Raw genomic sequence first — 57,671 nt, forward strand, 5'->3', positions numbered from 1 at the left:
GCACGCGATCAGGCGCTGCTCGCGACCGCGCGCCTCGACCTGAAGCGCTACCGCACGCTGCTGTCGCAGGATTCGATCGCATCGCAGACGGTCGACACGCAGGCATCGCTGGTCAAGCAGTACGAAGGCACCGTGAAAACCGATCAGGCCGCGGTCGATTCGGCGAAGCTGAACCTCACGTACGCGCGCATCGTGGCGCCGGTGTCGGGCCGCGTCGGCCTGCGCCAGGTCGATCCGGGCAACTACGTGACGCCCGGCGACACGAACGGAATCGTCGTGATCACGCAGCTGCAGCCGATGAGCGTGATCTTCACGACCTCGGAAGACAACCTGCCGCAGATCCTGAAGCAGGTCAACGCGGGCCAGAAGCTGTCGGTCACCGCGTACAACCGCAACAACACGATTCCGCTCGAGACCGGCTCGCTGGAAACGCTCGACAACCAGATCGACACGAGCACCGGCACCGTGAAGCTGCGCGCGACGTTCGATAACAAGGAAGGCCTGCTGTTTCCGAATCAGTTCGTCAACACGCGGCTGCTCGTCGACGTGATCCGCGACGCGACGATCGTGCCGACCTCGGCCGTGCTGACGGGCTCGATCGGCCAGTTCGTCTACATCGTGAAACCGGACAACACGGTCACGGTGCGCAAGGTCAAGGTCGGTCCGGTCGACGGCGAGCGCACGAGCATCGTCGATGGCGTCGCGGTCGGCGAGCGCGTGGTCACCGACGGCTCCGACCGTCTGCGCGAAGGCGCGAAGATCTCGATTCCGGCCGACCAGCCGAAAGGCGCGTCGGGCGCGCACGGCGCCAGCGCGGCTTCGGCTGCGTCGGCGGCATCGGGCGCGGCCGGCCGTCACGGCGGGCGCCGGCACGGTGCGTCGCAGGCAGCGGCCCAATAACGCACGGGCCGCTCGATGAATCCGTCCCGCATCTTCATTCTCCGGCCGGTCGGCACCGCCCTTCTGATGGCGGCGATCATGCTGGCCGGCCTCGTCGCGCTGCGCTTCCTGCCGCTCGCCGCGCTGCCGGAAGTCGACTATCCGACGATCCAGGTCCAGACCTTCTATCCGGGCGCGAGCCCGGAAGTGATGACGTCGTCGGTCACCGCGCCGCTCGAGCGCCAGTTCGGGCAGATGCCGTCGCTGAACCAGATGTCGTCGCAAAGCTCGGCCGGCGCGTCGGTCATCACGCTGCAGTTCTCGCTCGACCTGCCGCTCGACATCGCCGAGCAGGAAGTGCAGGCCGCGATCAACGCGGCCGGCAACCTGCTGCCGTCCGACCTCCCTGCCCCGCCGATCTACGCGAAGGTCAACCCGGCCGATGCGCCGGTGCTGACGCTCGCGGTCACGTCGAAGACGCTGCCGCTCACGCAGGTGCAGGACCTGACCGACACGCGCCTCGCGATGAAGATCTCGCAGATCGCGGGCGTCGGCCTCGTGAGCCTGTCGGGCGGCAACCGCCCCGCCGTGCGGATCCAGGCGAACCCGACCGCGCTCGCGCAATACGGGATGAACCTCGACGATCTACGCACGACGATCTCGAACCTGAACGTGAACACGCCGAAGGGCAACTTCGACGGCCCGACGCGCGCCTACACGATCAACGCCAACGACCAGCTGACGAGCGCCGATCAGTACAACAGCGCGGTCGTCGCATACAAGAACGGCCGCCCGGTGATGCTGACCGACGTCGCGAAGGTCGTGGCCGGCTCGGAGAACACGAAGCTCGGCGCGTGGGTCAATTCGGAGCCCGCGATCATCCTGAACGTGCAGCGCCAGCCGGGCGCGAACGTGATCGCGACCGTCGACGCGATCAAGGCGCAGTTGCCGAAGCTGCAGGAAACGCTGCCGGCCGCGCTCGACGTGCAGATCGTCACCGACCGCACGACGATGATCCGCGCGGCCGTGCGCGACGTGCAGTTCGAACTGATGCTGTCGGTCGTGCTCGTCGTGCTGGTGATGTACCTGTTCCTCGCGAACATCTACGCGACGATCATCCCGAGCCTGTCGGTGCCGCTGTCGCTGATCGGCACGCTCGCGGTGATGTATCTCGCGGGCTTCTCGCTGAACAACCTGTCGCTGATGGCGCTGACGATCGCGACCGGCTTCGTCGTCGACGACGCGATCGTGATGATCGAGAACATCGCACGCTACGTGGAGGAAGGCGATTCGGGCCTCGAGGCCGCGCTGAAGGGTTCGAAGCAGATCGGCTTCACGATCATCTCGCTGACGGTGTCGCTGATCGCCGTGCTGATCCCGCTGCTGTTCATGGGCGACGTGGTCGGGCGCCTGTTCCATGAATTCGCGATCACGCTCGCGGTGACGATCGTGATCTCGGCGATCGTGTCGCTGACGCTCGTGCCGATGATGTGCGCGAAGCTGCTGCGTCACTCGCCGCCGCCCGAAAGCCATCGTTTCGAGGCGCGCGTGCACCGCACGATCGACTGGGTGATCGCACGCTATGCGGTCGCCCTCGAATGGGTGCTGAACCGGCAGCGCGCGACGCTCGTCGTCGCGCTGCTCACGCTCGCGCTGACCGCGCTGCTGTACGTGTTCGTGCCGAAGGGCTTCTTCCCCGCGCAGGACACGGGCGTGATCCAGGCGATCACGCAGGCGCCGCAGTCGGTATCGTACGGCGCGATGGCCGAGCGGCAGCAGACGCTCGCGACCGAGATCCTGAAGGACCCGAACGTCGACAGCCTCACGTCGTTCATCGGCGTCGACGGCTCGAACATCACGCTGAACAGCGGCCGGATGCTGATCAACCTGAAGCCGCGCGACGAACGTTCGGAGACGGCCGCGCAGATCATCCGCGACCTGCAGCAGCGCGTCGCGAACGTGACGGGCATTTCGCTGTTCATGCAGTCCGTGCAGGACTTGACGATCGATTCGACGGTGAGCCCGACGCAGTATCAGTTCATGCTGACGAGCCCGAACGCGGACGAGTTCGCGACCTGGGTGCCGAAGCTCGTCACGCGGCTGCAGCAGGAGCCGTCGCTCGCGGACGTCGCGACCGACCTGCAGAGCAACGGCCAGTCGGTCTATATCGAGATCGACCGCGCGAGCGCCGCGCGCTTCGGCGTCACGCCCGCGACGGTCGACAACGCGCTGTACGACGCGTTCGGCCAGCGCATCGTCTCGACGATCTTCACGCAGTCGAACCAGTACCGCGTGATTCTCGAGTCGGAGCCGAAGGACCAGCACTACGTGCAATCGCTGAACGACATCTATCTGCCGTCGGCAGGCGGCGGCCAGGTGCCGCTGTCGTCGATCGCGACCTTCCACGAGCGGCCGTCGCCGCTGCTCGTGTCGCATCTGTCGCAGTTCCCGTCGACGACGATCTCGTTCAACCTCGCGCCGGGCGCGTCGCTCGGCGAAGCCGTCAAGGCGATCCAGGCCGCCGAAAAGGAGATCGGCCTGCCCGGCTCGTTCCAGACGCGCTTCCAGGGCGCGGCGCTCGCGTTCCAGGCGTCGCTGTCGAACCAGCTGTTCCTGATCCTCGCGGCCGTGGTCACGATGTACATCGTGCTCGGCGTGCTGTACGAGAGCTACATCCACCCGATCACGATCCTGTCGACGCTGCCGTCGGCCGGCGTCGGCGCGCTGCTCGCGCTGATGATCACGGGCCACGATCTCGACATCATCGGCATCATCGGCATCGTGCTGCTGATCGGCATCGTGAAGAAGAACGCGATCATGATGATCGACTTCGCGCTCGAGGCCGAACGCGTCGAAGGCAAGCCGCCGCGCGAAGCGATCTATCAGGCGTGCCTGCTGCGTTTCCGGCCGATCCTGATGACGACGCTCGCCGCGCTGCTCGGCGCGGTGCCGCTGATCGTCGGCTCCGGTGCCGGCTCCGAGCTGCGTCAGCCGCTCGGGATCGCGATCGCGGGCGGCCTGATCGTGTCGCAGGTGCTCACGCTGTTCACGACGCCGGTCATCTATCTCGGCTTCGACGCGCTCGCGCGCCGCACGCGCGGCTGGTTCGAACGCCACGGCCCGGCGGCCGGCACGCGCACGGATGCGTAAGCCATGAACCTGTCGCGCCCTTTCATCACGCGTCCCGTCGCGACCACGCTGCTCGCGCTCGGCGTCGCGCTCGCGGGGCTGTTCGCGTTCGTCAAGCTGCCGGTGTCGCCGCTGCCGCAGGTCGACTTCCCGACGATCTCCGTGCAGGCGTCGCTGCCGGGCGCGAGCCCCGAGACCGTCGCGACCAGCGTGACGAGCCCGCTCGAGCGGCATCTCGGATCGATCGCCGACGTCACCGAAATGACGTCGACCAGCACCGTCGGCAACGCGCGGATCATCCTGCAGTTCGGGCTGAACCGCGACATCGACGGCGCCGCGCGCGACGTGCAGGCCGCGATCAACGCGGCACGCGCCGACCTGCCCGCCGCGCTGAAAAGCAACCCGACCTACCGGAAGGTGAACCCGGCCGACTCGCCGATCATGATCGTGTCGCTGACGTCGGACACCGCGTCGCCGGCGCGCTTGTACGACGCGGCGTCGACGGTGCTGCAGCAGTCGCTGTCGCAGATCGACGGGATCGGCCAGGTCACCGTCAGCGGCTCCGCGAATCCGGCCGTGCGCGTCGAGCTCGAGCCGCAGGCGCTGTTCCACTACGGCATCGGGCTCGAAGACGTGCGCGCGGCGCTCGCGTCCGCGAACGCGAACAGCCCGAAAGGCGCGATCGAGTTCGGGCCGCAGCACTACCAGCTCTACACGAACGATCAGGCATCGCAGGCGTCGCAGTATCGCGATCTCGTCGTCGCGTACCGCAACGGCGCGGGCGTGCGGCTGTCCGATCTGTCGGAGGTCGTCGACTCGGTCGAGGATCTGCGCAACCTCGGGCTGTCGAACGGCAAGCGCGCGGTGCTCGTGATCCTGTACCGGTCGCCGGGCGCGAACATCATCGACACGATCGATCGCGTGCGCGCCGCGCTGCCGCAGCTGACCGCGTCGCTGCCGGCCGACATCACGGTGACGCCCGTGCTCGACCGCTCGACGACCATCCGCGCCTCGCTGAAGGACACCGAGCACACGCTGCTGATCGCGGTGAGCCTCGTCGTGATGGTCGTGTTCCTGTTCCTGCGCAACTGGCGCGCGACGCTGATTCCCAGCGTCGCGGTGCCGATCTCGATCGTCGGCACGTTCGGTGCGATGTACCTGCTCGGCTTCTCGATCGACAACCTGTCGCTGATGGCGCTGATCGTCGCGACCGGCTTCGTCGTCGACGACGCGATCGTCGTGCTCGAGAACATCGCGCGCCACATCGAGAACGGCAAGCCGCGGCTGCAGGCTGCGTTCGACGGCGCGCGCGAGGTCGGCTTCACGGTGCTGTCGATGAGCATCTCGCTCGTCGCCGTGTTCCTGCCGATCCTGCTGATGGGCGGCATCGTCGGGCGCCTGTTCCGCGAATTCGCGCTGACGCTGTCGCTCGCGATCGCGGTGTCGCTCGCGGTCTCGCTGACCGTCACGCCGATGATGTGCGCGCGCCTGCTGCCGGAGCGGCACGACGCGCGCGAAGAAGGCCGCTTCGCGCGCTTTCTCGAACGCTGCTTCGCGCGGATGCAGCGCGGCTACGAGCGCTCGCTGTCGTGGGCGCTGAGCCGGCCGCTGCTGATCCTGCTGATCCTGTTCGCGACGATCGGGCTGAACGTCTATCTATACGTGATCGTGCCGAAAGGCTTCTTCCCGCAGCAGGACACGGGCCTGATGATCGGCGGAATCCGCGCGGACCAGGCGACCTCGTTCCAGGCGATGAAGCAGAAGTTCACCGAGATGATGCGCATCGTGCAGAGCAACCCGAACGTGAAGAGCGCGGCAGGCTTCACGGGCGGCACGCAGACCAACTCGGGCTTCATGTTCGTCACGCTGAAGGACCGCAGCGAGCGCAAGGTATCGGCCGATCAGGTGATCCAGCAGCTGCGCGGACCGCTGTCGCGCGTCGCGGGTGCGAGCACGTTCCTGCAGGCCGCGCAGGACATCCGCGTCGGCGGCCGGCAGAGCAATGCGCAATACCAGTTCACGCTGCTCGGCGATTCGAGCGCGGAGCTGTACAAGTGGGGGCCGATTTTGACCGAGGCGCTGCAGAAGCGTCCCGAGCTGACCGACGTGAATTCGGACCAGCAGCAAGGCGGCCTCGAGGCGATGGTGACGATCGACCGCGCCACCGCCGCGCGCCTGGGCATCAAGCCCGCGCAGATCGACAACACGCTGTACGACGCGTTCGGCCAGCGGCAGGTCTCGACGATCTACAACCCGCTGAACCAGTACCACGTCGTGATGGAAGTCGCGCCGAAATACTGGCAGAGCCCCGAGATGCTGAAGCAGGTGTGGATCAGCACGTCGGGCGGCAGCGCGAGCGGCTCGCAGACGACCAACGCGGCAGCCGGCACGTTCGTCGCGACGGCGGCCGGCACGTCGAGCGCCGGCACGGCCGCCACGAGCGCCGCCGCGATCGCGTCCGATTCCGCGCGCAACCAGGCGCTGAACTCGATCGCGTCGAGCGGCAAGTCGAGCGCGTCGGCAGGCGCCGCGGTGTCGACGTCGAAGTCGACGATGATTCCGCTGTCGGCGATCGCGACCTTCGGGCCAAGCACGACGCCGCTGTCGGTCAACCATCAGGGGCTGTTCGTCGCGACGACGATCTCGTTCAACCTGCCGCCCGGCGTGTCGCTGTCGCAGGCCACGCAGGTCATCTACCAGACGATGGCGCAGATCGGCGTGCCGCCGACGATCGTCGGCAGCTTCCAGGGCACCGCGCAGGCGTTCCAGCAGTCGATGAACGATCAGCCGATCCTGATCCTCGCCGCGCTGCTCGCCGTCTACATCGTGCTCGGGATCCTGTACGAGAGCTACATCCATCCGATCACGATCCTGTCGACGCTGCCGTCGGCCGGCGTCGGCGCCCTGCTCGCGCTGCTGCTGTTCAAGACCGAGTTCAGCATCATCGCGCTGATCGGCGTGATCCTGCTGATCGGCATCGTGAAGAAGAACGCGATCATGATGGTCGACTTCGCAATCGATCAGACGCGCAACCACGGCAAGTCGTCGTTCGACGCGATCCGCGAGGCGTGCCTGCTGCGTTTCCGGCCGATCATGATGACGACGATGGCCGCGCTGCTCGGCGCGCTGCCGCTCGCGTTCGGCAGCGCGGACGGCGCGGAGCTGCGCGCGCCGCTCGGGATCGCGATCGCCGGCGGCCTGATCATGTCGCAGGTGCTGACGCTCTATACGACGCCGGTCGTCTATCTGTACATGGATCGCCTGCGCGTATGGGGCGAGAAGCGGCGCAACCGCCGCGGGAATTCGGGCGGGCCGGCGGTAGCGGGCGAATAAGCCTGCACGGCGCATCGGCGGGTAGCGCCTGCGCGAGCACGACGGCTTCCGCGACGACGTCGCGGCCGAGCAGCTGCGCGGCCAGCCCGCTGCGCGCACATGGCCCGTCGAGCACCGGCTGCGCCGGCGCGACCGGCGGTTGCGCGCCGAGATACGCGGCCGCGATCCGCGCGCTCGCCGGCCCCGGACGATAGCGGCCATACGCGTCGACGACGAGAAAGCCCTGACGAACCAGCGTTTTCAGCAGTCGCGCGACCGAGTTGCGCGGCGTGCCGCTCGCGCCGCCGTGCGCGCCCGCTTCGACCATCGCGCGCGTGCCGCTTGCACCGCGGCCGCGATCGGCTATCGTCTGTGCATGGCCCTCGCCGGGAATCCGTCATGAACGTCCAGTTGAATCACACCATCGTCTGGTGCCGCGACGCGCACGCGTCGAGCCGCTTTCTTACCGAACTGCTGGACCTGCCGCCGCCGACGCCGTTCGGCCCGATGCTCGTCGTCGCGCTCGACAACGGCGTGTCGCTCGATTTCTATCAGCAGCCGGGCGAGATCGCGTCGCAGCACTACGCGTTTCTCGTCGACGAAGCGGACTTCGATCGCGTCTACGCCCGCATCCGCGAGCGCGCGCTGCCGCACTGGGCCGATCCTGCGAAGCGGCAGCCGGGCGAGATCTACCGCCACAACGGCGGGCGCGGCGTGTATTTCGACGATCCGGACGGTCACTTTCTCGAAGTGATGACGCAGCCCTATGCGCTGAACGGCTGACGAAACGAATCGGCCGGCATGGCGCCGGCCGAGATGACTGCGGACGCGCGGCCGCCCGGTATCGGACCGGGCCGCCTGCGCACGGCCGCCGTTACTCGGCGGCGGGCGTCGTCTTGCGCGGACGGCGCGCACGCGTGGCCGTCTTGCGGGCCGCCTTCTTCGGCTTCGCTTCGGCGGCGGCCGTTTCGCCGGCCGGTTCGCCCGCCGGCATCGCGTCGGGCGACGGCTGCGCGGCCGCATCCGAAGCCGCAAATGCGTCGGCCGCCGGCGCCGCGTGCTGCGGCGCGGCGTGCCGTGCGTCGCCCTGCTCCGGCTCGCGAGGCGCGGCTTCGGCATGGCGCTCGTCCGCGGGCTCGTCGCCGCGCTGCGCTGCAGCGTCCCGCTTCGCCGCGGACCGGCCGGCGCTCGCCGCATCGGCGCTCTTCTTTGCGCCGGCCTTCTTCGCCGCGCTCTTGCGTGCGCGCTTGCGGCCGTCCTTCGCGTCGCCGTGCGTCGCGCCCGCGTGCGCCGTTTCGTTCGATTCCACCGCGTCCGCCGGTGCGAGCGCCGCTTCGCTCGCGACGACGTCGACCGCGCCGGCTCCGTCCGTGTCGACGGCCATGCCGTCCGCCGCCGGCTCACCGTGCGCGCCGCGACGGCGCGACGCGTGTTCGAGCGGCGCGGCTTCCGCGTGACGCGCGCCATGCCCCGCGTGCGCGCTGCCCGTATCGCGCGCGGCGGCCGGCTCGGCCGCAGCCGACTGACGCGGCCGCGACACGAACGCGCCCGACTTGTCGTCGCGGCCAACCTCGAGCAGCCCGCGCGCCTGCGCTTCGTCGAGCAGGTTGCCGAACGCGCGGAAGCCGTAGTACGACTCGTTGAAATCGGGCTTGCGGCGCTTGATCGCGCTCTTGAGCACGGACGCCCAGATCTTGCCGACGTCGTCGCGCTCGGACGCAAGCGCCTCGAACGTCTCGACCGCGAGCGCGATCGCCTCGGCCTTGCGCGCCTCCATCTCCGGCTTGCGCGACGGCTCGTCCGCACGCTTCGCGCCGCCGTTGCCCGCACGCTGCTGTTCGCGCTTGGCGAGCGCGCGCTGCTGTTCGCGCACGAGATCGTCGTAGAAGATGAACTCATCGCAGTTCGCGACCAGCAGGTCGGACGTCGACTTCTTCACGCCGACGCCGATCACCTTCTTCGCGTTCTCGCGCAGTTTCGACACGAGCGGCGAAAAATCCGAGTCGCCGCTGACGATCACGAACGTATCGACATGCGATTTCGTGTAGCAGAGGTCGAGCGCGTCGACGACGAGCCGGATGTCGGCCGAATTCTTGCCCGACTGGCGCACGTGCGGAATCTCGATCAGCTCGAAGCTCGCCTCGTGCATCGCCGCCTTGAAGCCCTTGTAGCGATCCCAGTCGCAATAGGCCTTCTTCACGACGATGCTGCCCTTCAGCAGCAGCTTTTCGAGCACGGGCTTGATGTCGAATTTCTCGTACTTCGCGTCGCGTACGCCGAGCGCGACGTTCTCGAAGTCGCAGAACACGGCCATGCTGACGTTGTCCAGGGGTAATGCCATGTGTACTCCAACCGGTTGGCCGACGCGTTGATTTGCGTAGCGGCAGGAAATGCGTGGCGCACATGATAGCCGGTCGGCGGCGCGCCGCCCGCATTCCGCGCGGCAGCCGCACTATGTGCGGCGACACACCGTCGTCGCGCCGCGTCGCCCGGTATGCTCCCGATAGGTGCAACCGCCGGGCCGCCGTGGATGCGCCCCTTTTTGACGCGCCGCCGCCCGGCCAATTCGACATACACTTGAGTATCGGTCGTCCGTCCCTAACTGGAAGGATGACGCATCGAGCAAGGAGCCGTTTCATGACGACGAAGGTACTGCTGATCGGCGCGACCGGCCGCACGGGCCGCGCCTGCGCGGATCTGCTGCTCAAGCAGCCGGAATTCGAGCTCACCGCGCTCGTGCGCCGGCCGGGTTATACGCTGCCGGGCGCGAGGGTCGTCGAGGCCGATCTCACGACCGATTTCTCGTCGGCGTTCCAGGGCATCGCGCACGCGATCTATGCGGCCGGCTCGGCCGAATCCGAAGGCGCCACCGAAGAGCAGCAGATCGATCGCGACGCCGTTGCGCGCGCGGCCGAGTATGCGCTCGCATACAACGTCCAGAAGCTCGTCGTGATCAGCTCGCTGACCGCGTACTGGCCCGAGCGCAGCCCCGACGCGCTGCGCCACTACTCGCAGATGAAGCGCGAAGGCGACGAGCGCGTGATCGCGTCCGGCGTCGACTACGTGATCCTGCGTCCGGGCCCGCTGTCGGACGGCCCGGGCGTCGGCAAGATCGCGCTGACCGAGGAGCGCGTCGAGCCCGCGCCGCCCGTGTCGCGGCAGGACGTTGCATGGGCCGCGATCGAGGCGATCAAGCTTGGCATTTCGCGAAAGGTTATCGGCTTCGTCGGCGGCAGCGTGCCGATCGAACAGGCGCTGCGCGCGTAACCGCTGGAGCGCCGGCGGCGCAGTACCCGCGCCGCCGGCACCGCAGCACGATGCGGCCCGCTCGCGCGGGCCGTTCTCTTTGGCCGGCCCGTCAGCGTTTCGGATGCGCGTCGGCCCACGCCTTCACGGCGGCGAGCGTGTTCTCGACGTGCTTGTCGGGCGACAGGCTCGTGTATTCGTACAGGACCTTCCCTTCCGGCGAAATCACGTACGACACGCGGTTCGCGCGATCGAGCGCGGGCAGCTTCGCGTCGTATTCGCGGATGATCTTCGCGTCCGGATCGGCCGCGACCGGGAACTTGCTGCGGCACTCGCTGACCGAAAACTTCGTCAGCGTATCGATGTTGTCGGCCGACACGCCGATCACCGTCGCGCCATACGCCTTGTAGCGGTCGACCGCCTCCGCGAACGCATGCGCCTCGATCGTGCAGCCCTTCGTAAACGCGGCCGGGTAGAAATACAGCACGACCGGCCCCTGCTTCAGCGCATCGGCGAGCGAGTACGTGTAAGTCTTGCCGCCCAGCGATGCGGGCGCCGTAAAATCGGGCGCCGCGTCGCCCGGCTTCAGCTGCGCCTGCGCGATCGGCGCAAGACCGGCCACCAGCGCCGCCGCAACGGCGCCCAGCAATAGTTTTCGCTTCATCTGCGTCCTCATTTCTTATAAAGTCAGCCTCGTTGCAGCATGCGCCCGCGTTCGCTTGCCGAACCCGGCGCCCGCCCGGCCCGCGCAGCGCGCCGGCCGGTCCGTTAAAGATTCCTCGCAGTCTGCCGTTATTCCTCCCGGACAACCGGTTCCAGCCCTTCACGTCAGCGAGAAACATGGAAGCCAACAGGAAACAGACGCCGCGCAAGGGCCCCTGGCGCAGCGCATTGCATACGCTGCGCCGCTTCGCCTGGTCGGGCGGCGCGCTGATGCCTGCGCGCGCCGGCGCACCGCGTCGCGACGATACCGTGCGCAACTGGCTGGAACAGACGGTCGGCACGGTCGATTTCCTCGCCCACGTCGATCGCGAGCTGCGCTTCCTCTACGTGTCGGAAGCGAGCCTGCGCTTCATCGGCTATCACCGCGACTATCTGCACACGCTGACGCTGCGCGACCTGATCGCCGAACAGGATACCGCGGCGCTTGAAGACCTGCTTGCACGCGCCGCGCGCTCGGGGCAGGTCGAGAAGGCGACGATGAGCATCGTGAAGTCGCTGACCTACCCGCTCGACGTCGAGCTGCGCGCCGTGAAGAGCCGCCACCACGGCGTCGAAGGCTTCGCGATCGCCGCGTTCGACATCTCGTCGTGGCGCGCGCTCGAGGCGCGGCTCACGTACGAAATGCATCACGATCCGATGACGGGGCTCGACAACCTGTCGGCGCTCGTCCCCGCGCTGATCCGCGCGCAGCAGACGGCCGACGACGAAGGCACGTGCGCGGCGCTGCTGCTGCTCGATCTCGACGATTATCAGCGGATCAACCGCGCGCTCGGCTACGACGCGGGCGACGCGCTGCTGCGCGAGACCGCCCGGCGGCTGCGTACGCTCGTCGCGCCCGACGAATTGCTCGCGCGCGTCGCGAGCGACAAGTTCGCGGTCGTGCTCGCCGCGCCGGACCGCACGCGCGCGTGCGACGCGGCGGACGCGCTCGCGCGGCGGCTGCAGGCCGCGGTGCGCGAGCCGTACACGTACCACGGGCAACCGGTGCATCTTTCAGCAAGCATCGGCATCGCGCTGTATCCGGACGAGCGCGCGGCGCCGCATCGCGCGCAGCACCACAGTCCGCTGCTGCGCCGCGCCGATCACGCGCTCGCGCAGGCGAAGGCGTCGGGCGGCAATGCGCTCGCGTTCCATGCGCCGGTCGACGATCCGGCCGACGCCGAACGGCTGAAGCTCGAAGCCGATCTCTACGACGGCGTGCGCAACGGCGAATTCTCGCTGCATTTCCAGCCGATCACGCGCAGCCAGTCCGGTGCGGTGGTCGGCGTCGAGGCGCTGATCCGCTGGCGCCACCCCGTTCACGGGCTCGTGCCGCCGGCGACGTTCATTCCGCTCGCCGAATCGATCGGGCTCATCAACTATCTCGGCAACTGGGTGCTGAAGGCCGCCTGCATGCAGCTCGTCGCGTGGGATCGGCAGGGGCTCGCGCTGCAGTACGTCGCGGTCAACGTGTCGCCGCAGCAGTTTCGCGATCCGCGCTTCACGCAAAGCGTGCGCGATGCGATCGCGCTGACCGGCATCGATCCGCGGCGCATCGTGCTCGAGATCACCGAAAGCCTGCTGATGCACGATCCCGCGCATGCCAAGGGGCTGCTCGAGGAGCTGACCGAGCTCGGCATCCGCTTCGCGATCGACGATTTCGGCACCGGCTATTCGAGTCTCGCGTATCTGCAGCGCTTCCCGCTCGCGAAGCTGAAGATCGACCGCAGCTTCGTCGAGAACCTGCTGACCTCGCGCAACGATCGCGCGATCGTGTCGGCCGTCGTCGGGCTCGCGCAGACGCTCGAGCTCGAACTCGTCGCCGAAGGCGTCGAGACCGAAGCGCAGCGCGCCCTGCTGACCGAAATGGGCTGCAACCACATCCAGGGCTGGCTCGTCTGTCAGGCGCTGCCGTCCGAGGAGCTCGCGCGCCGCTTCGCGGCGCAGCAGCTGCACCTGCACGCGGCGGCCTGACGGGCCGGACGGATGCGTATGTCAATTACCGAACGCCTGGCCCCGACCGCGCTGCTCGACAAGCTGTGGGCGCGGATGAACGAACGCGGCGACTTCCCGCTGCTGTCGGAGTCGCTGCGCACGACGATGGCCGCGATGAAGAACGACGATCTCGACTTCACGGCGCTCGTGCGCGTCGTGCTGTCGGATTTCGCACTGACGCAGAAGGTGCTGCGGCTCGCGAACTCCGCGATGTACATGGCGTTCGGCGGCAACATCACGACCGTCACGCGCGCGCTGATGGTGCTCGGGATGGACGCGGTCGGCCATCTCGTCGTCGGGCTGAAGCTCGTCGATCACTTCCATCAGAGCACGCCGCGCCGCATCGACGCGAAGCTCGAACTGAACCGCGCGCTGCTGTCCGGCTGCGTCGCGCGCAAGCTGACCGAACACGTCGAGCTGCGCGCGGGCGAGGAAGCGGTCGTCTGCACGCTGATGCGCCAGGTCGGCAAGCTGCTCGTGGTCTGCTATCTCGATCAGGAATGGGACCGCATTCGTCGGCGGGCGGCCGAGCTGCACGGCGACGAAACGGCCGCGTGCATCGACGTGCTCGGTGTCGGCTTCGACGAGATCGGACTCGAGGCCGCCGCCCGCTGGCGCCTGCCCGACATGATCTGCGCGGGCATGGCGAACGACGATTGCGCGGGCGACGACGAATCGCGCGACGACGATCGCGACGCCGACGACACGGCCCTCGCCGGCAGCGACGCGGACGACGGGCATGCGCAATGGCTGCGCGCGGTGAGCCGCTGCTCGACCGACGTCGCGAGCGCGCTCGCGATGCCGGAAGGCCCGCAGCGCGACGCGCGCATCGGCACGCTCGCGCAGCACTATGCGCCGATCCTCGACATGCCGTCCGGCGCGCTCGTCGAGATCGCCGAGCAGCTCGCGCACGAGGAAGCGAGCGACACCGTGATGCGCGAGATCGTCGAGCTGCGCGCGAATGCGGATGCGATCGCGCGCGCGCAGGCAGAGCCCGAGGCGTGTCTCGAAGCGGGCCTCGCCGATCTGCGCGCGCTGCCGTCCGAGCACGTGCTGACGCCGGTGCTCGCGCTCGCGTCCGAAAGCCTGCTCGCGGGCCTCGCGTTCACGCGCACCGTCATGTTCGTGCGGCACGACGACGGCACGTTTGCCGCGCGTCTCGGCTTCGGTCCGGACGTCGATGCGGTGCTCGACCGGCTGCGCTTCGACGAACGCTTCGAGCCCGACGTGTTCCATCTCGCGATCACGAATTCGGTCGGCATCTTCATCGAGCACGCGCAGGAGCCGAAGATGCTGCGCCGGCTGCCCGCGTGGTATCTCGACGCATTCGACGACACGCACTCGTTCGTGCTGCTGCCGGTGCGCGCCGGCGGCTCGACGGTCGCGCTGCTGTACGGCGACTGGGCCGGCGCGCAGCCCGCGCGCAAGATCACGCAGCAGGAGATGAGCGTGCTCAACGAGCTTGCGCGCGAACTGAGCCGGTTCTTCCCCGCGTAGCGGCCGCCCAAAAGCAAACCGGCCGCATCGTGCGGCCGGCTGGCGAAAAGCGACGGAATCGAAACGCGCTTACTTGAGCGTGACGGGCACGCTGAAGTACTTCTTCGCGAGCGAGTCGATCGTGCCGTCGGCCTTCAGTTCCTTCAGCGCCTGATCGAGCGCGGTCTTCAGCGCCGCGTCGTTCTTGCGCAGGCCGAAGCCGACGCCCGAGCCGAGAATCTCGGCATCGCTGACGGTGCCGCCCGCGAACGCGAAGCCCTGGCCTTGCGGCTTCGACAGGAAGCCCTTCGCGCCCGCTTCCGAATCCTGGAACGTCGCGTCGAGACGGCCCGACTTCAGGTCGGCGTAGGCGAGATCCTGCGTCTGGTACGGCACGACTTCGACACCGGCCGGCGCCCACTTCTTCTTCGCGTACGCTTCCTGGATCGTGCCCTGCAGCACGCCGACGCGCTTGCCCTTCAGCGATTGCGGCGTCGGCTGCAGGCCGCTGCCCTGCTTCGCGATCAGCTGGTTCGGGATCGTGTAGATCGGATCGGTGAAGGCGATCGCGTGCTTGCGCTGATCGGTGATCGTCATGTCCGAGTTGATCGCGTCGAACTTGCGCGCCTGCAGCGCGGGGATCAGGCCGTCGAAGTCGTTCTCGACCCACACGCACTTCGCCTTCAGCTTCGCGCACACCGCGTTGCCGATGTCGATGTCGAAGCCGGTCAGCTTGCCGTCGGGCGTCTTGTATTCGAACGGCGCATACGAGGCTTCGACGCCGAACCGGATCTCCTTCAGATCCGCCGCAACCGCGCTGCCTGCCGCTACCGCCGATGCCGCCACTACCGCCTGCGCGGCCACTTTACGCCAATCCAACTTCATCAGGTGTTCTCCTCGATACTCGAATGTTCCGGAACTACGGGCGCATGCATCATTGCAGGGCCGGATGACGACGGCAACCGCGACGACGCGCCGTGATGCGGCGCAACAGCCGCAAGGCCGCGATTGTACCAATCCGCGCGGCCCGCACCGCAAAGCGGCCGTGCTGCATCGCGCGCGCGGCGCCCCCATGCACGCGCACGAAAGCCGCAAGACGATGTCGCAAACAGGCAAGCTCGCGGTGCCGGCGCGGCGCCGGCCGGCCCGTCAGACGAGCGCGGCCAGCGTGTCGCGCGTCGTATCGACGACGAGCAGCCCCGCGCGCAGGCCGGGCTTCACCGACGGATTCGGAAACACGATGCGCTCCTCGTCGTGCCGCACCGTGTAGCGGTAATCGCCGTCCTGCGCGAGCACCGTGCCGCGCGCGAACGCGGTGAAGTTCGCGACGTCGGGTGCGACGAACAGCTCGAGCGCGTCGCTCTGTTTCGTGATCTGGTCGATCACTGTGAACACGCGCGGCAGCGGCGCGTCGGCGTCGCGCGGCGCGCCCGACACGAGCCGGCGCACCGCGCGGTCGGCCGGCGCGAAGCGCGCGAGATCGTTCTGCCCGAACGGGCGCACCTTGCCGAGTTCGAGCGTGCACGCCAGTGCGCCGCAGTGTTCGGCCGTGAAGTGCGAATACGTATTGCCCTTCGCGGTATGCAGCAGCACGGCCGCGATGCGCGCGTCGCCGAGCCATTCGACCATCGCGCGCGACGGCGGCGTGCCCGTATGCGGCAGCAGTGCGAACTGCTCGAAGACCGAGGCGCGGATCGCCGTATGCATGTCGATGTGCCAGCGTGCGCCATGCGGGGACGAGCCGGCGAAGAACGTGCGCGCGGCCGCCTCGAGCTGCGCGGCGCGCGGCGCCTCCCGGCTCGCCGGCAACTGTGCATGCCGGCCGCTGAACAGCCGGTTCAGGTCGTCGTCGAGATAGCGCTCGCCCGCGCGCATCGCCGGTACGTTGCCGAGCACGACGAGCAGCCGGCACGCGAGCGGCAGCGCGCCCGTGCCGACGTCGCGCACGAGCATCGACAACAGCTCGATCGGCGCGGTCTCGTCGCCATGCACGCCGGCCGACACGAGCACGCTCGCGCGCGCCGCGTCGCTCGCCGCCGGTTCGAACGCGAGCAGCCCGTCGCCGGGCCAGTGCCAGCGCACCGCGCCTCCCGCGCACGTGCCGTCGTGCGCGGCCGGCACGCGGCCGGCGAGCGTTGCCGCGAGGAAGTCGCCGAGCAGCGTGTCGGCGGCGATGCGGGCCTCAGCGCTGGAAGTCATACAGCGACCCGACGCGCAGGATCTGCGTGAGCTCGTCGAGCGCCGTGCGCGACTCGACGAGCAGCGCCGGATCGGCGAGATCGTCCGGCGCGAGGCGATCGCGGTAGTGCTTCTCGATCCACGCGTCGAGCGCCGTGAACAGCGTGTCGTCGATCCATACGTTCGACGTGACGGCCGCACGTTCCGCGTCGGTCAGCACGACGCGCAGACGCAGGCACGCGGGACCGCCGCCGTTCTTCATGCTTTCGCGCAGGTCGAACACCAGGACGTCGCGGATCGGGCCGTTGCCGGCCGCCAGCTGGTCGAGATAGGCGGCGACGTTCGCGTTCTCGCGGCATTCCTGCGGCACGACGAGCACCTGCGAGCCGTCCGCGCGCGACAGCAGCTGGCTGTTGAACAGATACGACGTGACCGCGTCGTTGACGCTCACGGCCGCATCGGGCACCTCGATCACGTTCAGGCGTGCGCCGCGCGCGTCGAGCGCGGCCGTCAGCGTGTCGTAGATCGCCTGCTTGTTGACGAACGCGCGCTCGTGCGTGAACAGCGTGTCGCGGTTGCCGACCGAGATCACGTCGTTGTGGAACACGCCCGCATCGATCACGTCCGGATCCTGCTGCGCATAGACGGTCGCCTCTTCGGCAAGCCCGTGACGCTGCGCGACCGCGCGGCTCGCCTCGAACGTCTGGCGCGCCGGGTAGCGCTTCGGCTCCGGCCCGCGGCGGTATTCGGAGCGGCCGTACACGAAGAACTCGACGCCCGGCTTGCCGTATTCCGCGCAAAAGCGCGTGTGGTTCGCCGCGCCTTCGTCGCCGAGCGCGGGTGTGCCGGTCAGCGCATCGTGCACGGCGAAGTGCGCGCGATCGGCGAACAGCGTCGACAGCGTACGGCGCGTCGCTTCGTGCTCGATCGCGCGATGCAGCTTGCTGCACAGGTTCGCCGGCGTGAAGTGCACGCGGCCGTCTGCGGTGTCGGCCGACGGGCTGACGGTGGCCGCGTTCGCGGTCCACATCGCCGAGGCCGAGCTCGCGGCGGCGAGCAGCTCCGGCGCCTGCTTCGCGGCTTTCGCGATCACGTCGGCGTCCTTGCCGGAGAAACCGAGCTCGCGCAGCAGGCGCAGCGACGGCCGCTCCTGCGGCGGCAGCACGCCCTGTGCAAAGCCGAGATCGGCGAGCTGCTTCATCTTGCGCAGCCCCTGCTTCGCGGCCGCCTTCGGATTCGCGACGGACTTCTCGTTGTTCAGCGACGCCACGTTGCCGAACGACAGCCCGGCGTAGTTGTGGGTCGGGCCGACGAGTCCGTCGAAATTGGCTTCTTGTGCGTTCATCGTCGTTCCCTCGATCAGAAGTGCAGGCCCGGCGACAGGCTCGCGGGCAGAGTCAGTTGCGCGCTTTCCACCGACGCCATCGGATACGCGCAGTAGTCGGCCGCGTAGTACGCGCTCGGACGGTGGTTGCCGGAGCGCCCCGTGCCGCCGAACGGCGCGGCCGACGATGCGCCGTTGGTCGGCCGGTTCCAGTTGACGATCCCCGCACGAATCGTGCGGCGGAAGTGCTCCCAGGCGCGCGCGTCGTCGGCGAGCAGGCCGGCCGACAGCCCGAACGCGGTGTCGTTCGCGCGTGCGATCGCTTCGTCGAAATCCGCATAGCGGACGATCTGCGCGAGCGGGCCGAAGTGCTCTTCGTCGGGCAGGTTCGCGACGTTCGTCACGTCGAGGATCGCCGCGTTGACGAAGCCGAGCCGCGGATCGCGCTGCTTCATCGCGATGATCGGCTGCGCGCCCTGCTCGATCAGCCGCGACTGTGCGTCGACGAGCTTCGCGGCCGCGCGTGCCGAGATCACCGCGCCCATGAACGGCTGCGGATCGGCGTCGAACACGTCGGCCGTGATCTTCGACGTGACGTCGACGAAGCGCGCGAGGAAGCGGTCGCCGAACGCGCCCCGCGGCACGAAGATGCGGCGCGCGCACGTGCAGCGCTGGCCCGCCGACAGGAACGCCGACTGGATCGTATGATGCACGGCCGCGTCGATGTCCTCGACTTCGCCGATCACGAGCGGGTTGTTGCCGCCCATCTCGAGCGCGAGCACGATCTCCGGACGGCCGCCGAACTGCTTGTGCAGCAGCGTGCCGGTGTCCGAGCTGCCGGTGAAGAACAGCCCGTCGATCTGCCGGTGATTCGCGAGCGCGATGCCCGTGTCCTTCTCGCCCTGCACGAGATTCAGCACGCCGGCCGGCAGGCCCGCGTCCTTCCAGACCTCGACGGTTGCCTGCGCGACGCCCGGCGCGAGCTCGGACGGCTTGAACACGACCGTGTTGCCCGCGATCAGCGCGGGCACGATATGGCCGTTCGGCAAGTGGCCGGGGAAGTTGTACGGGCCGAACACCGCAACGACGCCGTGCGGACGATGACGCAGCACGGCAACGCCGTCGGCCATGTCCTGGCGCTTCTCGCCCGTGCGTTCCTGATAGGCCTGGATCGAGATACCGACCTTCGCGGCCATCGCCGCGACTTCGGTGCGCGCTTCCCAGAGCGGCTTGCCGGTCTCGCGGCCGATCGCGGCGGCGAGCGCTTCCTTGCGCTCGTTGAGCAGCGCCGCGAAGCGTTTCGCGATCGCGCAGCGCGATTCGAAATCGAGCGCCGACCACTCGGCGAACGCGCGGCGCGCGCTCATGACCGCGCGATCGACGTCCGCGGCGGACGCGCTCGCGCCCTGCCACGCGATCTCGTCGGTGCCCGGATTGCGCGAAGCGAACGCGGGGCCCGAGCCGGCGACCCAGGCGCCGTCGATGAAGAGTTCCGTCATGATTCGTTTATCCCTGTTTGGCTTTGAGCGGCAGCACGCGCACCGGATCGCCGGCCTTCACGCGCAGCGCGGCGGCATCGTCGGCGGACAGCACGAACGCGCCGTTCGCGGCGACGCCCGGCGCGACGCCGACGCGGAAGTCGGCGAGCGACGTATTCGACACGAGCGATTTCGGCGCGTGGCCGTCCTGCGTATCGTCGCCCGCGTTCGGCACGCCGATCGCGACCGGCACGACGACGCTCTCGCGCACCGTGCGCAGGTCGTTGATGTGGCATTCGAGCACGGGGCCTGCGTCGAAGATGTCGACGTGGTTCTGATAGCGCAGCCCTTCCGCCTCGAGCATCTTGCGGGCGGGCAGCGTGTCGCGATGCGTGAGGCCGACCGCGTCCTGCGCGTCCTGCGGCAGCAGGTCGACGTACACCGGATAGCGCGGCATCAGTTCCGCGAGGAACGACTTGCGGCCGTGCGAGCTCAGGTAGTCGGCCGCATTGAAATCGATCTGATAGAAATGCGAACCGACCGCGCGCCAGAACGGCGACGTGCCGTCCTCGTCGAAGTGGCCGCGCAGTTCCGCGCAGATGCGCTCCGGAAAGCGGTCGCGGAACTGCGCGATGAACATGAAGCGCGAGCGCGACAGCAGGCCGCCGACGCCGCCCGTCCGATAGCGCGGGCTCAGGAACAGCGAGCACACTTCCGCGTAGCCCGTGAGGTCGTGCGAGATGTTCAGCGCCGACATGCGCGTCCACACGCCGAGCTCCTGGCTCGCGTGCACGACGGTGCTCACGCGGTAGTTGTAGAACGGCTGCTCGAGCCCGACCTGCGATTCGATCCCGCACACGCCCGCGATGTCGCCCGTCTGCGAGTCTTCCATCACGAAGAAGTAGCCGGCTTCGGCCGGTGCGGCCTGGCCGGCCAGCGTGCGGCGCGAGCGCTCGATGCGCGCGGCCAGCGCGTCGCGGTCGGGCTTGAACGTGGTCAGGCCCGGCCCGGTTTCCTGCGCGAGCGACACGAGCGCGTCGACGTCGCCCGTTTGTACGACCCGAACGACGATCATGCTGCGTCCCCCTTCATCTCTTCATCGTCGCGGCGATGCAGCGGCACGCAGCGCACGACATCGCCATCCTTCACATCGAGCGCCGCGCGGACGTCGCCCGACAGCGGCGCATGTGCGGCGTCGGCCGGCAGGTCCGCGAGCACGCAGCGGAACGACTCGCCGCTGCCCGACGACACCATGTACGCGACGTCGCCCTGCTCGCGCGCCGCTTCGCGCACGACGCGCTCGCTGCCGTGCCGCACGCACGCGGTGCGGTCGACCTGCGCGGTGAGCACCGGGCCCGCGTCGAAGATGTCGACGAAGCGGTCGGGCTCGAAGCCTTCCTCGAGATGGATGTCGTACGCGAGCAGTGCGCTTTCGTTCGGCTCGCCGAGCACGCGCTGCGCGGCTTCCGGCAGCAGCGGCACGTAGAGCGGATACGCGGGCATCACTTCCGCGATGAACGTACGGCTGCGGCCGCCCGACGCGATGTCGACGTCGGTGAAATCGCGGCCGAAGAACTTGCGGCCCACCGCTTCCCAGAACGGCGACGCGCCGTTCTCGTCGCTGACGCCGAGCAGCAGCGTGAACACTTCCGGCGTGAAGCGCCGGCGATTCGCGGCGATGTACATCATGCGCGCACGCGAGATCAGGTGCGCGGCCGCGTCGCCGCGCAGCGACGGATCGACGTAGAAGCCGGCCAGGCGGCTCTTGCCGGTGAGTTCGTGCGACATCGTCAGCGCGTGGATCTTGCGGTTCACGTGCAGCTCGCGCGACGCGTGGATCAGTGCGTCGTTGCGAAACGCGTAGAACGGCTCCGAGTAGCCGGCGGCCGCCACGATGCTCGCCGTGCCGAGCAGCTTGCCGGTTGCCGAATCCTCGAGCACGAACAGATAGAACTCTTCGCCGGCGAAATCGACGTCCGCGCGAAACGAGTCCTCGGAGAGCGCGACGCGCGCTTCGAGCGCCGCGCGATCGTGCGGCAGCGAGTGCAGGACCGGCTGCGCGGTGCGCGCCATGTGCGCGAGCGCATCGAGATCCGTGAGTTTGCCGGGGCGAACAAATAGCATCGTCGTTCCTGTTCTGCGGTGGGCGCGCGGTATCAGCGCGCGGTGGCTTCCTGCGTCGCGAGCACTTGCTCGACGGCCTTCTCGAAGCGCTTCACGCCTTCGTCGAGCAGATCGAACGGAATCACGAGCGACGGCAAGAAGCGCAGCACGTTCGGGCCCGCGATCAGCATGATGAGACCTTGTTCGGCGGCGGCGTTCACGAAGTCCTTGGCGCGGCCTTCGAAGGCGGCCGTGAGTTCGGCGCCGACGAGCAGGCCTTTGCCGCGCACGTCCTTGAAGATGCCGAAGCGTGCGTTGATGCGTTCGAGCGCGCCTTTCAGGCGCACGCTGCGTTCGCGCACGCCTTCGAGCAGGGCCGGCTCGCCGATCAGTTCGACGACCTTGTCGGCGATGGCCGAGGCGAGCGGGTTGCCGCCGTAGGTCGTGCCGTGCACGCCGACCTTGAAGTGCGCGGCGAGCGCGTTCGTCGTCAGCATCGCGCCGATCGGAAAACCGTTGCCGAGCGCTTTCGCGGTCGTCAGGATGTCGGGCGTGACGCCCGTGTCCATGTACGCGTAGAACTGGCCCGTGCGGCCGACGCCCGTTTGCACTTCGTCGAAGATCAGCAGTGCGTCGTTGGCGTCGCAGGCTTCGCGCAGGGCCTTGAGGAAGGCCGGATCGGCCGGGATCACGCCGCCTTCGCCCTGCACGGGCTCGACGATCACGGCGCAGGTTTGCGGGCCGATCGCGGCTTTGGCGGCTTCGATGTCGTTGTACGGCAGATGCTTGATGCCGGCCGGCACGGGGCCGAAGCCTTCCGAGTATTTCGGCTGGCCGCCGACGCTGACCGTGAAGAACGTGCGGCCGTGGAACGACTGCACGAACGAGACGATTTCGAATTTGTCGGCGCCGTGGCGATCGAACGCGACGCGGCGCGCGAGCTTCAGTGCGGCTTCGTTCGCTTCGGCGCCCGAGTTGGCGAAGAACGCGCGATCGGCGAACGTCAGCGATTCGAGGCGCTTGGCGAGGCGCAGGACCGGCTCGTTCGTGTAGCCGTTGCCGATGTGCCAGAGCTTGCGGCCTTGCTCGTCGAGCACCTTCAGCAGTTCAGGATGGCCGTGGCCGAGCGACGTGACCGCGATCCCGCAGGCGAAGTCGATGTATTCGCGGCCGTCGGTGTCCCACACGCGCGAGCCCTCCGCGCGATCCGGCACGAACGGGGCGGGGGAAAACACCGGCACCATCACTTCGTCGAAAGTCTGGCGGGTCACGGTCGGGGTCGTCATGGTCGTTCCTTTCGGTTTCGTAAGAGGGTTCAACAGGATCAAGTTTAGGTAAGGGTGACGCAAGCGTCTTGCGGAATTGCGACGGGTTCTATCGGAAGCGGATAGTGCGGGGTATTTTGCCCTCTCGGGCTGGGGGGGTGCGGGTTTGTTCGTATTTTTGGGGCGGTTTTTTGTGGGGTTTGGGTGGTGCGCCTGCGTTGGGCGTGAAGCACCTGTCATCGTGTCGGTCTATTAGCGTCGCCCCTGCGCGGGGCGGCGGTTACTTTTCTTTGTCTTGCCAAAGAAAAGTAACCAAAAGAAAGGCGCTGTGAAAACGCAAGACTTCCCGGTGCCATGGTCGCCGGAGTGGTTCCGCAATGGGGAAGAATCGCGAAGTCCGTGTTTGACCTGGGGCGAGATTCGAACTCCGATGGCAATCGCTCCGCGCAAAGCAGCGCGAACTGTGGCATGGCGCGCCAATGTGGCTCCCCTCGTCTGCTCAATTCAAAGGCCGAGCACATCGCGCGTGCCGTGGCGGCGCACACAACCGACTACATCGGCTCGGGCGGGTGCCTATGCCATTCGCGCACTTCGTCGATCACCGCGGCCCAACCTTCTCGTAGTCCAGATGATCGGCCGGCTCGCCAACCGGTGCGCAGTCGAAGATCGCCCGTCCGGGTGGCGCGATCCCGGACGATATCGAGATGGGCCCTGCCGCCACGCGACTACGATTGAAACTTTTCGAGCGGGACCAAACATGAATAGACGAATTGCAATCGTCGGCGACCGTCTTTCAGACGGCGGAACAGTCAACGCAAATGTGGGACCCCCGCTTTCGGTCGTATCGATCTCTGGAACAAAGGCACGCTCGCGCCTTCGCTCCTGGCCTCCCGGCAGCGACGAAGACTGGTTTCCCGATCTATCGAATTCGAAAGAGATTCTCTTTCGGGACATGAAATGAAGCGTATGTTGCTGGCGGTTCTAGGTATTGCGTGGGGCTTGTTCGTCACATGGGCGTCCCTCTATGTGGCGAATCATATTCACTGGCCCGAGGTGAAATCGCGCGCGACCGGATGCAACGATTTGGAGCACTGCGCACCGCATGCGAGATTCGTCGTCGAATTGCTTGCGTCGCTCCTGTGGCCGGCCATCGCGTTCGGTGTGCTGAACGTCCTGGCTTATCGACGATGGTCGGGTCGTAGGTGGTCTCTCGCTTTCGGCGCTGCGACGCTGCTGGCGATTCTGTTCTATGTCGCCCCCTACGCCGTGCCTGCATGGGGGCTTGTGCGCGAGTAAGACCGCGCCAAGGCAAAGCCAGTGAGTCCGCTACCGCGCGGTCCGGCGAGCCTATCCGAACTTTTGTGTGTGAGGCATAAACTGATGGCCAAGGAGCCACTTTATGCCACGCAAACGCAAGGAAGAAGTGCCGGTAGAACCGGGCAAGGGCTTGAACCTGGACCCGGAACTCATCAAGCAACTGGTGCCCGGAACGCTGGATCGGGCTTCGATCAACGAGCAATTCGCGGCCCTGAAGAAGGCGATATTCGAGCGCGCGCTGGGCGGCGAACTGACCCACCACCTGGGCTACGAGAAGGGCGATGCCAAGCCGGCGGGCCGCACGAACCATCGCAACGGCACCAGCCGCAAGCGCATCGCGACCGACGATGATCTGCTCGACGTCGAGATTCCGCGCGACCGCGAAGGCACCTTTGATCCGGTACTGATCGCCAAGGGCGAGCGACGCTTCACAGGCTTCGACGACAAGATCATCGCGATGTATGCACGCGGCATGAGCGTGCGGGAGATTCAGGGCTTCCTGCTGGACATGTATGGCATCGAGGTGTCGCCGGACTTCATCAGCACGGTGACTGATGCCGTGATCGACGAAGTGCGCGAATGGCAGCAGCGACCGCTCGAGCCGATGTACCCGGTCGTGTTCTTCGATGCCTTGCGAGTCAAGATCCGCGACGAAGGCGTGGTGCGCAACAAGGCGATCTACCTGGCGCTGGGCGTGCGCCGCGACGGCACACGCGACGTGCTCGGCCTTTGGATCGAGCAGACCGAGGGCGCCAAGTTCTGGCTGCGGGTGGTCAACGACCTGAAGCTGCGCGGCGTGCAGGACATTCTGATCGCCGTGGTCGACGGCCTGAAGGGCTTCCCGGAAGCGATCAACACGGTGTTCCCGGAAACGACGGTCCAGACCTGCATCGTGCATCTGATCCGGAACTCGCTGGACTTTGCCAGCTGGAAAGACAGGAAATCGGTCGCAGCGGCGCTCAAGGAGGTCTATCGGGCACCGTCGGCCGAAGCGGCCGCCGTGGCGCTGGACGCGTTCGATACGAGCCCGTGGGGTACGAAATACCCTCCGATTGCCGCGCTCTGGCGCCGGGCCTGGGATCAGGTGATTCCGTTCTACGCCTTCGCGCCCGACATCCGGAAAATTGTATATACGACCAACGCGATCGAGTCGCTGCACATGCAGCTTCGAAAGATCATCAAGGCGCGCGGCCACTTCCCGTCGGACGAGGCCGCGCTCAAACTGATCTGGCTGGCGCTGCGCAACGTCGTGGCCAAGTGGACCGGCTCTCGGCACGATTGGAAGAGCGCGATGACCCAGTTCGCGCTGCTTTACCCGGAACGATTCAACATTGGAATCTGAATCTCAACCCGCCTCACACACGGAATTCCGGATACCTCCGGTCCGGCCGTTAGTACTCACAGCGCCTTTCTTTTGGTTACTTTTCTTTGGCAAGACAAAGAAAAGTAACCGCCCCCCGCGCAGGGGCGACGCTAATAGACCGACACGACGACAGGTGCTTCACGCCCAACGCAGGCGCACCACCCGCAAGCCAACGCGCACGCCCCCGAAGCCCTCAATCCTTCCCGCGCTCGACGAGCGCCCCCGCCCGTGGTTCACTGCCGCCGCCCGTCTGCTTCTCGAGCCAGGCCCGCCGATCCTCCCGCGGCGTCACCCCGAACCGCTCCCGATACGCATTGGAAAAGTGCGCGGCCGAAGAAAACCCGCATGCGAGGCTGACTTGAACGACGGACTTGCTGGTCCGCTGCAATTGAGTCCGCGCCTTGAGCAACCGTAGATTGAGGTAGTACTTCGAAGGCATCGCGCCGAGATACTGCCGAAAGAGCCGCTCGAGCTGCCGCCGCGACACACCGACCAATCCCGCGATTTCATCGGTCGTCAGCGGATCCTCGATATTCGCTTCCATCAGCAGCAACGCATCGTTGAGCCGAGGATGCCGCTCGCCCGGCGCAGTCACGAACGGAATCCGCTGTCGCTCCTCGCCGCTGCGCAGCGTACCGGCCCCGAGCGCATCGGCAATCCGCTCCGACAGCTCCGGCCCATGCTCGCGGCCGATCATCGCCAGCATGAAATCGACAGTCGCCTGCCCGCCGGCACACGTCGCCCGATCGCGATCGATCTCGAAGATCTGCTGCGTGACGATCGATCGCTCGAACTGCTCGGCAAACTGCTGATACGTCTCCCAGTTCACGCTCACGCGATAGCCGGACAACTGCCCCGCCATCGCGAGCCACCACACGCCATGGTGAATCCCGCTCACGAGCGGCGTGCGCTGCCCAACCCGCGCCAGACTCGCGAGAAACAGCCGGTAATCGGCAAACTGCTGAAAGCGCTCCGAAATCACGATCAGCCAGTCGCACGCAATCGCATCGTTGAACGCCGCATCGGCATGCCATTGCGCACCGCCGGCAAGCGGCACCGGCCGCCCGTCCCACGAACACACCTGCCACCGGTACAGCAGCCGCCCGTCGATCTCGTTCGCCAGATGCAGCGCATCGACGATCGGACCCACGCCCGACATCGACACGGGCGGCAATGCAACGATCGCCACCTGCGTCGTGCGGGTGGCGCCTGCGGGACGAGACACCGGTACCACGAAGCGAACCTGCGCGCGCGTTACTTCAGACTGCCCGACAGGAATTGCTTCAGGCGCTCGCTCTGCGGCCGCACCAGCACCTCCTTCGGATCGCCCTCTTCCTCCGTACGCCCCTGATGCAGGAACATCACGTGGTTCGAGACGTTGCGCGCGAAGCCCATCTCATGCGTGACGACGATCATCGTGCGACCTTCCTCGGCGAGCTTCTGCATCACCTTCAGCACTTCGCCGACGAGCTCCGGATCGAGCGCGGAAGTCGGCTCGTCGAACAGCATCACGTCAGGATGCATCGCGAGCGAGCGCGCAATCGCGACACGCTGCTGCTGGCCGCCCGACAGGTGCGACGGATACTGCTTCTCGACGCGCGGCGCGAGCCCGACCTTCTCGAGATAGGTGCGCGCACGCTCCTCGGCTTCCTTCTTCGAAATGCCGAGCACGTGCACGGGCGCTTCCATCACGTTCTCGAGCACCGTCATGTGCGCCCAAAGATTGAAGTGCTGGAACACCATCGCAAGCTTCGTGCGGATGCGCTGCAACTGCTTGTGGTCGGCCACTTCCAGCGCGCCGGCACGGTCGGTCTTCGTGCGCACGGCCTCGCCGTCGACGACGATCTGCCCCGCATTCGGCCGCTCGAGAAAATTGATGCAGCGCAGGAACGTACTCTTGCCCGAGCCGCTCGCGCCGATGATGCTGATGACGTCGCCCGCTTTCGCGTTCAGCGACACGCCCTTGAGCACCTCGTTGTCGCCGTAGCGCTTGTGAATGTCGACCGCGGCAAGCTTCACGGAAGCGGACGCGTTCGTTTGAGTGATCTCGGCCAACTGGCTCTCCTCGAAGTGAAATCAATGACGGCCGGCCGCGAGATACGCGAGCCAGTGGCGCTCCGCACGGCGAAACGCCGCGACGAGTGCGAACGATACCGCAAGATAGATCAGCGCGGCGATCCCGAACGACTGGAACGCCATGTACGTCGCCGAATTCGCGTCGCGCGCGACCTTCAGGATGTCGGGCACGGTGGCCGTAAACGCGACGGTCGTCGCATGCAGCATCAGGATCACCTCGTTGCTGTACAGCGGCAGCGCACGGCGCAGCGCCGACGGCAGGATCACGCGGCGGTACATCGTGAACGGCGTCATCCCGTACGCCCGCGCGGCTTCGACCTCGCCGTGCGGAATCGCGCGGATCGCACCGGCGAAGATCTCGGTCGTGTACGCGCAGGTGTTCAGCGCGAACGCGAGAATCGCGCAGTTGAAGCCGCTCCTGAAAAACGCATCGAGCAGCGAGTGCGAACGCACGAACTCGAGGCTGTACATGCCCGTGTACATCAGCAGCAGCTGCACGTAGAGCGGCGTGCCGCGAAACACGTAGGTGTAGAACCGCACCGGCATCGACACCCACTTCTTCTTCGACACGCGCGCGACCGCGAGCGGTACCGCACACACGAAGCCGAGCGAAATCGACGCAACGAGCAGCCACAGCGTCACCGCAAGGCCGGAGAGGCGCTGGCCGTCCCAGTAAAGGAACGCCTTGCCGAATTCCTGAAGGATCTCGATCATAGTTCTGCGTGCCGCACGCCCATGGAATAACGCTTCTCGAGCTGGATCAGCACGAGGTTGGAAACGGTCGTGATCGCCAGATAGATCAGCGCCGCGACGAGGATGAAGAAGAACATGTTGAACGTGCTCTTGCCGGCGTCCTGCGCGGCCTTCACGACGTCCGCGAGGCCGATGATCGACACCAGCGCGGTCGCCTTCACGAGCACCTGCCAGTTGTTGCCGATCCCCGGCAGCGCGAAGCGCATCATCTGCGGAAACAGGATGCGCACGAACACGCGCGCACCGCTCATCCCGTACGCGGCGCCCGCCTCGAGCTGGCCGCGCGGCACCGCAAGGAACGCACCGCGGAACGTTTCGGTGAAGTACGCGCCGTAGATGAAGCCGAGCGTCAGGACGCCCGCGACGAACGGATCAATGTCGATCTGGGTCCAGCCGACCAGGTCGGTGAACTGGTTCAGCCAGATCTGGATGCTGTAGAACAGCAGCAGCATCAGAACGAGATCGGGCACCGAGCGAATCAGCGTCGTATAACCGGTCGCGATCGCTCGCAGCACCCGATTGTGCGACAGCTTCGCCACCGCGCCGATCAACCCCAGCGCCACCGCAGTGGCGAGCGACAGCACCGACAGCTCGATGGTCTGCACGGTGCCGGCCCACAGGACGGGACCAAAGCCGTAAAGGAACACGCGCGTCTCCTGGATCTTGGAATCAATGCCGGCGCGAATCCCTTCCCGCACCGTGCTGACGCGGATAGTCGCAAGCGAAATTGATTGCCTCAAACCACCCTGCGCACGCCTGCTGCATCGCAGCAATTCGGCAGCCGGTTTGGGCGCGCCGCCTATCTCACTGTTTCAAAAGGAAAAAAGCCGCTTCCTGACAGCGACATAACGGGCCGCGAAGCGGACTTTTTGCAATTTTTCGGTCGCTTTTTCGATATAGCGGACGGCAGCGCAAAACCCGTCGACGCGGCCGGCCGAGCGGCGCCCGTGCGCGGACGCCGGGCGTGCGCTCAGCGGCCTTTCAGAATGTCGGAGCGCGACGTCGTATAGACGAGCCCGTCCGGACCGAAATGGACGTTGAAGAATGCGTCGGTGTTCACGCCGTCCTCGAGCCAGCGCCAGCTCCAGACCGTCTCGGGCTTCAGCGGATACTGCGCGATCTCGCCCGGCTTGCCGAGCAGCCGCCGCACTTCGTCCTCGGTCATCCCGGGGCGCACCTTCGCGAAGTTCTCGGCGGTCAGCACCTGCGTCGCGCCCGTGTAGCGGCCGTTCGGATCGAGATCGACGAACCAGGTCTGATTGCCCATCGGGCCGCGCGGATATTCGAGCCGCTTCGAGCCGTCGGTGAACGTCCGCTCGATGTCGGGCTTGCCCATCGTCGCGCGCACGTCGGCCTCGGTCGACTCGCCGACCTTCAGCCCTTTGAGCAGCAAGGGCGCCGGTTTGATCGCGTTGAAGAAGTCCCTGATACGTTGCACGTCGAGATTGCCTTGCTTGTCGTCGCAGCCCGCGAGCGCGAGCGCAGCGGCCAGCACGGTCACGGGAAGCAGCCGGAAACGAAAAATCATCGGAAGAAACGCCGGTCGAGAAAACACGCGGCAAGCATACCCGTGCCGGCCCGAAAGCGCGAGACGGGCGCGCGGCCCGCCTCGGTCAGTGCATCGTTTCGGTTTCCGCCTTGCGCGGCGATGGCGCATGCGGCGCCGCGTTCGCCGCACGCAGCCGGCGGCGCGTGCGCACGAGTTCGGCGAGCTGCCACGAGGCGAGCGACAGGCAGCTGAACAGCACTTCGCGGCCGCGCTTCACGAGCGCGAGCGACAGCGCCGTTTCGCGGTCGACGCCGAACATCTGCGCGAGCAGCACGACGGTCGCCTCCTGCACGCCCAGACCGCCCGGCACCATGAACGCGGCATGGCGCACGGCCTGTGTCATCGCTTCGATCGCGATCGCGCCGCCGATCGATACCGGATGGCCGAGCAGCGCGAGCGCCCAGTAGATCTCGAGCGCACCGAGCACATAGCCGCCGAGCTGCCAGAAGAACGCGGAGAAGAGCAGCCGCGTGCGCGACATCAGCGCGTCGATGTCGGCGTCGAGCCGCCGGCCGTCGACGCCTTGCAGCAGCCGGTGCGAATCGCCGAGCAGCCGCCCGGCGAAGCGCTCGATCGCATGGAAGATCCCGCCGCGCCGCATCAGCACGACGCCGAGCACGGGCAACGGCAGCGTCAGCAGCAGCGCGACGCCGATCGTGCCGCCGCCCATCGCGTTCGTCATCGCGAGCAGCAGCACGAGGCCGAGCGCGGCAAATGCGTACTGGACGACGATCGTCACCAGCACCTCGACGATCACCGAAGCCGTCACGCGACTCGCGTCGGCCACCAGCCAGCGCGCGAGCCGGATCCCGACGAGCTCGCCGCCGATCCCGACGACCGGCAGCAGCCGGTTCACGGCCTCGCGCACGGTCGCGATCCACCACAGAAACGGCAGCGACCCGCGCCGGTCGAGCAGCACGTGCCAAGCGTACGCATCGAGCAGCAGCGGCAGCGCGTGGAACGGCACGAGCCACAGCAGCGCGTAGCCGGCACGCGCGAGCATCTGCGACACGTCGCCGATCCCCTCGTGCAGCCCCAGCGCGAGCAGGATGCCGATGCCGATCGGCCAGCCGAGCCATTTGAACCATTTGCTCATGACGGCTGGGCTCCCGGTCTGCGCGCCGCGGGTGCGCCCCGCTGCGCGTCGCGCGTGCCGAACACGGCCGCGAAGCCGCCGGTCGCGACGCCCGCGCGCCTCAGCGCCGCGGCAACGCGCGGCGACAGCAGCGCGTCGAGTTCGTCGACGGGACGGTAGTCGGCCATCGTCGGCGTGATCGGCCCGTCGCCCGCTTCGGCCGGATGACAGTAGATCTCGCCGACACCGGGCGGCAGCGCCGCGAGCGCATCGAGCAGCACGGCCTCGTCCATCCGGCCCGTCTGCGCGATGCCGACCACGTAGTCGTTATGCGCGAGCCCCGCGCGGTCGAGCCGCGCGCGCACGAGCGCGATCCACGGCCGCAGCCATACGGGCGCGGTCGTCTCGTACGGCAGCCGCACGGCGCGCAGACCGTAGTCGCGGCCGATCTCGACGATCATCGACAGCACGGTCGGATGCAGATGGAAGTGCTTGTGCGCGTTTACGTGATCAAGCGGCAGGCCGGTCGCCGCGAACGCATCGAACTGCGCGCGGATCTCGCGGCGCAGTTGCGCGCGCACGTGCGGTAGAAAGAAGAACCGGCAGCCGTCCTTCGCCATCGCGTCGCCGAAGCGGCCGTCGGCGCCGACCAGCGCCGGAATCTCGCGCGCGGGCAGCGTCGCGGGGCCGTCCGCGAGCACCAGATGCAGGCCGACCGCGAGCGACGGCAGCCGCCGTGCGCGCGCGATCGCATCCTGCGCGGCCGGCGCGCCGACCATCAGGCTCGCGGCGTTCAGCACGCCGTCGCGATGCGCGCGCTCGACTGCCGCGTTCACGCGCTCATGCAGCCCGAAGTCGTCCGCGGTGAAGATGAGCGCCCGCGCCGCCCGCTGCGTCGTCACGAATCAGGCCTCGTGCGCACGCAGGAAACGGAAGAATTCGACGCCCTCGCGCAGACGGCGCTTCATCATGTCCCAGCTCGTCAGCATCTCGCGCACGATCTCCCAGATCTTCGACGGACGGAAGTAGAACTCGCGATAGAACTGCTCGAGATGGTGATAGATCTCGTCGCGCGACAGGTGCGGATAGCCGATCGCGGCGAGCTGCACGCCTTCCTTGCTGACGAGGTTGATCGTCTTGTTCTCTTCCATCCAGCCGTTTTCGATGGCCTGCTTGTAGAGCGTCGTGCCCGGATACGGCGCGGCGAGCGACACCTGGATCGTGTGCGGATTGATTTCCTTCGCGTACTCGATCGTCTTCTTGATCGTCTCTTTCGTCTCGCCCGGCAGGCCGAGAATGAAGGTGCCGTGGATCTTGATGCCGAGCTTCTTGCAGTCCGCGCTGAAGCGGCGCGCGAAATCGGTGCGCACGCCCTTCTTGATGTTCACGAGGATCTGGTCGTCGCCGGATTCGAAGCCGACGAGCAGCAGGCGCAGCCCGTTTTCCTTCATCACCTTCAGCGTCTTGTACGGCACGTTCGCCTTCGCGTTGCACGACCACGTGATGCCGAGCTTGCCGAGGCCGATGGCGATCGCTTCCGCGCGCGGCAGATCGTCGGTGAAGGTGTCGTCGTCGAACATCAGTTCCTTCACTTCGGGCATGTTGTCGCGAATCCACTTCGCTTCCGCGAGCACGTTCTCGACGGAACGCGTGCGATAGCGATGGCCGCTGACCGTCTGCGGCCACAGGCAGAACGTGCAGCGCGACTTGCAGCCGCGGCCCGTGTAGATCGACACGTACGGATAGTTCAGATAGCCGATGAAGTAATTCTCGATCTTCAGGTCGCGCTTGTAGACGGGCGCGACGAACGGCAGTTCGTCCATGTTCTCGAGGATCGGACGCGCTTCGTTGTGCTCGATCGAGCCGTCCTTCGCGCGCCAGCTCAAGCCCTTGATCTCGGCGAACGGCTTGCCTTCGGCGAGCTCCTTGCAGGTGTAGTCGAATTCCTCGCGGCAGACGAAGTCGATCGCGTCGCTCGCCGTCAGCGAGTTGTGCGGATCGACCATCACCTTCGCACCCACCATGCCGACCAGCATCGACGGCTTCATCTTCTTCAGGTCCTGCGCGAACATCGCGTCGGTCGGGAACGACGGCGTGCTCGTATGGATGATCACGAGGTCGTAGTCGTTCGCGATCTTCAGCGTTTCCTCGACCGACAGGCCGTCGGCGGGCGCATCGACGACGCGGCTGCCCGGCACCAGCGCGGCCGGCTGCGCGAGCCAGGTCGGATACCAGAAGGAACGGATTTCACGCTTGGCCTGATAGCGCGAGCCGGCTCCGCCGTCGAAGCCGTCGTAGGACGGGGCCTGCAAGAACAGCGTTTTCATGAATGCTCCGGTAGCCTGCATAGTTCGATTCGTCTCAACGATTCAGTCAAAAAAACCGCGGGCCGCCGTACCGGCCGCCCGCTACTCCGTGATGTCGCGCGGCGGCAGCGTCGCTCGCCACGCATGGCGGCCCGCTGCCGGGCCGTATTCCGTCGGCAGGCGGGCCGCGCCCGCCTGCCTGTATCCGATGCGGCGCTAGCGACCGTCGCCGCCTTCCACGGCGGCCGCCGCGCGTTCGCCGCCGACCACCGTCATGCGCGCGCCGCGCCACACGACCTGCGTACCGAACGCGGCGACGAGCCATTCGAGCGCGAGCAGCGTGTCGCGCACGGCGACGAGCGGCAGGTCGCGCCAGTACGCGCGCCAGCCGTCTTCGCCGCGCGCGTGCAACACGAGCCGGCCGAACGTGCCCGCAACCGCCGCCACGCCGGCCGCCGTGCCGGCGACCGTGCCGTCGAGCTTCAGCGCGAGCGCCGCGGCGATCGCGAGCCACGGCGCGGTGAACGTGATGAACAGGAACGCGAAGCCGGCCGGATTCAGCGACCGGATCGTGCGCAGCCAGCGCGTCTCGCGATGCCAGAGCGGGCCGAACGACGCCTCGATCACGTCGGTCGCGACTTCGACCTCGGAGAGCACGGTGCGCCGCCCGAGGCGACGCGGCAGCTCGGCGAGCCAGAAGTCGTCGGCGAGCTCGTCCTTCAGCACGCGCAGGCCGCCGATCCGCTCGAGCGTGTCGCGCGTGAGCGCGAGCGTCGCGCCGAAGCCGAAACGGCTCGAGCCGCCGAGATGCGTGATCCGCACCGACGGCGCGAACCATGCGTCGACGAATTGCGCCCCGATGCGCGTCCAGAACCCGCCGACGCTGCGCGCATGATACAGACACGTGACGACGCCGACCGACGCGTCGGCCAGCGGCGCCGTCACGCGCTCGAGATAGTCGGGCGCGACTGCGATGTCGCTGTCTGCGATCACGATCCGATCGTATTTCGCGCGGTCGGCGAGATTGATCAGATTGCTGACCTTCAGATTCGTGCCGTGCACGCGCGCGTCGACGACGAGCGCGATGTCGCGATCCGGATACGCGGTGCGCAGCCGCTCGACGACCGCGATCGCCGGATCGCCCGCCGACGCGACGCCGAACAGCACCTCGTAACGCGGATGATGCTGCTCGCAGAAGGTCGCGAGGTTCTCGTACAGATGCGGCTCGGCGCCGCACAGCGGCTTGAGCACGCTGACCGGTTCGGCGCCGTCGCGCGCGGCCGTGCGCGGGACGCGCGGACGCGGCGCGAATGCCGCGAGCAGCGCGTAAGCGGCCGCCGCCGCCGCGAACGCGATCAGCAGCCAGTCGAGCAGCGACACGGCGGGTGGTGTCGTCATGGGCGGCGCCCTCCGACGAAGCCGGCCGCGTGGCGGCCGATCCGGCCGCACGGCACATGATGGATTATTCCGACAGCGACAAACGCGGGCACGACCCGACTCCTTGTTCCAGCGACCTCAGTGTTTGGGGCGGCACGGCCCGGTCCGCGCAAGGCGGCCGTGCCCCGTTCAGCGTGGCGTTTCCGCATGCCGTCCGGCGCGGAAAAATCGGATGGATGGCCTTCGGCACGAGATGGACAGGCGCCGGATTTTAACAGTCTGCACGCGTCCGCGCGTGGCACCGCGCGAAACGGACTGGTGCGATTCCAGCAAAGCTGTACGGTCGACGAAGGGCTCCGATATGGCCACGTTCACGTTAGCGTAAGCGCTTTGCAGGCGTATTGCAGTCTTGAAAATCAAACCTTTCGTGCAGATTTGTATGCCGATGCAGATTCGCCGCCAATCGCGGTAAAGATTCGTAACAAAGCGACGATTGGATTGATTTTTGCAACGATCGCCGGCGCTTCGCGCGCGGCCCTGCTGCAGGCATGGGTATCGCGGCGGCGCCAGCGCGTTCCGGAACCCTTTGGCAAAATCGACGGATCTGTTGCGTGCGGACATCACCGCGCCCCTCCCCTTCGAAGGCACCCGATGACACCGTTTTCCGTTCTTGACCTCGCCCCCATTCCCGCCGGCGCCGACGCCGCACAGGCCTTCCGCAATACGCTCGATCTCGCGCAACATGCGGAGCGCTGGGGCTATCGACGCTACTGGCTCGCCGAACACCACAACATGCCGGGCATCGCGAGCGCGGCCACCGCGGTCGTGATCGGCCACGTCGCGGGCGGCACGAAGACGATCCGCGTCGGCTCCGGCGGCATCATGCTGCCGAATCACGCACCGCTCGTGATCGCCGAGCAGTTCGGCACGCTGGCGTCGCTGTATCCGGGGCGCATCGATCTTGGCCTCGGCCGCGCGCCGGGCACCGATCAGACGACGTCGCGCGCGCTGCGCCGCGACCTGATCGGCAGCGCCGATTCGTTCCCCGACGACGTCGCCGAACTGCTGCGCTACTTCGCCGAGCCGGCACCCGGCCAGCGCGTGCGTGCGGTGCCCGGCGCGGGGCTCGACGTGCCCGTATGGCTGCTCGGCTCGAGCCTGTTCAGCGCGCAGCTCGCCGCGATGCTCGGCCTGCCGTTCGCGTTCGCGTCGCACTTCGCGCCCGACTATCTGATGCGCGCGCTCGAGGTGTACCGCGCGCAGTACCGGCCGTCGGCCGCGTGGCCGAAGCCGTATGCGATGGTAGGTGTCAACGTGTTCGCGGCCGATACCGACGACGAGGCGCGGCGCCTCTTCACGTCGCTGCAGCAGCAGTTCATCAACCTGCGGCGCGGAACGCCCGGCAAGCTGCCGCCGCCGGTCGACGTGCTCGAGGCGAACGAACTCGAACTCGCGAACGTCGCGCATTCGCTGTCGTTCGCGGCCGTCGGCTCGCGCGACACGGTGCGCGACAAGCTGCGCGACCGGATCGCGCAAACGGGCGCGGACGAGCTGATCATCACCGCGCAGATCTACGATCACGCGGCGCGGCTGCGCTCGTTCGAACTGGCCGCGCAGATTCGCGACGAGCTCGCGAGCGAGCGGCGATAGCAACGGCGCCGGGCGCCGCTGCCGAGATGCGCGCGGCCGCATGCCGCACGCCGCGGCTGCGCGTTACGGCGTGCGCACCGCGTCGAGCCCGTCGAGCAGCGCCTTGTGGAAGGCGTCCGGATCCTGGATCTGCGGCGCGTGTCCGAGCGTCGGAAATTCGACGAGCTGCGCGCCGGGAATCGCGGCCTGCGTGCGCTTCGCGAGCTCCGGATAACGGCCGAGCTTCGCATGCACGTCGGGCGGTGCGACGTCCTTGCCGATCGCCGTCGTGTCCTTGTCGCCGATCAGCAGCAGCGTCGGCACGCGGATCGCGCCGAGCTCGTAGACCACCGGCTGCGTGAGGATCATGTCGTAGATCAGCGCGGAATTCCACGCGACGATGTCGCGGCCCGGCCCGCGGTACATGCCCGCCAGCATCTGCACCCAGCGCTCGTACGACGGCGCCCACTTGCCCGCGTAGTAGGTCGCCTGCTCGTAGCGGCGTATGCCGTCCGCCGACGTCTTCAGTTCGCGCGCGTACCAATAGTCGACCGACAGCGGCGGCACGCCGAGCGCCTTCCAGTCCTCCAGACCGATCGGGTTCACGAGCACGAGCTGCTCGGTCGCCTTCGGATACATCAGCGCATAGCGCATCGCGAGCATGCCGCCGGTCGAATGGCCGACGAGCGTGGCCGACTTCACGCCGATCGACTCGAGCAGCGCATGCGTGTTGCGCGCGAGCTGCTGGAAGCTGTACTGGTAGCGCTCGGGCTTCGACGACTTGCAGAAGCCGATCTGGTCCGGCGCGATCACGCGGTAGCCGGCGCGGCTCAGCACGCCGATCGTGTCTTCCCACGTCGCGGCGCAGAAATTCTTCCCGTGCAGCAGCACGACCGTGCGGCCGTTCGGATGCGCAGGCGGCACGTCGAGGTACACCATTTCGAGCGTTTCGCGCTGCGACACGAATGCGTAGCGGTGCAGCGGCGCCGGATAGTCGAAGCCTTCCAGCCGCGGACCGTAGGCGGGCCCGTCGTTGCCGGCCGCGGCCGGCACGGTGGCCGCGACGGCCGTCGCGCACGCGGCGGCGGCGCCCGCGCCGACGAGCGCGGTTCGCACGGCGGACAACATCTTGCGAGTCGAAAACATGGCGTTCACGGTAATTGGACACGCACGGGCAGCGCCGTGCCCCGCGATTCTACGCGGGTCGCGCTGACGACGGCGCGCAACACCGTGCGCCGCGCGACTTCCGCGCGCGCGGCGAACTCGGGTATCGTGTGACGTGACCCTGAAACGCGAGCCGGCGAATTCCCATGAAAAACGTCCTCAGCATTCAGTCGCACGTCATCTACGGCCACGCCGGCAATAGCGCGGCCGTGTTTCCGATGCAGCGCCTGGGCGTCAACGTCTGGCCGCTCAACACCGTCCAGCTGTCGAATCACATGCAGTACGGCCACTGGGCCGGCAGCGCGATCGACGCCGCGAAGATGGAGCAGCTCGTCGACGGGATCGCCGCGATCGGCGCGCTCAAGCGCTGCGACGCCGTGCTGTCGGGCTTCGCCGGCTCGCCCGCGCAGGCGCGCGCGACCGTCGAGATCGTGCGCGCCGTGAAGGCGATGAATCCGAACGCGTGGTACTTCTGCGATCCCGCGATGGGCCAGACGGGCGGCATCCGGCCCGAGCCCGGCGTCGAGGAATTCATCGTCAACGAAATGCCGGCGCTCGCGGACGGCATGTCGCCCAACCACACCGAGCTGCAGAAACTCGCGGGCCGACGCATCGAGACCGTCGCCGAAGCGGTCGACGCATGCCGCACGCTGATCGCGCGCGGCCCGAAGATCATCCTCGTCAAGCATCTGCACGACCGCAACAGCCCCGCCGACCGCTTCAACATGCTGGCCGTCACCGAGACCGAAGCGTGGATCGGCCAGCGTCCGCTGTATGCGTTTCCGCGTCATCCGGTCGGCGTCGGCGACCTCACCAGCGCGATCTTCGTCGCGCGCCGGCTGCGCGGCGACTCGGTGCGCGCCGCGTTCGAGCACACGCTCGCGGCCGTGCACGCGGTCGTCAAGGCGACCTACGACGCGCGCCGCTACGAACTCGAACTGATCGCCGCGCAGGACGAAATCGCGCGCCCGAGCGAATGGTTCGGCGCGTGGGTGACCGACGCCTGACGCGTCGCACCTCCTCGCCGCGCGCTGCGCACCGTGCGGCTCGTCCTGCTCTCCCGCGCGATCGCTTCACGTCGCATACACCGCCATTTCCGCCGATCGGCCGTGCGTTCGCCGCGACGCGGAGCCCGCATGCAAACGTTTCCGGGCTTCACATGAATGACACCGAAACCCCGCTATGCTCGCGGCGGCACGACCCGGGCGGCAGGCTATCGCGGCGCGGGCGCGCCGCCGCCCGTCCCGCCAACCGGCGCCCTCCCTTTACCGCACGATAACGACCATGACCCGATCGAACCGTCGTGATTTCCTGCGCCTCGCCGCCGGCACCGCCGGCGCCGCCGCGCTGAACCTGTTTCCGCCCGTGATCCGCGACGCGCTCGCGATTCCCGCGAACCGCCGCACCGGCACGATCCGCGACATCGAACACATCGTGATCCTGATGCAGGAGAACCGCTCGTTCGACCATTACTTCGGCACGCTGCGCGGCGTGCGCGGCTTCGGCGATCCGCGGCCGCTGCGCCTCGCGAACGGCAAGTCGGTGTTCCATCAGCCGGTCGGCGCGGCCGAACTGCTGCCGTTCCATCCGGGCGCGGACAAGCTCGGGATGCAGTTCCTGCAGGATCTGCCGCACGGCTGGCAAGACATGCACGCGGCGTGGAACAAGGGTCGCTACGATCAGTGGGTGCCGAACAAGGGCACGACGACGATGGCGTACCTGCAGCGCGACGACATTCCGTTCCACTATCAGCTCGCGGACGCGTTCACGATCTGCGACGCCTATCACTGCGCGATCCCGAGCTCGACCGATCCGAACCGCTACTACATGTGGACTGGCTACGTCGGCAACGACGGCATCGGCGGCGGCCCCGTGCTCGGCAACGAGGAAAAGGGCTACGGCTGGACGACCTATCCGGAAGTGCTGCAGCAGGCCGGCGTGTCGTGGAAGATCTATCAGGACGTCGGCACCGGCCTCGACGCGAACGGCTCGTGGGGCTGGACGCAGAACCCGTACATCGGCAACTACGGCGACAACTCGCTGCTCTACTTCAACCAGTACCGCACCGCGCTGCCGGGCACGCCGCTGTACGACAACGCGCGCACCGGCACGAACGTCAGCGCCGGCGGCACGCTGTTCGACGTGCTGCAGCAGGACGTGAAGAACGGCACGCTGCCGCAGGTCTCGTGGATCTGCGCACCGGAAGCGTATTCCGAGCATCCGAACTGGCCGGCGAACTACGGTGCGTGGTACATCGAGCAGGTGCTGAAGACGCTCGTGTCGAACCCGGACGTCTGGAGCAAGACTGCGCTCTTCATCACGTACGACGAGAACGACGGCTTCTTCGACCACGTGCCGCCGCCGTTCGCGCCGCAGTCGCGCGACAACGGGCTGTCGACCGTCGCGACGACCAACGAGGTGTTCGCCGGCGACGGGTCGCACATGGCCGGCCCGTACGGGCTCGGGCCGCGCGTGCCGATGCTCGTCGTGTCGCCGTGGACCAAGGGCGGCTGGGTCTGCTCGCAGACCTTCGATCACACCTCGCTGCTGCAATTCATCGAGGCGCGTTTCGGCGCGCAGTACGCGGTCAAGGCGGCCAACATTTCGCCGTGGCGCCGTGCGGTGTGCGGCGATCTCACGTCCGCGTTCGACTTCTCGACGCCCGACGCAAGCTGGCCGACGCTGCCCGACACGAGCGCATACGCGCCGGCCGACCGCAATCGTCATCCCGACTACATCCCGGTGCCGCCGGTGCTGCAGACGCTGCCGACGCAGGAGCCCGGGCTGCGCCCGGCGCGCGCGCTGCCGTACGAGCTGTTCGTGCACGGCCGCGTCGAGCCGGCCGCCGGCCGGTTCCGGCTGAACTTCGCGAATACGGGCCGCGCGGGCGCCGCGTTCCAGGTGCAGTCGCGCAACCGCGTCGACGGCCCGTGGACGTACACCGTCGAAGCCGGCAAGCGCATCGCCGATACGTGGAGCGCCGCGCCGTCGCTCGGCCGGTACGACCTCGACGTGTACGGCCCGAACGGCTTCTACTGCCATTTCCGCGGCCCGTTCGCGACCGGCGTGGGCCACGCGGACGCGAACCCGGAAGCGATCTACGGCTACGACGTCGCGAACGGCAACATCACGCTGCGCCTCATGAACCGCGGACACCGCACGGTGCGCCTCACGGTGACGAACGCGTACGGCAGCGGCGCCGCGCGCACGTTCGAGCTCGCGCCGGGCGCCCACGTCGACGACTACTGGGATCTGCGCGGCAGCCACGGCTGGTACGACCTGACCGTCAGTGACGGGCAGCCGCTCGGCTTCCTGCGCCGCTTCGCGGGCCACGTCGAAACGGGCCGCGCGAGCACCAGCGATCCGCTGATCCGCACGAGCGCGTCCGGCACGGGCGCCGGCGCGGCGTCGGACGCGCTGTCCGACGCATCGGCCGGCTAAGCGCGGTGTCGCACCGCGGCCCGGACGGGCTGCGGTGCGCCCGCGCATCCGTTGCATTCGCACCCTCCCCGCCCGTTCGCGGCGGGAATATCCCGATACCGGCCGCACGCGCCGGCGCGGAAGCTATGCGCAAATCCGCACGGAATGCGTGTCGAACTGCCAAGACCCACGCAATTCGGCGACCTATATATCGAGGCGATCGGGGCTCCTCCGGAGCCTCGCGGGGTCATTCCGAGCGCCGTCCCGCCGCCCTGCGCCCGATTCCGAGAAGCGGTCGAACCGCCCGTCCGCCGCACGCGCCCGGCCGCGTGCGGTGCCCACCCGCCGGTGTCGAACAAGAGGATCGAACATGAAACTTCGCCATTCATTGTTGTCCGTGTCGATTGCATCCGCGCTTGCCCTCTTCTCGCAACAGGCCGCGCAGGCGGCCGACGAACTCGACGTGAAGGTCGGCTTCGCCGCCCCGCTGACCGGCGTGAACGCCGGCTACGGCAAGGACCTGCAGAACGGCGTGCAGCTCGCGCTCGACGATGCGGTCGCGCAGAAGGTGCAGATCGCCGGCAAGCCCGCGCACTTCAGCCTGATCGTGCAGGACGATCAGGCCGACCCGCGCGTCGGCGTGCAAGCCGCGCAGGCGCTCGTCGACAAGAACGTGTCGGTCGTGGTCGGCCACTTCAATTCCGGCACGACGATTCCGGCGTCGGTCGTCTACGACAAGGCCGGCATCCCCGTCATCGATCCGGCCGCGACGAACCCGACGCTCACGTCGCGCGGGCTCGCCAACATGTTCATGGTGATCGCGACCGACGGCCAGAACGCGGGCAACGCGGGCAAATACGCGGTCGAGGTGACGAAGGCGAAGCGCATCGCGATCGTCGACGACCGCACCGCATTCGGTCAGGGCGAGGCCGACGAGTTCGAGAAGGCCGTGAAGGCGGCCGGCGGCACGATCATCGCGCGCGAGTTCACGAACAACCAGGCCGTCGATTTCCGCGCGCAGATCACGAGCCTGAAGGGCAAGAACCCGGACCTGATCTTCTTCGGCGGCCTCGACGCGCTCGCGGCGAACTTCATCAAGCAGATGCGCCAGCTCGGGCTCAATGCGCAATTCGTCGGTGGCGGCGGCGTGAAGGACAACGAGTTCATCAAGATCGCCGGCCCGGCGGCCGAAGGCGCGATGGCATGGGAGTACGGGCGCCCGCTCGACGAGCTGCCGCAGGGCAAGGATTTCGAGCAGCGGTTCAAGAAGCGTTTCGGCGTCGACGTGCTGTCGTACGCGCAGTTCGGCTACGACGCGACGTGGGCCGCGATCAAGGCGATGCAGGCGGCCGGCTCGACCGATCCGAACGTCTATCGGCCGGCGCTGAAGAAGATCGACTTCGAGGGCATCACCGGGCGCATCTCGTTCGCGAAGGACGGCTCGCTGAAGAGCGGGATGTCGACGCTGTATCAGGTGAAGAACGGCGCGTGGAAGACGATCGTCACGAAGGGAGGCTGATCGGGATGGCGGTCCGGGGAACGGGCGGCGCGGGCCGCCCTGACGCGGGCCGCCCCGTCTCCACGATGCGGTCAAGTGGTCGGTCTTGTACGACGACTGATGTTGCGGCGTGACGCAGCGGCGGCGCGGCCCGGCACGACGCGCGATTGCGCCGCGCCGTTGCGCGCGCCTCAGTTCGCCTGCGTGTCGCGCTCGGCCTCGGCGGCCTCGTGCGCGCGGCGCAGCCGCTCGCGGCTGTTGGTCAGATGCGTGCGCATCGCCGCACGCGCGGCCTCCGGATCGTGGCGCGCGATCGCTTCGTAGATGTCCTCGTGCTCGTGGTTCAGGCGGCCGACGTAGCGCTCGAGGTCGTCGCCGGCGAAGCGCGCGGAATTCACGCGCGTGCGCGGAATGATCGACGCGCCGAGCTGCGTCATGATGTCGACGAAATAGCGGTTGCCGGTGGACTGCGCGATCTGCAGATGGAATTGATAGTCGAGCTGCGCGGTGTCGCGCCCGCCGCCGGAGCCCGTCGCGATCGCGTCGAGCGCGCGGCGCAGCGCGGCGAGATCGGCATCCGTCGCGCGCTGCGCGGCGAGGCTCGCGCACTCGCTCTCGAGGCTGATGCGCAGCTCGAGCACCGCGAGCACGTCGCGCAGCGTCGTGATCGTCGCGGGGTCGATGCCGAGCGCCTGGCGGCGCGACGGTTCGAGCACGAAGCTGCCGATTCCGTGGCGCGTCTCGATCAGGCCGCTCGCCTGCATCCGCGAGATTGCCTCGCGCACGACCGTGCGGCTCACCCCCTGCGCCGCCATCACTTCGGTTTCGGTCGGCAGCTTGTCGCCAGGGCGCAGCGTGCCGTTTTCGATCTGCGCGGTCAGCGCGTCGACGACATCTTGTGCAAGGCTGCGCGCGCGACGGCGCGGCGCTGCGGGAAGCGTAGGCACGGACATGAGGCCGGTTCCTTTCTGAATGATCGTAGTGTGAGCCGAGGGTTTACGCGGGGTTTGAGCGAAAGCCGTGGTTTCATTATACTGCGTCACAAGTCATCCGATGACTGATGATCGCGACGCGTGGCCTCGGCTGCATTGACATTGGCGCCCCGTCACGCTTGGCGATGCGCCGCTTCGCGACCGCTACGGCGCCCGCGCACATCGGTTGTCGAATGATCGCACCTCCCGCCACGCGCGGCAAAGCTTTTGCCGTGCGGCACCGCCTACCTTATCGCCATCGCCGCCATGAAAGCCGTCACTGCCTCGCCCTCCTCCGATACGCCGCGCATCGTCGACCTGCAAGCGATCCCGGTCGCCGGTCACGACAGTATGCTGCTCAACCTGAGCGGCGCGCACGGCCCGTTCTTCACCCGCAACCTCGTAATCCTCAAGGACAGCGCCGGCCGCACCGGCGTCGGCGAGGTGCCGGGCGGCGAAAGCATCCGCCGCACGCTCGACGATGCGCGCGCGCTCGTCGTCGGTCAGCCGGTCGGCAACTACCAGGCCGTGCTCAATGCGGTGCGCCGCACGTTCGCGGACCGCGACGCCGGCGGCCGCGGCCTGCAGACCTTCGATCTGCGCACGACGATCCACGCGGTCACCGCGCTCGAAGCCGCGCTGCTCGACCTGCTCGGCCAGCATCTCGGCGTGCCGGTCGCGGCGTTGCTCGGCGAAGGCCAGCAACGCGAAAGCGTCGAGATGCTGGGCTATCTGTTCTATGTCGGCGATCGCACGAAAACCGCGCTGCCGTATCGCGACGGCCGCGACGCGAGCGACGACTGGACGCGCGTGCGCAACGAGCCCGCGCTGACGCCGGAAGCGGTCGTGCGGCTCGCGGAAGCCGCGCACGCGCGCTACGGCTTCAACGACTTCAAGCTGAAAGGCGGCGTGTTCGAAGGCGCGCGCGAAGTGGAGGCCGTCACCGCGCTCGCCGAGCGCTTCCCGAGCGCGCGCGTGACGCTCGACCCGAACGGCGCATGGTCGCTCGACGAGGCCGTGCGCCTCTGTCGCGACCTGCATCACGTGCTCGCGTACGCGGAAGACCCGTGCGGCGCCGAGAACGGCTATTCGGGCCGCGAGGTGATGGCCGAATTCCGCCGCGCGACGGGCCTGCCGACCGCGACCAACATGATCGCGACCGACTGGCGGCAGATGGGCCACGCGGTGCAGTTGAACGCGGTCGACATCCCGCTCGCCGATCCGCACTTCTGGACGATGCAGGGCTCGGTGCGCGTCGCGCAGATGTGCCGCGACTGGGGGCTGACGTGGGGCTCGCATTCGAACAACCACTTCGACGTGTCGCTGGCGATGTTCACGCATGTCGCGGCGGCGGCGCCGGGCCGCGTGACGGCGATCGACACGCACTGGATCTGGCAGGACGGCGAGCGGCTGACGCACGAGCCGCTGAAGATCGAGAACGGGCTTGTCGAAGTGCCGAAGCGGCCGGGGCTCGGCGTCGACATCGACATGGACGCCGTCGCGCGTGCGCATCAGCTGTACAAGCAGCACGGCCTCGGCGCGCGCGACGACGCGGCGGCGATGCAGTACCTGATTCCGGGCTGGACCTTCGACAACAAGCGCCCGTGCCTCGTGCGCTGAGCGCCGCGGGCCGGGACGGACCGGCGTGAGCGCGTCGTGCGAGCGACACGCGCGTCACGCTGCTGCGCGCGGCGCGCGAGCCGCGCCGCGCATGCGCCGGATGCCGGCGGGCCACAGGCCGTCGCGCATACTGCCGCCACACTGCCGGGCCGCGAGCGCCCGGCCTGACGATCAGCCCGCGGCCCAGACGCCGCGCGCCATCCCCGCTGCCGCAAACACGATGACGATCACGAGCACGGCCTGCCAGTGGCCGATCTGCACGTAGGTGCGTGCGCGGCCGATATCGGGCATGCGCTGCTGCCGCGCGGCGATGCGCCAGCGGATCAGGCCGAGCATCGGCACGATCTCGAGCACCAGGATCAGCACGAGCGCGGTCATCTTCAGGTGAAAGAACGGCGCGTGCAGGTAATACGCGCTGCCCTTCTCGTAGCCGCCGAACGCGCGCATCAGGCCGGTGACGATCAGGACGAGCGCGGACAGGCCCCACACCGTATCGGCCTTGAACACGCCGGGCAGATCGACCGCCTGCGCCGATGCGATGAGTCGCCGCAACGCGCGGTTGCGCGCCGCGATCGCCGCGAACGCGACGCCGAATGCACTCAGATGAACAGCAGCCAGCAACCAACGAACGATCATCGTGCCCCCCTCGAGAGCCCGCGCCGGTGCGCAGGCGTGTCAGACGATCTGCTTGAGCGCGGCGTCGAGCGCGAGCGCGGCGACACGGTCGCCTTCGGTCGCGAGCGGGACGCGCATCACGATCTGCCGGTTATGGCCGACGGCGGCCGGCGAATCCCACAGCAATTCGACCTTCGGCCGCCGGAACAGACCGCCGCGCACGCGCGCCGGCGGTTCCTGCGACCGCACGCCGCCCGACGGAGCGCCGCCCGACGGCACGCCGCCCGACCCATTACCAGCCGCCGAAGTGCTGCGCCCCGGCCAGCGCACTGACAGCTCGCGCGCGTCGTACTGGCCGACCTTGCGGCTTTCCATCCAGACGATCGCGGTGCGCGTCAGCGTATCGAGCGAAATCGCATAGCGGCCGATCGCAAAGCGGCGCGCGGCCACGTTGGTCCGCCACAGCGGACGCGGCCGGCAGATCCAGACGACCGCGGCATACAGCACCGGCGCGGCAACCAGCCAGCCGTTGGTCGCGGTGACCGCATGCAGCGCACGCCGCCAGCCGGCCACCCAGACGAACGCGCCGATCGACCAGATCGCGAACAGAAAGCCGATCAGCGCAAAAAACCGCAGCGCCTGACGCAGCCATTGCGGCAGCGGATGAAACGGCCGCTCGGCGCGCGCGGCGGCGCCGGGCTGCACGAGCAGCAGGAAGATCAGCAGCAGATAGACGAACGCCCAGGGCGACGACATCATCGCCGACAGCGACGCGCGATAGCCCATCTGCGACATCGAGAACAGCCAGCGCGCGAACAGCACGACACCGATCGCGCGCAACGCGAAGATCACTCCGGCGCCGGGGGCCGGCGCTGCGCGCGTGGGTTTCGTTCTCGCCAAGACTGCTCTCCTCTCGATGATCGTGCGGGGCCGGATTTCGCGGCTCGGCCATTATAGGGACATTACCGTCTGGACAGACGGCCGGAACGCATGCCGGGCCGCATCCGTCGCCCTTCGCACGCTCGGGCGCGGCGAGAATACAACAGATCCGCGCCGCGGATATAACAACGCCCCGCCGGCAAACCCGGACGGGGCGTCGAGGACGGCCGGACACCGCAGCGGGCCGGCAGCCGGAATCAGCTTGCGTTGACTTCGCGCAGCACGGTGCGGCGCTTCTGACGCAGCAGTTCCTCGTAGCTCTTCACGTAGTTCTGCGCCATCACCTTCGAGGTAAAGCGCGCTTCGAACGCGGCACGAACCTGCTCGCGCGGCAGCGTATCGAGACGCTTGAGCGCGGCGACGGCCGACAGTTCGTCTTCGACGACGAAGCCCGACACGCCGTTGTCGATCACTTCCGGCACCGAACCGCGCTTGAACGCGATCACCGGCGTGCCGCACGCCATCGCCTCGATCATCACGAGACCGAACGGCTCCGGCCAGTCGATCGGGAACAGCAGCGCGTGCGCGTTGCCGAGGAATTCGGTCTTCTCGGCTTCGCTGATTTCACCGATGTACTCGACGTGCGGCAGCGAGAACAGCGGCTTGATCTTCTCTTCGTAATACGCGCGGTCGGCCTTGTCGAGCTTCGCCGCGATCTTGATCGGCAGACCGGCCTGCTCGGCGATGCGGATGGCCGTGTCGACGCGCTTTTCCGGCGAGATGCGGCCGAGGAACGCGAGGTAGCTCGGCTTCACGTTCGGGATCGGCGTCAGCAGGTTTTCCGGCAGGCCGTGGTAGACGGTCGACAGCCAGTTCGCCTGCGGCAGCGGGATGCGCTGGTTGTCGGAGATCGACACGACCGGCACGTCGCTGAATGCGTTGAAGATCGGCTGCAGTTCCGGCAGGTCGAGACGGCCGTGCATCGTCGTCAGATGCGGGACCGGCTGGCGCGAGAACAGCGAGAACGGGTAGTAGTCGATGTGACAATGCAGCACGTCGAACTCTTCCGCGCGGCGGCGCACCTGCTCGAGCAGCAGCATGTGCGGGGCCATCACGTCGCGGATCGTCGGATCGAGGCGCAGCGCCTGCGGCCACACCGCTTCGAGCTTCGCGGAAGTCTGCGAATCGCCGCTCGCGAAGAGCGTGACGTCATGACCCATCTCGACGAGCGCTTCGGTCAGATAGGACACCACCCGTTCGGTACCACCGTACAGCTTCGGGGGAACCGCTTCATGCAACGGAGCGATTTGGGCGATTCGCATGCGTAACTCCTAAAAATTCGGCAAAAAACCAGGTTTGGGCGGCGACCTATCGGCGATCCGGGCTGGATGCATTTCGTCCGACCATCGGACGAACCGGCCTGCCGCGAGCGTCGAAACCGCGCGGCTCGATGAGCGCCGGTGACGCGACAGGCTTAGAACGTTTGAAACGAAGTCCCGTTGACAGGGGTTCGTAAATAAACCTGGAATCCAACCCGAGGCCGATTATCTAGGGTTTATCCCAATACGGCGTAAGACATTTCAAACACTTTACTTTGTTACAAAGGCGCAACACTTTGCAACGCGCGGACGTCGGTGTCCGTTCTAGAGTGGAAGGCCCTTCGGCACTCCCGCGGTCCTGTTCGGGCAGGCGGCACCGTCTGTGCGACACAGGACGAGATGCCGAATTTTATCTCAAAACTGATCGCGGGCCGCACGCGGTCGCAAGATTCGCGCAGCGTCGCACGTGGCCGTTGTTTACAATGCCGGATTAACGTCCGGGTGGGACGGCCGGCCTGCGATCCGGCCGCAACGCTCAATCACCGAATCACCGCACGCATATTTTGGAATCTCTCACCCCCGCCCAGCGCAACGCCCATAACGCGAAGCTGTCGAGCTACGCGCATCGGCCGCTCGCGTTCCTGTTCCGCTATATCCGCCTGCACCCGCTCGCGCACCTCGTCGTGCTCGGCAGCGTGCTGGCCGCCGTCGGCTGTGCGCTCGGTTCGCAATATGCGATCAAGCACCTGATCGACGTGCTGGCGACCGGGCGTCATCATCCGGGCCCGTTGTGGAGCGCGTTCGCGCTGCTCGTCGGGCTGATCGCGGCCGACAACCTGCTGTGGCGCGTCGGCGGCTGGGTCGCCGCGCATACGTTCGTCGCGGTCACCGGCGATCTGCGGCGCGACCTGTTCCAGTATCTGATCGGCCATTCGCCGACCTACTACTCGGAGAAGCAGCCCGGCACGCTCGCCAGCCGCATCACCGCGACGTCGAACGCGGTGTATACGTCCGAGAACACGATGGCGTGGAACGTGCTGCCGCCGTGCATCGCGGTGATGGGCGCGATCCTGATGATCGTCGTCGTCAATCCGCTGATGGCCGCCGGCCTGCTCGGCTGCTCGGCGGTGCTCGCGGTCGTGCTGTTCAAGCTCGCCGGGCGCGGCTCCGCGCGCCACCACGCGTTCGCGGCCAAGGCCGCAGCCGTCGACGGCGAACTCGTCGACGTGATCGGCAACATGGGCCTCGTACGCGCGTTCGGCATGACGCTGCGCGAGCAGAAGCGCTTCAGCGAGACGGTCAAGGCCGAAATGGAAGCGCGCCAGCAAAGCCTGCTGTATCTCGAAAAGTTGCGGCTGCTGCATGCGGTGATCACCGCGATGCTGTCGGCCGGCCTGCTCGGCTGGGCGCTGTGGCTCTGGGATCGCGGCCAGGCGACCTCCGGCGACATCGTGCTCGTCAGCTCGCTCGGCTTCACGATCCTGCACGGCACGCGCGATCTCGCGGTCGCGCTCGTCGACGTCACGCAGCACATCGCGCGGCTGTCCGAAGCGGTGAAGACGCTGCTCGAGCCGCACGGGATGCCCGACCGCTCTGACGCAGTGCCGCTGACGGCCCAGGGCGGACGCGTCGACTTCGAGCGCGTGACGTTCGCGTATCCGCACCGCCGCGCGATCCTCGACCACTTCGACCTGCATATCGAGCCCGGACAGCGCGTCGGCCTGATCGGCAAGTCGGGCGCCGGCAAGTCGACCGTGCTCGCGCTGCTGCAGCGCTTCTACGACACGCAGGGTGGCGTCGTGAAGGTCGACGGCCAGGACGTGAAGACGATCACGCAGGACAGCCTGCGCCAGGCGATCGCGCTCGTGCCGCAGGACATCTCGCTGCTGCACCGGACGATCTACGAAAACATCGCGTACGGCCGCCCCGAGGCGACCCGCGAGGAAGTGCTCGCCGCCGCACGCGACGCGCGCTGCGCCGAGTTCATCGAGGCGATGCCGGAAGGCTACGACACGATCGTCGGCGATCGCGGCGTGAAGCTGTCGGGCGGTCAGCGCCAGCGCATCGCGATCGCGCGCGCGATCCTGAAGGACGCGCCGATCCTGCTGCTCGACGAAGCGACCTCGGCGCTCGACAGCGCGTCGGAAGAAGCGATCCAGAGCGCGCTCGACCGGCTGATGGTCGGCCGTACGGTGATCGCGATCGCGCACCGGCTCTCGACGCTGCGCAACTTCGACCGGATCATCGTGATGAGCAACGGCAAGGTGATCGACGACGGTCCGCCGGAGCTGCTGCGCAACCGTCCCGGCCTGTACCGCGACCTGCTCGCGAAGCAGCACGGCCGCCATCATCCGATCGACGGCGGCACGCCGACCGGCGAACGCGTCGCCTGACGCGCGCGCGGTCGGATCAACCGAAAAACGCCGCGGCGGCGCACTGCGCGCTGCGGCGCGTTCGATGCCGCTGCCGATCGAGCGCCGGCCGGGATTCCCTCACTGTCTCTTCGATGTTCGATCGCGATCGATCGCGGATGAAAAGTCTCGTCCCGTTCGGTGATTCGAAACGCAGTCGCGACGCGGCCGAATGAATGCGAAAGCCTCTGCGGACACTACGACCGACGCGATAACGGCTGCGTCATCGCGCGCTCTGCATACTCGGTGCATGCAAGCAGTGGCGACGGTGCCGCGCAGCCGACTCCGATGCGCGGCACCGTCCAGCGACCGATCCTCCGCGCCCGCTACCCCTGCAGATCGCGCAGGAAATGGTCGCGCCACACCGACACGTTGTTCTCGCGCAGCTGCGCGATCATGTCCGCGTAACGCGCGCGGCGCTCCGCGAGCGGCATCGTCAGCGCCTGCGACAGCGCGTCGGCCATGCCCTCGATGTCGATCGGATTGACGATCAGCGCGCCGGTCAGCTCGCGTGCGGCACCGGCGAAGCGCGACAGGACGAGCACGCCGGGATCGTCCGGATTCTGCGCGGACACGTATTCCTTCGCCACGAGGTTCATCCCGTCGCGCAGCGGCGTGACGAAGCCGACGCGCGCGAGCCGGTACAACGCGGCCAGCACCTGCCGCTCGTACTGCCGGTGGATGTAGAGAATCGGCGCCCAGTCGAGTTCCGCATAGCGGCCGTTGATGCGGCCCGACTCCGCCTCGAGCTGCAAGCGGATGTCCTGATAGGCGCGCAGGTCCGCGCGCGTCGACGGCGCGATCTGCAGGAACGACACGCGATTGCGGAACGAGGCCTGATGCTCGAGCAGTTTCTCGAACGCACGGAAGCGCTCGACGAGTCCCTTCGAATAATCGAGACGATCGACGCTCATGATCAGCTGCCGCCCGCGCAGCGACGTCGCGAGCGTGCGCACCGCCTTGCCGTTCTCGCCGGCTTGCGCGAGCGACGCGATCTCGTCCGGATACACGCCGATCGGGTAAGCGGCCGCATGCAGCGTCTGGCCGAACGCCTGCACGCGCACCGTGCGGCCGTCGCGCGCGATCTCGCCGCCGCCTTCGAATTCGATGTAGTCGCAGAATGCGCGCAGATCCGGTTCGGTCTGGAAGCCGAGCAGGTCGAACGCGCACAGCGACTCGACAAGCTCGCGATGCGGCGGCACGTTGACGAGCACCTGCGCGGCCGGAAACGGGATGTGCAGGAAAAAGCCGATGCGGTTCTTCACGCCGGCCGCGCGCAGCGCGCGCGCGAACGGAATCAGGTGATAGTCGTGCACCCAGATCACGTCGTCGTCCTGCAGCAGCGGCACGAGCTGCTGCGCGAGCCAGACGTTCACGCGCCGATAGCCGTCGAATTCGTGGCGATCGTACTGGATCAGATCCGCACGGTAATGAAACGCGGGCCACAGCGTCGCGTTCGAGAAGCCGCGGTAGTACTGGTCGTAATCGCGACGCGACAGGCCGACCGTCGCGAACGTCACGGGCCCGCGTTCCTCGACGCGGATCTGCGGCGCACCGGACGCGACGACTTCGCCGCTCCAGCCGAACCACATGCCGCCCGTCTCCTTCAGCGCATCGTAGACGCCGATCGCGAGCCCGCCCGCCGCCGGTTCGCCTTCCGAAATCGGGGCGACGCGGTTCGAAACAATGATCAGTCGACTCATGCGCCCGGCTGCCCCGCACCGAGCCAGCGCGCGATCTGCGCATGCAGCGCGTCGACCGAATCGAGCCGCATGCGCGCCGACGTTTCGCCTGCGCCGATCTTGATCGACAGCCCGCCGCGCGCGTTGACGAGCGCAAAGCCCTTCTCGTCGGTCAGGTCGTCGCCGGCGAACAGCGGAACGCGGCCCGCGAACGGCGGCTCGTCGAGGAATGCGGCCAGCGCGCGCCCCTTGTCGACCCCCTTCGGCTTGATCTCGAACACCATCTTGCCGGGCTGCAGCACGTAGGCGTCCGGGTATTCGGCGACGAGCCGCTCGGCTGCCTCGCGCGCGGCCGGCTCACGCTCGGGCGCATTGCGGTAGTGCAGCGCGACGGCCGCGCCCTTGATCTCGAGCAGCATGCCGGGATGGCGCTCGACGACGGCCGCGAGCTCGCGCTCGATGCGCAGCAGTCGCGCGTCGTTGAAGCCGATGCGCTGCGTATCGCCGTTCGCGTCGCGCCGCTCCGCGCCATGCAGGCCGGCGACCGGCAGGTCGGACATGTTGAGAAACGCATCGATGCTGTCGATGCCGCGGCCCGACACGATCGCGACCGCGCCGTGCGAGCGGCGTCGCAGCTCGTCGAGCAGCGTCGGCAGCGCACGGGGCACGTGAATGCTGTCGGGTGTCGGGGCGAGCTCGACGAGCGTGCCGTCGAAGTCGAAGAAGAACGCGGTATCGGTCAGAGACAGGGAGGCCGGAACGGATTGCATCGATTCGATGTCTGAGGGACGGCCCGCCGGGCCGCCGCTGCGCGAATGGAATTGTGCGCATCTTACCGCGTCGGCGCGCGGAGATGGGCGAAACCGGCGTGACGCAAGCGTCGTGCCGGCTGCCGCGCCCCGCTGCGACATATTGCCCCGCTCGCGCGCGTCGTACGGGTTTCGAAAGGACGCGGGTGCGCGAATTGCGCTACAGTCGCAACCGCCGCCGCGCGACGCATGGCGCCGCGCCGGCCGGCGACCGTTCCGTCCGATCGAGCCCCAGGATGTCGTCTGCCCGCCCCGCGCCGCACCGGCGCCTTTCCCGCTTCATCCGCACCGCCGCGGCGCTGGTCGTTGCGGCCGCGCTCGCCGCGTGCACGCACGACGAAGCGCGCTGGCATCTCACCGACGTCACGGGCCACCTGCCCGATCTGTCGTTCGACCTGACGGGCGGCGACGGCCGGCCCGTCGATGCCGCCGCATTCCGCGGCCGCGTCGCGCTCGTCTACTTCGGCTACACGCATTGCCCGGACGTCTGTCCGGAAACGATGGCGCGGCTGATGGAAGTGCTCGCGAAGCTCGGTCCGCAGGCGAACGCCGTCCGCATCCTGTTCGTATCGGTCGATCCCGCACGCGACACGCCGCAGGCGATGCAGTCCTACGTCGCCGCGTTCGATGCCGAACACGCGCGCGGGCTGACGGGTACCGACCGGCAGATCGAATCGCTCGCGAAACGATATCGCGTCGCGTATCAGATGGAAAAGCGCGACCCGTCCGGCGGCTACGAAGTCACGCACAGCTCCGCCGTCTACGTGTTCGACGCGAACGGCCGCGCGCGGCTGCTCGCGACCGACCGCGACTCGCCCGACGCCATCGCCGCCGACGTGCGCCGGATCATCGACACCGCTTCCGCAACCTGAATGACGACATGAACGACATGAACAAGACGACCTTCAAGATGCTCGCCGCGATCGCCACGCTCTGCGCCGGCGCCCATGCGTACGCCGCCGGCGCGATCACCGCGCAGGGCGCGTGGGTGCGCTGGCTGCCGAACAAGCTGCCGGCCGGCGGCTACGTGACGCTCGTGAACACAAGCGACAAGCCGGTCGATCTCGTCGACGTCGACAGCCCCGACTACGGGATGGCGATGCTGCATCAGACCGTGTCGAACGGCTCGACGCAGAAAATGGAAATGGTCGACAAGCTGACGATTCCCGCGCGCGGCAAGGTCGACATCGCACCGGGCGGCTATCACTTCATGCTCGAGGAGCCCAAGCATGCGATCAAGCCCGGCGACACCGTGCGTCTGCGCCTGAAGTTCTCCGACGGCGAAACGCTCGACACACCGTTCGCGGTGAAGTCGCCCGCGCAGGCGAAATGATCGGGTTGCGATGAACGTCCTGTACTGGCTCGATCCGTGGGAACCGTCGCCGACCGTGGTCGTCGCGGTGCTCGCGGCCGCCGTGCTGTTCGCGCGCGGCGCGAAGAAGGCGAAGGTATCGCCGTTGCGGCAGTTTTCGTTCTGGTTCGGGCTGACTGCGCTCTACATCGCGCTGCACACGCGGCTCGACTACTTCTTCGAGCACGAGTTCTTCATGCATCGCGCGCAGCACCTCGTGCTGCACCATCTCGGGCCGTTCTTCATCGCACTCGCGTATCCGGGCGCCGCGATCCGCGCCGGCATTCCGTTCCGGTGGCGCCAGCGTTTCGTGCGGCCCGCGCTCGCGTGGCCGCCGCTGCGCGCGACGCTCGACGTCGTGTTCAATCCGGTCGTCGCCGTCGTGTTGTTCGTCGGGCTCATCTACTTCTGGCTGCTGTCGCCGATCCATTTCGTCGCGATGCTCGACTGGCGGCTGTACCGCGTAATGAACTGGAGCATGGTGATCGACGGGCTGCTGTTCTGGTGGCTCGTCGTCGATCCGCGTCCGGCGCCGCCGGCGCGGCTCTCGCCCGGCCGCCGGATCCTGATCGCCGTCGCGGCGATCCCGCCGCAAATCGCGCTCGGCGCGCTCATCTTCTTCACGCCGCACGAGCTCTATCCGATCTATTCGATCTGCGGCCGCGCGTTTACGTGGCTGAGCCCGCTGCGCGATCAGCAGATCGGCGGGCTGCTGCTCTGGATTCCGGGCTCGATGATGAGCGTGATCGGCGCGCTGATCGCGCTGCGGCACTGGCTGCGGCTGTCCGCGCGCGGCCGTCTGATCGACGAACGCGCGGCGCAGCACGCCGCCGATCGTCGGGCCGCACGCACCGCGCACTGACCGCGCGGCGCGCCGCCTGCGTCATGCGCGCTCGCTGCGCATCCACACGTGCGCAATGCCGTCCTCGTCGTGCACGTCCGAGCTCGGCGTAAAGCCGAATGCACCGTAGAAGCGCTGCAGATGCGCCTGCGCATGCAGGCTCACCGGCGTGTCGGGCCACTGCGCGCGAATGTGCTCGAGCGCGCGCGCGAGCAGCGTGTTGCCGAGCCCCGCGCCGCGGAACGCGGCCGTGGTCAGCACGCGGCCGATGCGCACGTCGCGGTGCTGCGCGTCCGGCAGAAGCACGCGCAGATAGCCGGCGAGCCGCCCTGCTCCGTCGTACGCGGCGAGATGCCACGCTGTCTGATCGGCATCGTCGATGTCGCGATACACGCAATTCTGCTCGACGACGAATACGGCGCTGCGCGCCTCGAGGATCGAATAGACTTCGCGCGCGCTCAGCGCATCGAAGGGTTTCCAGCGCCAGTCGAGATCGGTCGCAGTCGGGGATGCGGCGGGTGCGGAAGCGTTCATGTGCGGTCCTGATTCGGGCGCGCCGGCCGGCGCGCGGCAGCCGACGATTATGCCTCGAACCGCACCGCACGCGCGAGCGCGCGGCCACGCAAAAAAAGCCCCGCATTGCGCGGGGCACTTGCGTCAGGCCGGCATCCGGCCGAAACGGCCGCTGTTGAAATCCTCGATCGCCGTCCGGATTTCGTCTTGCGAGTTCATCACGAACGGACCGTAGCCGACGATCGGCTCGTCGATCGGCTCGCCGCTCAGGATCAGCAGCTTCGCGTCGCCGTTCGCTTCGATCTCGACGTCGGTGCCGTCACGGCTCAACTGCACGAACTGCGCTTCGCGCGCGACCGTCTCGCCATTCACGAGCACCGTGCCATGCAGCACGACGACCGCCAGCGTGCGCCCTTCGGCGATCGGGAACCGCGCATGACCGCCGGCCGCGAGCCGCACGTCCCACACGTCGATCGGCGTATGCGTGCGGGCCGGGCCGCGCCGTCCGTCGAGTTCGCCCGCGATGATCCGCACGCGCCCCGCACCGTCCGGCAGTTCGACGACCGGAATGTCCGCGTCGAGCAGCGTCTGATAGCCGGGCTCGCCCATCTTGTCGGCCGCGGGCAGGTTCACCCACAGCTGCACCATTTCGAGCGCACCGCCGCGCTTCGCGAACGCGTCCGAGTGGAATTCCTCATGCAGAATCCCGCTTGCGGCCGTCATCCACTGCACGTCGCCCGGCCCGATCACGCCGCCCGCGCCGGTCGAGTCGCGGTGTTCGACTTCGCCGTCGTAGACGATCGTCACCGTTTCGAACCCGCGGTGCGGGTGCTGGCCGACGCCGCGCCGCGTCGAAGCCGGCTCGAACGTCGCCGGACCGGCGTAGTCGAGCAGCAGGAACGGGCTCAGATGCGCGCCGTGCGACTGGTAGCTGAACATCGAGCGCACCGGGAAACCGTCGCCGACCCAATGACCGCGCGGCGCACTGTACACACCTTGGACCTTCTTCATTTGCGTTCTCCGAATTTGCGGCGAAACCTGTGTTTCGCATCCTTGAGTGTCACTATAGTGGTGGAACGATCGGTCCGGTAGACTGCAAAATCCGCACTCAGCGTTCTATTTCATGAACGATAACGCCCGAGATCTGAACGATCTCTATTACTTCGTCCAGGTGGTCGAACACGGCGGCTTCGCGCCGGCCGGGCGCGCGCTCAACATGCCGAAGTCGAAGCTGAGCCGCCGTATCGCGCTCTTGGAAGCGCGGCTCGGCATCCGACTGATCCAGCGCTCGACGCGCCGCTTCACCGTCACCGACGTCGGCCAGACCTACTACGCGCACTGCCGCGCGATGCTCGTCGAGGCCGATGCCGCGGACGAGGCCGTCGCGTTGCTGCACGAGCAGCCGCGCGGCATCGTGCGCGTCAGCTGTCCGATCGTGCTGCTCGATTCGCTGGTCGGCGACATGATCGCGGCGTTCATGCTCGCGTGCCCGCGCGTCGAGATCCATCTGGAAGCGACGAACCGGCGCGTCGACGTGATCGGCGAAGGGATCGACGTCGCGATTCGCGTCCGGCCGCCGCCGCTCGACGACAGCGATCTCGCGCTGCGCGTGCTGGCCGAGCGCGGCCAGTGCCTCGTCGCGAGCCCCGCTTTGCTGCGCGAGCACGGCACGCCGGCGGTGCCCGCCGATCTCGCGCGACTGCCGAGCCTCGATCACGGCGTGCCGCAGGCGGCGCACGTGTGGCGCCTGCGCGGTCCCGACGGCGCCAGCGCGGAAATCCATCATCAGCCGCGCTTCGTGACGGGCGGCATGCTCGCGCTGCGCGCGGCCGCCGTCGCCGGCGTCGGCATCGTGCAGTTGCCGACGATGATGGTGCGCGACGAATTCGCGCGCGGCACGCTCGTCACCGTGCTGCCCGACTGGGCGCCGCGGCGCGAGATCGTCCACGCGGTATTCGCGTCGCGCCGCGGACTGCTGCCCGCCGTGCGCGCGCTGCTCGACTTTCTCGCGGCGCGGTTCGCGGAACTCGAACCCGACTGAGCCGG

Annotated in this window: 47 protein-coding genes and 1 pseudogene (1 of these 48 only partly in view); 19 read left to right on the forward strand and 29 right to left on the reverse strand. The window is 67.7% G+C overall.

Annotation, left to right across the window (positions count from 1 at the left end; genetic code table 11):
- The 3 genes in view from BCR55_RS02060 to BCR55_RS02070 are tightly spaced (at most 15 nt apart) and all read left to right on the forward strand, a layout consistent with a single transcriptional unit that may run on beyond the window.
- Positions 1-900, forward strand: the 3' portion of a protein-coding gene (locus BCR55_RS02060) for an MdtA/MuxA family multidrug efflux RND transporter periplasmic adaptor subunit (RefSeq protein ID WP_053297470.1). Its footprint begins 462 nt before the window's first position; 900 of the gene's 1,362 nt are visible here — the last part of the coding sequence; its start codon lies off the left edge, out of view; its stop codon occupies positions 898-900.
- Positions 901-915: 15 nt separating this feature from the next.
- On the forward strand, positions 916-4,029 hold the full coding sequence (locus BCR55_RS02065) for an MdtB/MuxB family multidrug efflux RND transporter permease subunit (RefSeq protein ID WP_006401193.1): 3,114 nt from the start codon (positions 916-918) through the stop codon (positions 4,027-4,029).
- Between the two features lie 3 nt (positions 4,030-4,032).
- The gene (locus BCR55_RS02070; protein ID WP_053297471.1) at positions 4,033-7,341 is read left to right on the forward strand and encodes an efflux RND transporter permease subunit; all 3,309 of its coding nucleotides are present in this window, start codon (positions 4,033-4,035) and stop codon (positions 7,339-7,341) included.
- A 214-nt stretch (positions 7,342-7,555) separates the two neighbouring features.
- Here the strand turns inward: BCR55_RS02070 and BCR55_RS33855 are convergent.
- Positions 7,556-7,648: pseudogene (locus tag BCR55_RS33855) on the reverse strand (helix-turn-helix domain-containing protein); the annotation flags it as partial.
- A gap of 71 nt (positions 7,649-7,719) precedes the next feature.
- On the opposite strand from BCR55_RS33855, the gene BCR55_RS02075 reads away from it, so the two are divergent.
- The gene (locus tag BCR55_RS02075) at positions 7,720-8,103 is read left to right on the forward strand and encodes a VOC family protein (protein ID WP_006401195.1); all 384 of its coding nucleotides are present in this window, start codon (positions 7,720-7,722) and stop codon (positions 8,101-8,103) included.
- Positions 8,104-8,194: 91 nt separating this feature from the next.
- Here the strand turns inward: BCR55_RS02075 and BCR55_RS02080 are convergent, their stop codons facing one another.
- The gene (locus BCR55_RS02080) at positions 8,195-9,661 is read right to left on the reverse strand and encodes an NYN domain-containing protein (RefSeq protein WP_059937943.1); all 1,467 of its coding nucleotides are present in this window, start codon (positions 9,659-9,661) and stop codon (positions 8,195-8,197) included.
- Between the two features lie 296 nt (positions 9,662-9,957).
- On the opposite strand from BCR55_RS02080, the gene BCR55_RS02085 reads away from it, so the two are divergent.
- Positions 9,958-10,587: an SDR family oxidoreductase gene (locus BCR55_RS02085; protein ID WP_006407546.1), complete on the forward strand. Its 630-nt coding sequence runs from the start codon at positions 9,958-9,960 to the stop codon at positions 10,585-10,587.
- Between the two features lie 91 nt (positions 10,588-10,678).
- On the opposite strand, the gene BCR55_RS02090 is transcribed toward BCR55_RS02085, so the two are convergent.
- The gene (locus tag BCR55_RS02090; protein ID WP_006407547.1) at positions 10,679-11,230 is read right to left on the reverse strand and encodes a peroxiredoxin; all 552 of its coding nucleotides are present in this window, start codon (positions 11,228-11,230) and stop codon (positions 10,679-10,681) included.
- A gap of 269 nt (positions 11,231-11,499) precedes the next feature.
- Here BCR55_RS02090 and cdpA point away from each other — a divergent pair, with 269 nt between their 5' ends.
- Positions 11,500-13,242, forward strand: coding sequence for a cyclic di-GMP phosphodiesterase CdpA (gene cdpA / locus BCR55_RS02095; protein WP_193788453.1), 1,743 nt, complete (start codon positions 11,500-11,502; stop codon positions 13,240-13,242).
- A gap of 18 nt (positions 13,243-13,260) precedes the next feature.
- Complete coding sequence (locus BCR55_RS02100) at positions 13,261-14,760, forward strand: HDOD domain-containing protein (RefSeq protein WP_059937940.1); 1,500 nt, start codon at positions 13,261-13,263, stop codon at positions 14,758-14,760.
- A gap of 69 nt (positions 14,761-14,829) precedes the next feature.
- Here the strand turns inward: BCR55_RS02100 and BCR55_RS02105 are convergent, their stop codons facing one another.
- The 7 genes from BCR55_RS02105 to BCR55_RS02135 all read right to left on the reverse strand — a co-directional run bounded on the left by BCR55_RS02105 (position 14,830) and on the right by BCR55_RS02135 (position 23,108).
- Entirely contained in the window at positions 14,830-15,624 is a 795-nt protein-coding gene (locus BCR55_RS02105) for an ABC transporter substrate-binding protein (protein WP_006412196.1), read from the reverse strand.
- 264 nt (positions 15,625-15,888) lie between these two features.
- Positions 15,889-16,938, reverse strand: a complete 1,050-nt coding sequence (gene astE / locus BCR55_RS02110) for a succinylglutamate desuccinylase (protein WP_065494104.1) — start codon at positions 16,936-16,938, stop codon at positions 15,889-15,891.
- Positions 16,922-18,262 (reverse strand): N-succinylarginine dihydrolase, encoded by a 1,341-nt coding sequence (gene astB, locus BCR55_RS02115; protein ID WP_059937931.1) that lies wholly within the window; start codon positions 18,260-18,262, stop codon positions 16,922-16,924. The genes astE and astB overlap by 17 nt, the downstream gene beginning before the upstream one ends.
- 14 nt (positions 18,263-18,276) lie before the next feature.
- Entirely contained in the window at positions 18,277-19,740 is a 1,464-nt protein-coding gene (astD, locus tag BCR55_RS02120; protein WP_006401205.1) for a succinylglutamate-semialdehyde dehydrogenase, read from the reverse strand.
- Positions 19,741-19,747: 7 nt separating this feature from the next.
- A complete protein-coding gene (astA, locus tag BCR55_RS02125; RefSeq protein WP_006407551.1) occupies positions 19,748-20,794 on the reverse strand; it encodes an arginine N-succinyltransferase in 1,047 nt (348 codons plus the stop codon).
- A complete protein-coding gene (gene aruF / locus BCR55_RS02130) occupies positions 20,791-21,843 on the reverse strand; it encodes an arginine/ornithine succinyltransferase subunit alpha (protein ID WP_006401207.1) in 1,053 nt (350 codons plus the stop codon). The genes astA and aruF overlap by 4 nt, the downstream gene beginning before the upstream one ends.
- Positions 21,844-21,875: 32 nt before the next feature.
- Positions 21,876-23,108, reverse strand: coding sequence for an aspartate aminotransferase family protein (locus BCR55_RS02135; RefSeq protein WP_059937928.1), 1,233 nt, complete (start codon positions 23,106-23,108; stop codon positions 21,876-21,878).
- A gap of 936 nt (positions 23,109-24,044) precedes the next feature.
- On the opposite strand from BCR55_RS02135, the gene BCR55_RS02140 reads away from it, so the two are divergent.
- Both BCR55_RS02140 and BCR55_RS02145 read left to right on the forward strand, forming a co-directional pair.
- Positions 24,045-24,383: a hypothetical protein gene (locus BCR55_RS02140; RefSeq protein ID WP_059937926.1), complete on the forward strand. Its 339-nt coding sequence runs from the start codon at positions 24,045-24,047 to the stop codon at positions 24,381-24,383.
- A gap of 103 nt (positions 24,384-24,486) precedes the next feature.
- Positions 24,487-25,746, forward strand: a complete 1,260-nt coding sequence (locus BCR55_RS02145) for an IS256-like element IS1356 family transposase (RefSeq protein ID WP_065494105.1) — start codon at positions 24,487-24,489, stop codon at positions 25,744-25,746.
- 214 nt (positions 25,747-25,960) lie between these two features.
- On the opposite strand, the gene BCR55_RS02150 is transcribed toward BCR55_RS02145, so the two are convergent.
- From BCR55_RS02150 to BCR55_RS32170, 10 genes are all read right to left on the reverse strand, one after another.
- Positions 25,961-27,001: a GlxA family transcriptional regulator gene (locus BCR55_RS02150; RefSeq protein WP_006401212.1), complete on the reverse strand. Its 1,041-nt coding sequence runs from the start codon at positions 26,999-27,001 to the stop codon at positions 25,961-25,963.
- Between the two features lie 20 nt (positions 27,002-27,021).
- Positions 27,022-27,822 carry an ABC transporter ATP-binding protein gene (locus tag BCR55_RS02155; protein WP_065494106.1) on the reverse strand — a complete coding sequence of 267 codons (801 nt, stop codon included), beginning with the start codon at positions 27,820-27,822 and terminating at the stop codon, positions 27,022-27,024.
- Positions 27,823-27,843: 21 nt separating this feature from the next.
- Positions 27,844-28,557 carry an ABC transporter permease gene (locus tag BCR55_RS02160; RefSeq protein WP_006401214.1) on the reverse strand — a complete coding sequence of 238 codons (714 nt, stop codon included), beginning with the start codon at positions 28,555-28,557 and terminating at the stop codon, positions 27,844-27,846.
- A complete protein-coding gene (locus BCR55_RS02165) occupies positions 28,554-29,243 on the reverse strand; it encodes an ABC transporter permease (protein ID WP_012467549.1) in 690 nt (229 codons plus the stop codon). The genes BCR55_RS02160 and BCR55_RS02165 overlap by 4 nt, the downstream gene beginning before the upstream one ends.
- A gap of 323 nt (positions 29,244-29,566) precedes the next feature.
- Positions 29,567-30,124 carry an outer membrane protein assembly factor BamE gene (gene bamE, locus BCR55_RS02170; RefSeq protein WP_006401216.1) on the reverse strand — a complete coding sequence of 186 codons (558 nt, stop codon included), beginning with the start codon at positions 30,122-30,124 and terminating at the stop codon, positions 29,567-29,569.
- Between the two features lie 85 nt (positions 30,125-30,209).
- Positions 30,210-31,241 (reverse strand): lysylphosphatidylglycerol synthase domain-containing protein, encoded by a 1,032-nt coding sequence (locus BCR55_RS02175; protein ID WP_065494107.1) that lies wholly within the window; start codon positions 31,239-31,241, stop codon positions 30,210-30,212.
- A complete protein-coding gene (gene hpnK / locus BCR55_RS02180) occupies positions 31,238-32,122 on the reverse strand; it encodes a hopanoid biosynthesis-associated protein HpnK (RefSeq protein WP_065494108.1) in 885 nt (294 codons plus the stop codon). Before hpnK ends, BCR55_RS02175 begins: the two co-directional genes overlap by 4 nt.
- Positions 32,123-32,125: 3 nt before the next feature.
- Positions 32,126-33,568: a hopanoid biosynthesis associated radical SAM protein HpnJ gene (hpnJ, locus tag BCR55_RS02185; protein WP_306300585.1), complete on the reverse strand. Its 1,443-nt coding sequence runs from the start codon at positions 33,566-33,568 to the stop codon at positions 32,126-32,128.
- Positions 33,569-33,742: 174 nt separating this feature from the next.
- Entirely contained in the window at positions 33,743-34,924 is a 1,182-nt protein-coding gene (gene hpnI, locus BCR55_RS02190; RefSeq protein WP_059940834.1) for a bacteriohopanetetrol glucosamine biosynthesis glycosyltransferase HpnI, read from the reverse strand.
- 168 nt (positions 34,925-35,092) lie between these two features.
- Positions 35,093-35,524, reverse strand: coding sequence for a hypothetical protein (locus tag BCR55_RS32170; RefSeq protein WP_139094015.1), 432 nt, complete (start codon positions 35,522-35,524; stop codon positions 35,093-35,095).
- A 30-nt stretch (positions 35,525-35,554) separates the two neighbouring features.
- Between BCR55_RS32170 and BCR55_RS02195 the strand changes: the two genes are divergently transcribed.
- Positions 35,555-36,553, forward strand: coding sequence for an LLM class flavin-dependent oxidoreductase (locus BCR55_RS02195; RefSeq protein ID WP_006401221.1), 999 nt, complete (start codon positions 35,555-35,557; stop codon positions 36,551-36,553).
- Between the two features lie 63 nt (positions 36,554-36,616).
- Here BCR55_RS02195 and BCR55_RS02200 read toward each other — a convergent pair whose 3' ends face one another.
- Positions 36,617-37,678, reverse strand: coding sequence for an alpha/beta fold hydrolase (locus tag BCR55_RS02200; RefSeq protein ID WP_059940840.1), 1,062 nt, complete (start codon positions 37,676-37,678; stop codon positions 36,617-36,619).
- 164 nt (positions 37,679-37,842) lie between these two features.
- On the opposite strand from BCR55_RS02200, the gene pdxY reads away from it, so the two are divergent.
- From pdxY to BCR55_RS02215, 3 genes are all read left to right on the forward strand, one after another.
- On the forward strand, positions 37,843-38,703 hold the full coding sequence (pdxY, locus tag BCR55_RS02205) for a pyridoxal kinase PdxY (protein ID WP_006401223.1): 861 nt from the start codon (positions 37,843-37,845) through the stop codon (positions 38,701-38,703).
- 277 nt (positions 38,704-38,980) lie between these two features.
- On the forward strand, positions 38,981-41,137 hold the full coding sequence (locus BCR55_RS02210) for a phosphocholine-specific phospholipase C (protein WP_065494109.1): 2,157 nt from the start codon (positions 38,981-38,983) through the stop codon (positions 41,135-41,137).
- A 349-nt stretch (positions 41,138-41,486) separates the two neighbouring features.
- A complete protein-coding gene (locus BCR55_RS02215; protein ID WP_006401226.1) occupies positions 41,487-42,635 on the forward strand; it encodes a branched-chain amino acid ABC transporter substrate-binding protein in 1,149 nt (382 codons plus the stop codon).
- A 170-nt stretch (positions 42,636-42,805) separates the two neighbouring features.
- Here BCR55_RS02215 and BCR55_RS02220 read toward each other — a convergent pair whose 3' ends face one another.
- A complete protein-coding gene (locus BCR55_RS02220; RefSeq protein WP_006401228.1) occupies positions 42,806-43,567 on the reverse strand; it encodes a FadR/GntR family transcriptional regulator in 762 nt (253 codons plus the stop codon).
- 285 nt (positions 43,568-43,852) lie between these two features.
- Here BCR55_RS02220 and gudD point away from each other — a divergent pair, with 285 nt between their 5' ends.
- The gene (gudD, locus tag BCR55_RS02225; protein ID WP_065494110.1) at positions 43,853-45,205 is read left to right on the forward strand and encodes a glucarate dehydratase; all 1,353 of its coding nucleotides are present in this window, start codon (positions 43,853-43,855) and stop codon (positions 45,203-45,205) included.
- A 171-nt stretch (positions 45,206-45,376) separates the two neighbouring features.
- On the opposite strand, the gene BCR55_RS02230 is transcribed toward gudD, so the two are convergent.
- The 3 genes from BCR55_RS02230 to BCR55_RS02240 all read right to left on the reverse strand — a co-directional run bounded on the left by BCR55_RS02230 (position 45,377) and on the right by BCR55_RS02240 (position 48,021).
- Complete coding sequence (locus BCR55_RS02230) at positions 45,377-45,841, reverse strand: DUF2214 family protein (protein WP_006401231.1); 465 nt, start codon at positions 45,839-45,841, stop codon at positions 45,377-45,379.
- A gap of 39 nt (positions 45,842-45,880) precedes the next feature.
- Positions 45,881-46,720: a hypothetical protein gene (locus tag BCR55_RS02235; protein ID WP_065494111.1), complete on the reverse strand. Its 840-nt coding sequence runs from the start codon at positions 46,718-46,720 to the stop codon at positions 45,881-45,883.
- 236 nt (positions 46,721-46,956) lie between these two features.
- Positions 46,957-48,021 (reverse strand): glycosyltransferase family 4 protein, encoded by a 1,065-nt coding sequence (locus tag BCR55_RS02240; protein ID WP_006401233.1) that lies wholly within the window; start codon positions 48,019-48,021, stop codon positions 46,957-46,959.
- A gap of 560 nt (positions 48,022-48,581) precedes the next feature.
- Between BCR55_RS02240 and BCR55_RS02245 the strand changes: the two genes are divergently transcribed.
- A complete protein-coding gene (locus BCR55_RS02245) occupies positions 48,582-50,411 on the forward strand; it encodes an ABC transporter ATP-binding protein (protein ID WP_006401234.1) in 1,830 nt (609 codons plus the stop codon).
- Positions 50,412-50,755: 344 nt separating this feature from the next.
- On the opposite strand, the gene otsA is transcribed toward BCR55_RS02245, so the two are convergent.
- A complete protein-coding gene (gene otsA / locus BCR55_RS02250) occupies positions 50,756-52,132 on the reverse strand; it encodes an alpha,alpha-trehalose-phosphate synthase (UDP-forming) (protein WP_006401236.1) in 1,377 nt (458 codons plus the stop codon).
- A complete protein-coding gene (gene otsB / locus BCR55_RS02255) occupies positions 52,129-52,881 on the reverse strand; it encodes a trehalose-phosphatase (protein WP_006401237.1) in 753 nt (250 codons plus the stop codon). Before otsB ends, otsA begins: the two co-directional genes overlap by 4 nt.
- A 275-nt stretch (positions 52,882-53,156) precedes the next feature.
- On the opposite strand from otsB, the gene BCR55_RS02260 reads away from it, so the two are divergent.
- Genes BCR55_RS02260 through BCR55_RS02270 form a run of 3 tightly spaced genes read left to right on the forward strand, consistent with a single transcriptional unit; the run spans position 53,157 to position 55,133 of the window.
- Complete coding sequence (locus BCR55_RS02260; protein ID WP_006401238.1) at positions 53,157-53,792, forward strand: SCO family protein; 636 nt, start codon at positions 53,157-53,159, stop codon at positions 53,790-53,792.
- A gap of 17 nt (positions 53,793-53,809) precedes the next feature.
- Positions 53,810-54,253 (forward strand): copper chaperone PCu(A)C, encoded by a 444-nt coding sequence (locus tag BCR55_RS02265; RefSeq protein ID WP_371493282.1) that lies wholly within the window; start codon positions 53,810-53,812, stop codon positions 54,251-54,253.
- Between the two features lie 10 nt (positions 54,254-54,263).
- Positions 54,264-55,133, forward strand: a complete 870-nt coding sequence (locus tag BCR55_RS02270) for a cytochrome c oxidase assembly protein (protein ID WP_006401240.1) — start codon at positions 54,264-54,266, stop codon at positions 55,131-55,133.
- 21 nt (positions 55,134-55,154) lie between these two features.
- Here the strand turns inward: BCR55_RS02270 and BCR55_RS02275 are convergent, their stop codons facing one another.
- Positions 55,155-55,646: a GNAT family N-acetyltransferase gene (locus BCR55_RS02275; protein ID WP_006401241.1), complete on the reverse strand. Its 492-nt coding sequence runs from the start codon at positions 55,644-55,646 to the stop codon at positions 55,155-55,157.
- A 123-nt stretch (positions 55,647-55,769) separates the two neighbouring features.
- Entirely contained in the window at positions 55,770-56,636 is an 867-nt protein-coding gene (locus BCR55_RS02280) for a pirin family protein (protein ID WP_006401242.1), read from the reverse strand.
- Positions 56,637-56,748: 112 nt separating this feature from the next.
- On the opposite strand from BCR55_RS02280, the gene BCR55_RS02285 reads away from it, so the two are divergent.
- The gene (locus tag BCR55_RS02285) at positions 56,749-57,666 is read left to right on the forward strand and encodes a LysR family transcriptional regulator (protein WP_006401243.1); all 918 of its coding nucleotides are present in this window, start codon (positions 56,749-56,751) and stop codon (positions 57,664-57,666) included.
- The last annotated feature ends 5 nt before the right edge of the window (positions 57,667-57,671 follow it).

The sequence above is a fragment of the Burkholderia sp. CCA53 genome, from assembly GCF_001685525.1.
In the GTDB taxonomy this organism is placed as follows: Bacteria; Pseudomonadota; Gammaproteobacteria; order Burkholderiales; family Burkholderiaceae; genus Burkholderia; species Burkholderia multivorans.

Coding starts and splice junctions, on each gene's coding strand:
- astE (WP_065494104.1), bottom strand. CDS start 16,938: ATGACTTCCAGCGCTGAGGCCCGCATCGCCGCCGACACGCTGCTCGGC.
- BCR55_RS02265 (WP_371493282.1), top strand. CDS start 53,810: ATGAACAAGACGACCTTCAAGATGCTCGCCGCGATCGCCACGCTCTGC.
- BCR55_RS02200 (WP_059940840.1), bottom strand. CDS start 37,678: ATGTTTTCGACTCGCAAGATGTTGTCCGCCGTGCGAACCGCGCTCGTC.
- BCR55_RS02080 (WP_059937943.1), bottom strand. CDS start 9,661: ATGGCATTACCCCTGGACAACGTCAGCATGGCCGTGTTCTGCGACTTC.
- BCR55_RS02215 (WP_006401226.1), top strand. CDS start 41,487: ATGAAACTTCGCCATTCATTGTTGTCCGTGTCGATTGCATCCGCGCTT.
- gudD (WP_065494110.1), top strand. CDS start 43,853: ATGAAAGCCGTCACTGCCTCGCCCTCCTCCGATACGCCGCGCATCGTC.
- BCR55_RS02280 (WP_006401242.1), bottom strand. CDS start 56,636: ATGAAGAAGGTCCAAGGTGTGTACAGTGCGCCGCGCGGTCATTGGGTC.
- aruF (WP_006401207.1), bottom strand. CDS start 21,843: ATGCTATTTGTTCGCCCCGGCAAACTCACGGATCTCGATGCGCTCGCG.
- astD (WP_006401205.1), bottom strand. CDS start 19,740: ATGACGGAACTCTTCATCGACGGCGCCTGGGTCGCCGGCTCGGGCCCC.
- BCR55_RS02285 (WP_006401243.1), top strand. CDS start 56,749: ATGAACGATAACGCCCGAGATCTGAACGATCTCTATTACTTCGTCCAG.
- BCR55_RS02090 (WP_006407547.1), bottom strand. CDS start 11,230: ATGAAGCGAAAACTATTGCTGGGCGCCGTTGCGGCGGCGCTGGTGGCC.
- BCR55_RS02275 (WP_006401241.1), bottom strand. CDS start 55,646: ATGAACGCTTCCGCACCCGCCGCATCCCCGACTGCGACCGATCTCGAC.
- BCR55_RS02100 (WP_059937940.1), top strand. CDS start 13,261: ATGTCAATTACCGAACGCCTGGCCCCGACCGCGCTGCTCGACAAGCTG.
- otsB (WP_006401237.1), bottom strand. CDS start 52,881: ATGCAATCCGTTCCGGCCTCCCTGTCTCTGACCGATACCGCGTTCTTC.
- BCR55_RS02140 (WP_059937926.1), top strand. CDS start 24,045: ATGAAGCGTATGTTGCTGGCGGTTCTAGGTATTGCGTGGGGCTTGTTC.
- bamE (WP_006401216.1), bottom strand. CDS start 30,124: ATGATTTTTCGTTTCCGGCTGCTTCCCGTGACCGTGCTGGCCGCTGCG.
- BCR55_RS02260 (WP_006401238.1), top strand. CDS start 53,157: ATGTCGTCTGCCCGCCCCGCGCCGCACCGGCGCCTTTCCCGCTTCATC.
- otsA (WP_006401236.1), bottom strand. CDS start 52,132: ATGAGTCGACTGATCATTGTTTCGAACCGCGTCGCCCCGATTTCGGAA.
- BCR55_RS02160 (WP_006401214.1), bottom strand. CDS start 28,557: ATGATCGAGATCCTTCAGGAATTCGGCAAGGCGTTCCTTTACTGGGAC.
- astA (WP_006407551.1), bottom strand. CDS start 20,794: ATGATCGTCGTTCGGGTCGTACAAACGGGCGACGTCGACGCGCTCGTG.
- BCR55_RS02145 (WP_065494105.1), top strand. CDS start 24,487: ATGCCACGCAAACGCAAGGAAGAAGTGCCGGTAGAACCGGGCAAGGGC.
- astB (WP_059937931.1), bottom strand. CDS start 18,262: ATGAACGCACAAGAAGCCAATTTCGACGGACTCGTCGGCCCGACCCAC.
- BCR55_RS02105 (WP_006412196.1), bottom strand. CDS start 15,624: ATGAAGTTGGATTGGCGTAAAGTGGCCGCGCAGGCGGTAGTGGCGGCA.
- BCR55_RS02175 (WP_065494107.1), bottom strand. CDS start 31,241: ATGAGCAAATGGTTCAAATGGCTCGGCTGGCCGATCGGCATCGGCATC.
- BCR55_RS02210 (WP_065494109.1), top strand. CDS start 38,981: ATGACCCGATCGAACCGTCGTGATTTCCTGCGCCTCGCCGCCGGCACC.
- BCR55_RS02075 (WP_006401195.1), top strand. CDS start 7,720: ATGAACGTCCAGTTGAATCACACCATCGTCTGGTGCCGCGACGCGCAC.
- pdxY (WP_006401223.1), top strand. CDS start 37,843: ATGAAAAACGTCCTCAGCATTCAGTCGCACGTCATCTACGGCCACGCC.
- BCR55_RS02220 (WP_006401228.1), bottom strand. CDS start 43,567: ATGTCCGTGCCTACGCTTCCCGCAGCGCCGCGCCGTCGCGCGCGCAGC.
- BCR55_RS02240 (WP_006401233.1), bottom strand. CDS start 48,021: ATGCGAATCGCCCAAATCGCTCCGTTGCATGAAGCGGTTCCCCCGAAG.
- BCR55_RS02070 (WP_053297471.1), top strand. CDS start 4,033: ATGAACCTGTCGCGCCCTTTCATCACGCGTCCCGTCGCGACCACGCTG.
- BCR55_RS32170 (WP_139094015.1), bottom strand. CDS start 35,524: ATGTCCGCACGCAACAGATCCGTCGATTTTGCCAAAGGGTTCCGGAAC.
- BCR55_RS02270 (WP_006401240.1), top strand. CDS start 54,264: ATGAACGTCCTGTACTGGCTCGATCCGTGGGAACCGTCGCCGACCGTG.
- hpnJ (WP_306300585.1), bottom strand. CDS start 33,568: ATGCAGGCTACCGGAGCATTCATGAAAACGCTGTTCTTGCAGGCCCCG.
- BCR55_RS02195 (WP_006401221.1), top strand. CDS start 35,555: ATGACACCGTTTTCCGTTCTTGACCTCGCCCCCATTCCCGCCGGCGCC.
- BCR55_RS02065 (WP_006401193.1), top strand. CDS start 916: ATGAATCCGTCCCGCATCTTCATTCTCCGGCCGGTCGGCACCGCCCTT.
- BCR55_RS02135 (WP_059937928.1), bottom strand. CDS start 23,108: ATGACGACCCCGACCGTGACCCGCCAGACTTTCGACGAAGTGATGGTG.
- BCR55_RS02085 (WP_006407546.1), top strand. CDS start 9,958: ATGACGACGAAGGTACTGCTGATCGGCGCGACCGGCCGCACGGGCCGC.
- hpnI (WP_059940834.1), bottom strand. CDS start 34,924: ATGACGACACCACCCGCCGTGTCGCTGCTCGACTGGCTGCTGATCGCG.
- BCR55_RS02230 (WP_006401231.1), bottom strand. CDS start 45,841: ATGATCGTTCGTTGGTTGCTGGCTGCTGTTCATCTGAGTGCATTCGGC.
- cdpA (WP_193788453.1), top strand. CDS start 11,500: ATGCCTGCGCGCGCCGGCGCACCGCGTCGCGACGATACCGTGCGCAAC.